Raw genomic sequence first — 43,180 nt, forward strand, 5'->3', positions numbered from 1 at the left:
AATTCGCGGTGCTGAAGGTGGTGGTAAAGTTGAAGGCTTACCTACGCATATTTTCACCAGCGATGATGGCGACCCTGATCTTAAATGTCCTACCGAAATTGGTATTACCGATCGACGTGAAGCTGAGCTTAGTAAGCTAGGTTTCTTACCGCTTTGTCATTACAAAAATACTGATTATGCGGTTTTCTTTGGTGGTCAAAGTTGTCAAAAACCACAGCTTTATTCGACCCCAGATGCTACAGCCAATGCTGCTATATCTGCACGTTTACCTTACCTTATGGCAACCTCGCGTTTTGCACATTACCTAAAAGTAATGGCGCGGGACAAAATCGGTAGTTTTATGGAAGCTGAGGATGTTGAATCTTGGTTAAATCGCTGGATTTTATCATATGTGAATGCAACCGAGGGTGGTGGTCAAGACATCAGAGCACGTTATCCGTTAGCGGATGCTAAAGTATCTGTTAAAGAAATATCAGGTCAACCAGGTGTTTATAATGCAGTTGCGTGGTTACGACCTTGGCTACAAATGGAAGAATTAACCTCTTCTTTACGTTTAGTAGCTAAAATTCCTGAGATCGGTTAATTATCCGATCTCTAGCGTTAAGGATAATGCTGTAAAATGAATTATGAAGAGTTTTCATTTATAAATCAAGATGTTACTTTTTTTCAAAAGTCGCATTCTCGTATAAGTGATAATGATGCCTTACTTGAGCGTTTTTTGAATGAAAAAAACTTAGATAAGGCCTTGTTGTTATGGCTTGAAGGCTCTTCTGATTCACCAATTACATGGAGTAAAGAATCCCTTAGTCCTTATTTACAAAAAGTTATCGTTGAACTCGATCAGCTCATATCACACCAGTTAAATTTAATTATTCATCAACCACGTTTTCAAAAATTGGAAGCTAGTTGGCGTAACCTATGGTGGTTGCTGTTACAGACAGAGCAGTACGACAAAGAAAATAAAGTAAAAATAAAAGTATTGAACTGTGATTGGGCAACGCTTTCAAAAGACGTCAATAAAGCAATCGATTTTGACCAAAGCTTATTTTTTCAGTTGTTGTATCAGAGTGAATTTGATAGTGCCGGTGGTGAACCATTTGGAGTTGTAATAGGTGATTACGAAATCAGTAATATGTTTTCACAAGGGTCTATTTACAACGATATTGATACCATTAAAGAAATATCACGTACCGCTGCAGCGGCTTTTGCGCCTTTTATTTGCTCAGCTTCTGCAAATTTATTTGGTGCAGATAATTTTTCAGATTTAGGTTATCACTCAGATTTGTTTAATCAATTTGACCAACCTGAGTATATTAAATGGCAAAGCTTTAGAGCCATGGAAGAAGCGCGATTTGTAGGGCTTACCTTGCCCCATGTTTTAGTGAGGCCTCCTTACAAGAATGATGGTAAGCGTCATCAAGATTTTTATTTTAAAGAGCAAATTAATGACCCTGAAACGGATATGCTGTGGGGAAATGCTGCCTACCAATTTGTTTCAACAATTATTCGAGCTTACTGTGAAAGTGGCTGGTTCGGACATATTCGGGGCATGGAACCTGGTAAAGTATCAAAGGGATTAGTAACAGGGTTAGCTCAAGATAATTTTGCTAATGATATTTATCAAAAAGAATCAAAGCCGCCACTTGATTTACTAGTAACAAGTAAGTTTGAAAAGCAATTTTCGGAACTTGGGTTTATTCCAACGTCGTCCGTAACTAACACAGAACATATTGTTTTTTATAGTAATGCATCAGTTCAAAAAACAAAAAATTATGAATCTAGTGCAGCGAACATAAATGCGCGTTTGTCATCTATGTTGCAATATATTTTGTGCGTGTCTCGATTTGCTCATTATTTGAAGTTATTAGCAAGGGACCGAGTTGGTTCATATAACACAGCACAAGCATGTGAGCGCGATTTACAGGCATGGATAAATAATTATACAACGGCGTCAGACTCCGCGTCTGAATATGTGAGAAGTAAGTATCCACTTAGTAATGCAAAAATAAAAGTAAGTGAGAATAAGGCAAATCCTGGTCACTATTTTTCAGTTTTGCAGTTACAGCCCCATTTTCAATTAGATCAGATGGTCTCCAGTATTAAATTAATAACAGAGCTCAGTCCCCATCATAAAATAAAGGAATAGTCATGAAAAAAATACATAGCCTCATACGCGAGGGAAAACTTGCTGAAGCTTTAGCTTTTTGCGCAACTGAGCTGCAAGATGAACCGTTAAACTTTGATATAAGAAGTATTTACTCTGAGTTACTTTGTATCAATGGTGAACTTGAAAAAGCCGACAAGCAAATTGATTTTATGGTGCAAAAGAATCCTGAGTTTGCTGTGGGAGCCGTAAATTTAAGGCATTTAATTCGTGCACAACAATCTAGAATCGATTTCTACCAAGGAAACGGTATCCCTAAGCTATTTCATGATGCAGATGAACTCGATACATTGTTCTTAAAAATGCATGTGGCTTTGCAAGAAGGTGAAATCGAGCAAGCGGCTGGGTTTGCAAAAGAAATGGAAGAATTAAGAAGTTCACAAGATGACGGCTCTGCAGCGCGTGATTTAGATGATACCTTAAGTCCATATTTAGAGTTATTAGGTACTAATGGTGAATTTTACCTTGCAAACTTTAACGAAATTGATTCATTAAAAATAGAGCCGGTAGAATCTTTACTTGAAAGTATTTGGTTAAGAGTTGAAGTAACCATTAATGGTGGCCCATCTGGAACAGCCCACATCCCACTTATCTATACTAATTCAGAGTCAGATCTTGAGAAGCTTGGTCAGGTTTCTGATTGGATAGAGCTTAAAGCTGAGTTTATGATCGGCAAAGGGATGAAAATGGTTTTTGTTAATGATGAGGCAATCACCATACCGAACTTACGAATAAACTCGCTAGAAACAGTGTAATTTAAAGTTAAATCATAATGATAGAGCATAAGCAACAGTTGCAAGCATCGATCCTTGATCGATTGATTGACGATGAGCCAAACTTTCAAGATGCGCCCTCTCGTACCGAAGGGATCACGATTAGTGAGCTTCGTAAAAATGTGCGCAGAGATATTGAAGCTTTGCTAAATGCCCGTATTCAATGGCATACCTGGCCTACTCAATATAACGAATTAGCGACGTCATGTTTATCTTATGGTTTGCCTGACTTTTCAAGTATGTCTGTGAGTTCTCATGAAGGCCGGGCACTGTTATGCGAGACAGTCAGAAATACAATTTTAAAGTTTGAACCTCGATTCTTAGAAGTCGAAGTATTTACAGATGAAGATGTGCCAATAAACAGGGTGCTTCATTTAAGGATCAATGCACTTTTGTACGCTGATCCTGAGCCTGAATTTATTAGCTTTGATTCAGAAGTAGAGCCTATAAACCTTGGCATGAAAATTATTGAGGCGTCATTATGAACGATGAGTTATTAAAATATTACAATCGTGAATTAGCATTTGTGCGTCACTTAGGTAAAGATTTCTCTGAAAAATACCCTAAAGTTGCAGGCCGCTTAAAGTTGAGTGAGGATCATATTGAAGATCCTCACGTCTCGCGATTAATAGAGTCTTTTGCTTTTCTAACTGCTAACATTAGGCAAAAGTTAGACGATAGTTTCCCTGAATTAACGGACGCTTTATTAGGGCAAATGTTGCCTGATTACCAAGCACCAATTCCGTCAATGTCAGTTGTTAAGTTAGAAGCTGAAAACTTATCTACAGCGGGTGTTGTTATTCCGAGGGCCAGTGAAGTTGAAACCAACGTCGAATCTATGAAGCAGTGCAAGTTTCAAACATGTTATGAAACTTACTTATGGCCGGTTGAAATTACCCATGCTCAATTTGATAACAGTCCATTTGTTGCACCTAAACCTCGTTGGCATGAGCGTGCTAAATCAATTTTCAAGCTTGAATTAACAGGTGAATATAAAGGTGTATCACTCGCTGAAACAGGGCTTGAAAAACTGAGAGTGTTTATCAATGGGCAATGGCATCACACGCTAAAAGTATATGAATTACTTTTTAAACACGCTATTGGCATAGCCATAGATAATGGTGAAGAAGGGATTAAGTATTTATCAAAAAACCAATTAAAAGCTGTTGGCTTTGAGTCGCATGAAGCGGTTGTTCCTTACTCACAGCGCTCATCTGGTGGTTATCGTTTACTTGTTGAAAATTTTACGTTTCCTGAAAAGTTTCGCTTCTTTGAAATTGATGGCATAGGAGCTGCGTTACCAAAGCAATCAAATCGATGTGAAATTTATATTTACCTCGATACCGAGTCAAGTGAGCTTGAAAAACAAGTCGATAACAACATGTTTTTACTAGGCTGCACACCAATAATTAATTTGTTTGAGCAAGAGCTTGAACCGATTCGGCCACAAATAAGCGAATATGAATACCAATTAACGCCTCGTTATATGGATTCAGAAATCTCTGAGGTAATAGCCATTTCTGAAGTCATTGCGTTTGACCACAAAGGTAATAAACAGGTGGTATCACCTTTTTATGGGCAAACTCATCCAAAGTATCAAGGTCATAATGATTTATTTTGGCATATTCGCAGAGAAACTGCTTCTTGGGCTGGAGGCTACGTAGAGTCTGGTACTGAGACTTTTATGTCACTTGTTGATGCTACATTTGAAAACAGTGCATTGGAATATGGTGAAGGTAATTCTGTTTTAACGGTAAGAGCGAAATGTAGTAACAGGAACTTGCCCGCTAGCATGCCATTTGGCGATGACGAATTGGGTTTACTAATGCCAGAGCGCGGCGATGTAATTAAAAAAATTCGTTGTCTCACTCCTTTTACTCATGCGGTTCGACCTATTTTAGCTGATGCAACAAGATGGCAATTAGTAAATCATTTAACGTTGGATACATTCAGTGGTGAAGATGCTTGTAATCGATTAAAAGAAATTTTAAGGCTCTATGACTTTAGGGCGACGCCGCAAAGTAAAGGCATGATTGATAATATCTATCGGTTAAAAATAGCGCCTTCAACAGCAAGAGTTGTGCAACAAGGACGCGTGAGTTTTGCCACTGGCAGTGAAATAGAAATAACATTTGCTAATGATGATTTCTCTGGAAGTGGTATGTTTTTCTTTGCTGCGATTTTAGACCATTTCTTTGCACAATTTGCTGCAATTAATAGCTACACACGCCTTAGTCTTAGATTAAAAGAGCAGGAACAGATTTATTATCAATGGCCTGCACGAGTGGGAGATAATCCACTTTTATGATCAAGCATTTAATTTCTCAAGCCTCACAAATTGATTTTTATAAAGCAGTTTTTATCGTTGAAAAGCAGCTTAAAAAGCGTGCTTTAGAGTACCGGCATGTGGGTTATGATAGTAGCCCTAAATTGGAGTTGATCAAATTTACGGCAACGCAAAAATTTGGTTATCCAGGTAATGCAATTACCAAACTTGAAGAAATTGGCTTTGAAGATGGCTTACATAAAGTGCATATGCAAGTCTCGTTTATGGGTTTAACTGGTTGTTCTGGCGCATTACCTCAGTTTTATAGTGAGTTGGTAATGCAGCGTTTACGCTATAAAGATACTACGATGCGTGATTTTTATGACATGTTTAATCACCGCTTAGTCTCTTTGTATTACCGTGCATGGAAAAAATATAAGCCGTCGCTTAATCATACCAACAGTGCTCGAAATAAAGATCCCTATACACAAATTTTAGGCTTGTTGAGTGGTGGTTATAATGAGCATCAACTTTATTTTGCTGGTTTGTATAGTCGAAAAATTAGAAACGCATTTGATTTAAAAAACATTTTATCATCGTATTTAGATTGCCAAGTCACCATTAAGCAAATGGTTGGTCAATGGCACAATTTAGATGCGCAAGAGCAAACGTGTTTAGCGAGTCAAGCGCTATATGAGGGCCGACATGCTCGCTTAGGCATAGATACAATGCTAGGCAAAAAAGTGTGGGATGCATCGTCAAACATTGAAGTAAATATTGCCACAGATGATCCAGACAAGGCCAAATTATTATTACCTAATGGAACGCTATTCAAACTAGCTAACGAAATTATTAAAGATTATGTGGGTAATGCCATTAATTTTCGTTTAGTTATTGAATCGCACTTTACAAGCTTAGGTTCCGCAACGCTAGCGCAGAGTAATTGCAAGCTTGGAGCAAATAGTTTTTTAGCTGTACAGCATGACAAATTAAAATCAAACCCTATTAAGTTATCGTTTAAGGGATAATTAAAATTAAAAGGAACAGAGTATGTCTTCGATGACACTAAATAAATTAGTTGAAAAACTGAGTCCCGATTGCAGAAAAAGCCTTGAAGCGGCTGTTGCAATTTGTAATAGCCGCAGCCATTTCACAGTTGAACTTGAGCATTGGTTATTAGCGATGGTAGAGCAACAGCTTGATGATGTTAGGCTTATTTTTGGTTCATTTGATATTGATATTGATCAAGTGAAACAGGATTTAAATCAGTCGCTTGAATCTTTCAAAACAGGAAGTCAGTCTTCGCCTAGTTTATCAGTGCATGTAACTAGTTTATTAAGACAATCATGGTTAAGCACCAGTATTGAGTTTACCGATCAGCAAATTCGCAGTGCATACGTTATTTATACACTAACGAAAGACGACACTTTATCTAGTTTAGTTACTCGCTGTAGTAAGTTATTTAATAAAATTGACCCTGGGCAGCTACTACACGCCTGGCCTGAAATTGTGGCGCAATCACAAGAGCGAAATCAGGCAGCACAAAATGCGACAGCTGCGCAAGCAAGTACTAATTCTAAAACGCCAAATCTTGAGCAATTTACCGTTGATCTCACAGCACAAGCACGTGCAGGTAAAATAGACCCGATTTTGGGCCGTGATTTTGAAATTAGACAAATGATCGACATTTTAACCCGCCGCCGTCAAAACAACCCGATTTTAACCGGTGAAGCTGGGGTTGGTAAAACAGCTGTTGTGGAAGGTTTAGCACTTAGAATTGCGCAAAAAGATGTACCAGCTGTGCTACAAAATGTAAGAATTCATAGCTTAGACTTAGCACTATTACAAGCCGGTGCTGGTATGAAAGGTGAGTTTGAGAATCGCTTAAAATCATTAATCAACGAAGTTAAGAACTCAGCTGATCCCGTTATCTTATTTATCGATGAAGCACATACAATGATCGGTAGTGGTGGACAAGCAGGCCAAAACGACGCTGCTAACTTATTAAAACCAGCACTAGCACGTGGTGAATTACGTACAATTGCTGCAACCACCTGGGCGGAATATAAAAAGTTTTTTGAAAAAGATGCCGCACTGACCCGCCGTTTTCAGGTTGTTAAAGTAGAAGAGCCAACCCCAGAAAAAGCAGTTGCGATGTTACGAGGTTTAGTGCCTGTGATGGAGCGTCATCATAAAGTATTTATTTCCGAGCAGGCGCTGGAAAGTGCTGTTCATCTTTCGCATCGATATATCACCGCACGACAACTACCAGATAAAGCCGTTGCACTTTTGGATACGGCTTGCGCGCGCGTTGCGATGAGCCAAGCATCTACACCTAACACGATAGAACAGTTAGTAAATCGTCTTAGTGTGATTGAAACGCAAATTAAAATGTTAAATCGTGAGCAAAAAACGGGCTTAGATCATTCACAGCAGTTAGATGATTTAAAAGCCGAGCTTATTAGTATTGACCAGCAATTACAGCCGCTCAATGAACAATTTAAACTCGAGAAAGAAATTGTTTCAGAGTTAAATCAGGCGCTTGAACTAGTTAACACACAAGAGCAAGAAGCCTCTCAAGAAATACTTGAGTCACTTAAACTCAGTAAAGAAAAGCTCGCCACGTTTGAGCAAAATATGGTGCACTGGCAGGTAAGTGAAGAGCTCATTGCACAGGTTATTTCTGACTGGACGGGTATCCCAGTTGGTAAAATGCATGAAGATGAAATTCACGGTATTTTAAACTTAGCGTCACACATGAAACAGCGTGTGGTTGGTCAAGATCATGCTCTTGATTTAATTGCTAAAGTTGTACAAACCTCTCGGGCACAGCTTGCCGATGAAAGTCGTCCTAATGGTATATTTATGCTCGCCGGTCCAAGTGGGGTAGGTAAAACTGAGACCGCTTTATCACTGGCACAGGAAGTATATGGCAGTGAAGAAAATGTCACTGTTATCAATATGTCTGAATTTAAAGAAGAGCATAAAGTTTCATTATTATTAGGCTCGCCTCCTGGATATGTTGGCTATGGTGAGGGGGGGATTTTAACGGAAGCCGTGAGAAGAAAACCATACAGTGTGGTGCTGTTAGACGAAATGGAAAAAGCGCATCCGGGTGTGCAAGATATCTTCTATCAAGTATTTGATAAAGGCACCATCAAAGATGGCGAAGGCCGTGATATTGATTTTAAGAACACCATTATCATTATGACCTCAAATGTGGGCACAGATACCACCATGAGCCTATTTGAAGACGAAGAAAGTAAGCCAAGCATAAAAGGATTATCAAAGGCTCTACAAGATGATTTACTTACTGCTTTCAAACCTGCATTTTTAGGCCGTATTAATGTAATTCCTTATATTCCATTAAGTGATGAGATCCTAACTGAAATTGCAGCGATTCAATTGGCTAAAATAATCAAGCGAGTAGATAAGAATTATAATGCTGAGTTGTCTTATAATGACGATGTTATTGATTATATTGTTGCAAACTGCCAAAATGCAGGATCAGGCGCTAGAAATATTCATACAATATTACAAAATAAAGTGTTACCAATGCTTTCAGAAGTCCTACTTTTCAGTATGATAGAAAATAACGAAATACATAATATATTACTGAAAGTTAAAGATAATGAATTTGAGCTTAATATTAATTAAAAATAATTTAATAAATAATTGCTAATAGGGTTGTTTATTAAATTTTATGGCATTATAATTTTGGTGCCTTAAATCACTATATGGAATTTTGAGACATTGTCTTCATCTAAGGAAAGGATTTTTAGGGCCTTTTCATTACAGTATTAGAGATAATGATTTCAAAGGAATTTTGGGAAACCAAAGAAACGAATCCAGGCTAAATGGATAACATTGTTTAATAAAAAGGAGCATTATCAAATGCAAGCAAATACATATTTAAAGTACGGTTCAATCAAAGGCGAAACTACAGCAGAGTCTTTTAAAGATTTAATCACAGTATTATCTTTAGATTGGAACGTAAGTCGTGAAATTAGTGCTGCGACTGGTACAGCAATGGACCGTGAGTCTAGCTCTACCCGTCTTGGTGACGTTACAATTACTAAACTTCAAGATAAAGCATCTCCGGATCTTTTCAAAGAAGCAACAATTGGTAAAGGTCTTCCTGCTATTTTCCATATCACTAAGCAAGGTGATAAAGTTGAAGAAATCATGAAAATCGAACTTACAGATGCAATGATTTCTAGCTATTCAGTATCAGTACAAAACGATCGTCCGATCGAAACAATCACTATCAGCTACACTGAAATGATGATGACTGTTACTCCTACTGATGACAAAAATAACATTACTGCTCCACTTGTATATGGTTACAGCGGTGTTAAAGGTCAACAAATGTAATATTTGTTGTCTAATAATGGCTCTGAGCTTTGCTCAGAGCTTTTTTTGATCTTTAGGATGGGAAAAGCAAGGAATGCAAAAAGCTACACAAGATAAAAACGTAATTCAAATAAGCACCCCTGCTGGTAAAGATACCCTTTATTTAACTCGTTTTGTTGCCCAAGAGGCAATGTCTGACTTATTTGTAATGTCAGCTAACATGTACACAGTTGGCAAGCAAATAGCGCATGAAGACTTAGTCGGTAAACCCGTATCTATTAAAGTAAGAAATGCAGATGGTGGTGGTGAGCGTTATTATCACGGTATTGTTAGTCATCTTGTGTCGAACGGCAGCCGTACAGCTGATGTTGACGAACAAAAAAATTATATCGATTATCAGGCTACGATTGTTCCATTTGCAGCTTCAATGCGAAATCGTAAGAACAGCCGTATCTATCAAAAGAAAACAGTTCAAGATATTTTTGCTGATTTATTTGGTCAGCATAATGTCGCCTTTTCAGATAAAACCAGCAAAACTTACCCAAAATACGAATACTGTGTTCAGTATCAAGAATCTGATTTTGATTTTATTCAGCGCTTACTGCAGCAAGAAGGCATTTTTTATTTTTTCGAGCATAGTAATAGTGCACACACACTTGTTTTAGCTGATGATATTACTGCTTATGAAGTCTGTGATGAAAGTAAAGTTGTGTATTCAACAGGCCACTTAAGCGCATCGCATATTTCACGTTGGCAAGGAGGCTTAAGCCTTGCGCCTGGTAGTTTTAAGCGTGTTGGTTATGATTTTAAACAACCATCGAGATACCCCGATGGTGAGCAAGCTAATCCAGAGTTACCAACCCAATCAGTCTCTGAAGTGTTCGAATATACAGGTGAAGCAGAGTGTCACCCTCGGGCTGCAAATTTAGCTTCAGTGCAATTAGAGTCGCTACAACGCGATATGAAACTCTCAAGTGGCCGCAGCGATTGTCGCTCTTTTACTGTTGGTAAATTATTTAGTTTTAAAAAGCACGAAGATCCGAGATTAGAAGGTAAAACATTCGTTATTACCTCGATGATGACATCAATCACAGTGCCAAATCAGTCCGGTGCACTGCAGGCAAGTGCAGAAGAAGTGTATTCAAACCATTTTGAATGTGTACCAAAAGAAATTCCATACAGAGCACAAGTTAATAAGAAAAAGCCTGTAATAAATGGGGTGCAGACTGCAATTGTTACTGGCGATAGCGCTGATGAAATCATGATTGACCAGTATGGTCGTGTGAAAGTGCAATTTGATTGGGACCGTGAAGGTAAAAAAGATTCCAAAAGTTCATGTTGGATCCGTGTTGCCCAAAACTGGGCTGGCAAGAAGTGGGGCGCATTTTTCTTCCCCCGTGTAGGGCAAGAAGTGTTGGTTGATTTTATAAATGGCGACCCTGATCAGCCAATAATAAGTGGCGCTATTTATAATGCGGATTTAATGCCTCCTTATGCGCTACCTGCTGAGAAAACACAAAGTGGTATTAAAACACGTTCAACCAAAGAAGGCGGTGCCGATAACTTTAACGAACTGCGTTTTGAAGACAAAAAGGGCAGTGAGCTTGTTTATATACAGGCGGAAAAAGATAAACAGCTGTACGTTAAAAACGACCAAAATGACAAAACGGATAACGATCATAATGTTGAAATTGGTAATGACAATAAGGTGCTTATTGGTAATGACCGAACAGTAGACGTTGGCAATAACGATACCTTAAATGTAAAAACTAATCGTGTTAGTGATATTGGTGATAACGATACACTCAAAGTTGGCAAAACATTAAATATTGAAGCGGGCGATGAAATTGTTATAAAAACCGGTTCTGCGCAAATAAAGATGAGCAGCAGCGGTAATATTACAATCGAAGGCACCAATATAGATATTAAAGGCAGTAATATCAAAGTTGATGGCAGTGCTATTACATTGTCTGCTGGCATGATTAAGTTAAATTAGTGAAAATATGGAAATAATCCACGGCTTTAAATCAGGAGTTAGAAGCGGAATAAGCAATAATGGGCATGTTGTATATTGCCGCTATGGTCTGCCTCATTTAATTTGTTTACCAATAAATAGACCAGATGATCCATTGCTTAACCCTGCGTTAAGTCATTTAAAAGCATTAAATGGTTATTACGCAAAGCAGTTTTTTGTTAATTTACATCCAGCTTTAAATGGTGCTGATATAGTATCTGTTTTATATCAGTATGTAATGCAAAGTTCGGTTGCACTTGCTGATTATAATCAAGCTGAGTTAATAGAGTTGTTATCTATTTTAACTTCACAAAGTAAACTGTTAATTATTCCTTTATTTGAATGATACAGTCCTGTAAATGTGAATAATGCTGTTGTATAAGTATTAATAAGACAAGGAGTCATAATGGGTAAGCCCGCCGCTACAATTGGTCACATGCACGTTTGTCCTAAAACTACAGGAACAGTTCCTCATGTTGGGGGTCCTGTGGTTGCTGGCTCTGGCAACGTCTTAATTGGTGGTATGCCAGCTGCGCGTAAAGGCGATATGTTGGTATGTATTGGCCCTCCGGATAGTATTAAATCAGGATCAGGAAGCGTTAAAATTAATGGCAAGCCAGCAGCTAGAATGGGCGATGATAGCTCACATGGTGGAAAAATTGTTATTGGTAATCCTACTGTATTGATCGGTGGCTGATTTTGTTATCTATCTATTTAAGTGATCATCAAGCGCAGCTTATGAAAATTAGCAATGCACAGCGCTGCCCGTTTACTTCTGTAGGTTATGTTAAAACACAACAACAGCGGCTATTAGAGTCATGTTGGCTAACAGCTAAAAAAAAGCAAGTTGTGCAACGATTTACTCAGCCAAATTTAGAGCAACTCGTTTCGTTATTGAATGACAATATAAGCCCAGATCTAATCTCACAAGCATGTATCGAGATCATGGCTAATTTACCACAAAATATTAACCTAGCTTTTATTAATAATTTGCTTAAAGAGCCTAGCTTACAAAGTGTTGCAAAGTTAGTTGTACGTAAGGTGTTATTACAGCAGCATAGCTCTAATTTAATCGCATTAATTGATTTACAAACCTTATATTTTGCTTTTTCGGTAAGTAAAAATCCAGCAGTTCAAGCTCTTGTTGAAAGTGAGTTGACGGTCTTTGTAGATAGTCAAGCGGATTTAAAAGACATAGTCACTGGTTTTAATTTTTTGTGCCAAAGTGAGCTTGTTAACTCCCCGTTAATGTCACTTTTTTTATTGTCTTTATCTTGGGAGCAGGTGAATGCGATTGGCAACTATGCGAGTCGTAATTTGGCTACAGAAGGTGTACTGCAAGTATTGTTACAAAGTGGCTTTGTTAAATTACTGCCACTTGTTAATGCATCACTCAATAAAATAGAAAACCCGAGTAGTTTAATTGCCCTAATGAGAAGAATGTTAGGTGATAAGCTTGAGCTGCTCGTTGATTTTGAAACGCAAATAAGAGCGTGCCAAGGGGATCAACAAGCATGTGCTGATTTTAAACAGCAGTTGCAGCTCAATTGGCCAAAATATGAGGAACAGTTTGCGTCTTTGCGGTTAATTGCGGGTAATGCCATGACCGCCAAGCTCAATGCAATCGAAATATCAGCAATGGATTGTTATAGCCAAGCGGTGTTTAATTTACATCGTTACTATCAACATTTAGCTGCTAAAAAGTTAACTGCAGGAGTTTCGGCATGAAAGCTTTTAGCATAGCGATTGAGTCGTTCTCGAGTTTGCATACACACGATATTGATGAGTTGATCTACGGTGAAACTACGCCGGTTACTGAGCATCTCGGTTGGCAATCTTGGGATGCGTGTTTGTATGATTGCATAATAAAATCTAAAGAATTATTTGCAAAGGTTGAAGACCCACAAGCGCCATTAGTTTGGTTATTACCAGCGCTTGCTTATCAAGATGAGCTTAAGCAACTTTTAGCAAATAGTTTAAAGCAGCTTTATCCTGCCCATGTAAGCCACACATTATTTTATGGTGCAGCTGGTGCAAGTACATTAATAGCATTAGCGCAAAAAAATGCTTGGCAAAAAGTAAACGTAATAGCATTAGATGCAACGTTTAAAGCAAACAAGCAAGGGGAGTTTAGCTATCAAGGCGTGGCTGGAATACTGGCTGTGGTTACTGCTAAAAACACAGGATGGCAGCAAACAAGTCACCATTTAGCGCCTTCAATTGATTTTGCTAAACATGATCAGTTACCAGGCATGCTGGAAAAAATAGCACAAACTGCGCAACCCACTATCGAGCTAATTTTTGCACCAGGAAATGGCATCGAACCTGAAAGTGACGTGTGGTTAAACAGTTTGCAGTTACTTGATCATGTAATAAATGAACATACACATTATGAATTACCTAACTATAAATTAGGAAAAATGGGTGCCTTAGAAGGAATTGTCAATTTATATCAATTGACCACAAGCCCCGCAATTGTTGAACGCTATACGCATGCGTTGGTGATTTCACAAGAGCAAGCAAAATATCAAGCCACGGCATCATACTTATGGATAAGTGAGGAAGTACACAACAATGCAAAGTAATATCGTTGTTTTACAAGGAACAAGTTACCCTGTTTGTTTTGTTGCTGGTAAAGGTTCAGCACCACCGGGTTACTTTAGTGTTGTTGCTAATACCCAAGATAGCGCAAAAACGCAAATAGCCCAAATTGGCAGTACACTGAGTGCTGATGTAGCAAAGCGACTTGATCTTATAAACCTGTTAAACAGTGCGGGTGTAAACTGCCCACGCAGCGTATCCGCGCGAGAAGCCGCAAGCGTACTAAGTAAAGCGTTGATTGCAGGTACTGTGAGTTGTTACCACCAAAAAGCTAAAACCGCAATTCAGGTTAGTGATAACACCAATAGCGGCACTGCTAAAAAGCCTGCCAAAAAAGGAACCACTAAAGCCTCAGGTAAAAGTGCCTCTCAAGCGCCGGCTAAAAATAGTGGTGGTGCAAGTAATAATACCCCAAGTGAAGAACCCATCACCCAACAAGCGTGTCGCTCTGATCCGGTTTCTATGCTCTCAGGTGAAGAAATACTGCCGCTTATTGATTTCACCTTAGCAGGCAGTAAACAATTAATTTGGCGACGGTTATATCGCTCATCGCATTCAGATGCATGTAGTGTAATGGGGAATGGTTGGCGCCACGACTTTATGGTCAATTTAACGGAGCACTATTTACCGCCACCTAAAGTAGGCCCAAAACAAAAAGGTACTTACTGGTTAGAATACCAAGATGAACACGGCGCTAAACACCGTTTTGAAAAGGTAAAGCCAGGCCAATCCAGCTACCAATTAAGCAGTAATTTAGCGCTGCATTACCAAGCCAATGGTAAGCACGTACTGGTCACGCCAGATGATCAGCATTTAACCTTTAAAGCGGGTGAAAACGCTTGGTTGCTGGAAAAAATAATCAACGAAAAAGGCCAAAGCATTCAGTTTTACTATGATGCAAAAGAGCGTCTTAACCGTATTGAAGTAAACAAAGCGCGTGGTTGTATACTTAGTTATAACCAGCAAGGCTTATTAAGCAAAATAGCGCCTTACTTCACAAATAAAGACAACAAACAGCAATTGCTATCACCACTATTAGCAAGCTATGAATATGATGAAAACAACAACCTTGTACAAGCCACTAATCAACAAAACGAGACTGAACGCTACGCCTATAACGCGGCTAACTTATTAACTAAGCGTACCCGCGCCAGTGGTTTTAGCCATCATTTTGAATGGGACAGTTACTCATCGAGTGCTAAATGTATAAAACAATGGGGCGATAACAACACCTATACGTATCAGTTTGAATATAACCCAGAGATAGGTGAAACAACCTGTATAGACTCGCGTGGCCATAAAGAACACTTTGTACATAACGCGCAAGGTAAGTTAGTTAAGCACACCGACCCGAATGGTAATGTGTGGCAATACGGCTATAACGCACAAGGCCAAAAAATAACGGAAATAAAGCCAGACAGCAGTAAAATAAAATACAGCTATACCCCTTACGGCCAGTTAGAATCAATAACGCAGCCAGATGGCAGTGTTACCAAATTTGCTTACAACCAATTGGGTCAGCGTGTATTAACCACTTTACCTGATGGGCAAACAATAGCGCGCAAGTACAGCATTGCAGGCCTATTGCAAAGCGAAACATTTGCTGACGGCCGCACTGCACTTTATAGCCACGACAAATTAGGGCAATTAACTCAACATGTGGATGTAACAGGGCAAATAACCAAGTTTGTGTGGAACGAGCAAGGCGAGCTATTAGCCAAGCACCATAACGATGAGCTTATTCGTTATAGTTACGACAGTTTAGGCCGTGTAAATGCCACCATTAATAACGCAGGGCTGCTGACTCAATATAAATACAATGAGCACGGCCAGCTTGCGCAAACCATTGCCTTTGACGAAAAAGATCCTGCACACAAACAGCATCAACATTTTAGTTACGATGATGCAGGGCGGTTAATTAGCTCGCAAAACAGTAAGGGTGATACCACCGAGCAACACTTTGAAGGGCTAAGCCAGCCACATTGTGTTATTCAGCCCGATGGCAGCGCACTGCATTTAACGTACGACAAAGAGCGCAACCTAACCGCTATCGAACGCAGTGACGGCCATGTATACCGCATAAGCTATGACGCTAACGAAAACCCAACGCAAGTAACAGGATTCGATGGCACGCTACAGCAATATAAATACGATGCTTGCAACCGCTTAACCTCGGTTACACAAAGTGATAAACGCCATGTAAAAATAGAGCGTGATAAATTAGGCCGCGTGACTGCGCAGCATGCCAGTTTGGCAACCGATACTCACATCGTTAATAACGCCAATTACTACAGCTATAACCTGCAAGGTAAAATTACCCGTGCGCATAACGCACAATCAACCTTAAAGCAGCAGTTTGATAAAGGTGGGCGGTTACTGCGTGCTGAGCAAGTGCATAATCAGCAACAAGCGCATACCTTAAAATACAGTTACGACGACTACGGCAGAAGGCAATCACTGACCTTGCCAGATTCAAGTATGCTTAAATATAGCTACAATAAATTTGGTCAGCTAAGTGCTATTCATTTACAGCAAGCAAACAGCAAAGAGGTTGAGCTTGCAAAGCCGCTCGTAACATTAAACTACGACAGCCAAGGTAATATTCAAACGCAAAAGTTTGGTAATGACATAACCCTTACCCAACAATTTGATGTATTTAACCGCCTAACACAACAGCAGTTAACCCATCCTGCACAAGCACTATTTGATACCTGTACGTACAATTACGACAGCGTAAACCAACTGATTGCGCGTAAAGAGCAAGGCGTTAGTAGTCATAACATTAATTTTGAGTACAACAGCCTTGGCCAGTTAATTCAACAAAATCTAGCAAGTTCCGAGAACACAAAAACTACCCAATACCAGTGGGATAGTTTTGGTAACCCAGTTAGCCAGTCAAGAATTCAAAATAACGAATTAGCCGAGCAGCAAACGACGCAGCACAATGATAATAGCGATGCCATCAATAAGCTTGAAAGCAACCAGTCAGCTAACACAAATAATGTGCTTCACAGTGAGTATAACGATTCAAATGCAGCAACCGCAGCCAGCAGTGAGCTAATCGAAGACGATGGAGTTATTAAAGGCATCACTGATGCAGACCGTTTAACCCACTTTGGCAACAGCGACTTTCATTATGATGAATTTGGTAACCAAATACGCGAAACCGGTAAAGGCATAAAAACCCGCCGTGAGTACAACGCGTTTAATCAGCTAAGTTGCTTTAATAACAACGGTACGCTTACTCAATACGACTACGACCCACTCGGGCGTCGTATTGCCAAGCACACCGAGCAGGGCAAAATTGACTACATTTGGGATAACGACCAGCTAATTGGCGAATACCAACACGGTGAATATACCTGGTATATCAACCTACCAAATCAATTTCACCCAGTCGCGTTGATTAAAAAAGGTGAAGTGTACTACTACCACCTAGACCAACTGAATACCCCACGCTTTGTAACCAACAACAAAGCAGAAGTCGTGTGGGAAAACCAAGCCGATGCGTATGGTTATGAAGAGCTAAAAGCCGATGCTGACTTTAATAAAGAAAGTAGCTTCACTCAGCCAATCCGCTTTCAAGGGCAGTATTTAGATGAAGAGAGCTGCCTGCATTACAACCGTTATCGTTACTACAGTCCCAAACAACAACGCTTTATAAACCAAGACCCGATTGGCCTAGTGGGTGGGATTAACCACTACCAATATGCACCAAACCCGGTTAACTGGGTGGATCCGATGGGGTTGTTGTGTAAAGAAGGGCAGGCAAAAGTCAAGGCTGCACTTGATGCTAATTCAGCTATACCATCTAAATTAAGAGAGAAGCTGATTGAACTTTCAGAATTAGAGAACTCTCCTTTTACAGCCGATGAAGTTATTTGTAGTATAAATAATACTTCTATCCCTTATTTAGATATGCTTACGACGGATGTAAACAATCAAGGGATACCTATTTCTTATCTGGACGAAGTCGCAAATGCAACAAATAGAACAAGAACGGAAATAGAAAGCCTTTATGATAAGCTTGAGAATGAAACAGGGGTAGATTACAAGACACATATAGAAAAGTATGTAAGTAATAATGAGCATGGAATTAATTTGAAAGATGCTTACTTAATAATGGGTTATACGACAAACTTTTTTATGAAGGGCAGACTAGCGCCTAAGATGCTAAGTGGTGCTAAACTAACTGAAGCTGAAGAAGCTTTGGTATGCAGCCTAAATTTAGCATTGGACAAACTACCTTCTGAAGCTGGAATATTCTATCGGGGACTTGGTAAGTCACCTCTTCCAGATTGGTTTGATGATAAATATAAAAGGGGCTCTGTTTTGACTGAAACATTTTTCGCTTCTGTTAGTGAAGAGTTAAGTCCTGAATATGAAGGGGGAAAAGTAATGATTTTTAAAGCAAATAATGTAAAAGACGTCTCTCCACTTGCAATGGACGTCCATTTTGCTGATAAAATAGGGCAATCACCAGCTAAATCAGAGCATCTGATACAGTCCGGCCATAAACTACTTGTTGATTCGAACATTGATGGTGTTGTTAAATTAACTCAACTTTAAGGATGCAATTATGGTGGATATAAATAACTTTAATTTGGATATCTATAATTTACATAAAGAAGATTTTTTATCCAGCAATGAAGAAGTAATAATAAGGTTTTTCTTAGTAGAAAATAATAGTTTAATTCTCGTTCAATTTATTTCAGACAATAATCTCAATTCTGTTTTCTTTAATGTTTGTGATTTGCAAAGGATACCAAAAGAAGTTCGCTATAGAGAGTATCACGGCAAAGAGATGAGAGAAGCGATTGAAGAATATGCATTAATCGAAACAATTGAGGTTGATTTAGAAACGGGAGATGAGTCCATTGCTGGAAAGGTACTTAAAGAAAATAAAATTGTTTATGAGTGTTGTTATGGTCGATACTTAGATTCAATTGAGCCTACTTTATGGGAGCGCTTTAAAATATCAGAACAGAGTAAATTAGAATCTGAATTGAGGCTCGATAAGGAAGTTTCAAGGTTTAAACTAATGACTTTTCGTGAAAAAGTTGAGTATCTCCGAGGTAAATTTAGGCGTATTTATAAAACTCGATGGGAGTTAACTATCGTGCCTGAGGAATGCTTTTTAAATAAGCAAGAAATAGTGAAATATAGCACGGATGTTGATTTCCAAAATGCTTTAAGAGAAGTACTAGACTTAGAAAAAGAGCTAACTGGGAAATCTGTTTTTGAAATGTATTCGAATATTATGGCTCACGGTGGATAACTAATTAATGTTAGTAGAAATAGCAATAGCAGATGCCTATGGGGCTGGCTTCGAGTTCTCTTCAGAAAAAAAAGTTATGCTGTATAACGACTTGTTAAGCTATTCACGACATGATTTATATGGCTTCTCTGGTAAATACACCGATGATACTCAGATGACAATTGCTATCGTGGAGTTGATGTTAAACAACGAGGAATATACGAATGAAATTATTGCGGATAAGTTTATTGAATGCTTTAAGCGAGACCAACGTTTAGGATATTCAAAAGGCTTCTATCAACTTTTATCAAGTTCAGAGTCAGGCTTTGATCTAATTAATAAAATCAAACCTAATAGCGAAAGGAATGGCGCAGCTATGAGATCTGTGCCTATAGGTTTTTTTAAAGAAAAAGCTAAGCTTCTCGATTTTGCTAAAACGCAAGCTCAAGTTACACATAACACCCCTATAGCTATACGATCCAGTTGTGCAATTGCTTTAGCTTGTCACTTTGGTATCCATCATAAAGGTAAATTATCAAATTTAAAACAATTTTTAGAAGTTGAAGGATATGCAGGGTGGGATTTTGGTTGGAATAAAGAGGTTTCTATCAAAGCATTCGATACTGTTAGCGCTGTTTTTAGCTGTTTAATAAAGAATAGTAACATTAAAAGTTTACTTCAAAGCTGCGTTGCACTTCGAGGGGACACGGATAGTGTTGCTTCTATAGCTGTTGGGTTAGCTTGCTGCTTTAACGAATACGATAAAAACCTGCCTCAAAATTTGATAGCAGATTTAAATGAGTCAACTTATGGCATTCAATTCCTGAGTAGACTTGATAAAGAGTTAAAGAAAAAGTTTACTTGTGAAAAATAAAATAAGGAGAAAATAACTTAAACATCCACTTTAAATGTTGGGTGTTTATTTATTAATAACACGTTCTACTTAAGCAACATAATACTAAGGAATAAACTAGACACCGGAATAAACTAGACACCGGAATAAACTAGACACCCACCCTAATTTTTGCTGTTTGGCGAACTAAGTACTAGGCTTTGTTTAGTGCAAAAAAAAGCAGGGTGTCTTATGGCTATAGCAAGAAAGCGTCAAGTAAGTTTGGTAATAATCAAGACACCCACTTTAAATAGTGAGTATTAATTTGTTGATAATACGTTGTAATTAAAAATACAACTTTAAAGAAAAGGATGCTTCGATGGCAGCAATCAGAATAACTCAATCTGTTGGATTGGGCGGCGCTAACAGTTTAAACGATGTAAAAACTGTACAAACCGCGTTGAATAAATTACTAAAACTCATCCAGCCTACTCAAACTTTAATTGTCGATGGTCGCTTAAACCCTCGCCCAGAAAACTCAAAAACTATTACTGCTATTAAGTTATTCCAAAGCAAAGTATTAAACATGGTTCGTCCCGATGGAAAAATAGATCCTAATGGACGTACTCATCGAAAAATCAATGAAAAATTAGCAAGTCAGGCTGCAATTAGTAGTGTAACTACTGCACTAAAAATGCCTACCACAAATGCATTTTGGATGAAAACGGCTATCGCTGAGGTTGGTGAGGCTGAAGTTCCGGGCACAAAAGCAAATCCACAGATTTTGGAATACTTTAAAGCATCAAAATTTTGGGGTAGTGATGATAGCGGTGGTCAAAATGCATGGTGCGGTTCTTTTGTTGCTTGGGTTATGCAACAGAATAATATGGAGCCTGTTAAAAATGCTTTTAGAGCAAAAGAATGGGCGAGCTTTGGCAAGCCTCTTGATAAACCTGTTTTCGGTGCTATAGGCATTAAATCTCGAAAGGGGGGAGGCCATGTTGCTTTTGTCGTAGGTCAAAGTGCTGATGGAAATTACTTATACATGCTTGGAGGTAATCAAAGTAACAGTGTTAATGTTGCAAAGTATAAAAAAGAATTGTGGGATGATTTTGTAGTACCTGCTAATTTTGACCCTTCATCAGCAAGTTTACCGATTTATACTCAAAAAGCATCAGTTGCAGGGAGTGAAGCATGATAAAAAAAATACTTGTCATTCTTTTTGTTTTATTTGCTTCAACTCATATTGTTTATGCCAAAAGTGATGAACTTTTGGAGTTGAAAGGCTTTAAATACGCAATTAAAAATGTGCATTATTTGGCTAAAGTCAAAATCACAAATGTTGAAATTTTTCGTGAGGAGGATGAATCTGAAAAGCACGTTTACTCAGCTGAAGTGCTAGCAACATACAAAGGTAAATCTCATAAAAGGCTAAGCTATGAGATGTTTGTGGAGCAAGGTGAAGATATTGTTTTTAACTCTGCATCAATTTATGTAGCACTTTGTTTAGATGAAAATGGAACATATTATTGGCCAGGCACTGGTTCTGAATTTAAACCTTCGTTAGTTATTGATAAATGGCTAACTGAAAATAAAAGTAATGTGGAAAAAGTAAGTACTAACGTAGGTTGGTGCGAATAGCACTGTGTAGTAATGATTAAATTTAAATAAACTAATATGGAAATGTAATGAATAAAATAAACACGGATGTAAATTATAGAACAATGGCTGGTAATGCTCGTTTGGTTATTATTGCTGAATCTAGCCACAATCCTGCTTCTTATAAATATGAAGCAATACGAGCACTAAAACAGCTAAAGGCTGCTGGATTCACACACTTTGCAATGGAAATGCTTCCTTTAAAAATAAAAGAAAAAATAGAGTTTTATCAACGAACTGGTAAAGGATTCGATGCTATCAAGCAACACTTTAAAAAAGAGTGGAATTGGAATAGTGCAACGAGCACAGGTTACGCAGAATTAGTTAAAGCTGCCAACACCCTAGGTATGAAAATTATTCCGTTGGATATGCCAATAGAGATGATGGATGAAATTGATAGTAGCTGTGACTGGGATAAAGCAGAAACAGGTTCTTGTTCAGACTCTCATATTAAACGAAATGAAATGTGGGCTGATATTTTACAAAATAGTTTGAAGTTAAATAAAACAACTCGAATTGTTGCATTTATGCACCGTTGGCATGCTTTTAAAGCAGGTGATTATCACCTTGGGTTAGATCAATTAATGCTTAATATGCAAATTCATAATATTCGTCTTATAGATTATATTGGTGGAATTACTTGTTCAGACACGAATATTTGTAAAGGGCAATCAGATGAAGATAAATCATTAAAAGAAACATATTTTTATCGTAAAGGAGCCTTTAAAGTTTCGCCTGTACTTTCTTTTACTGTTCATATCCCTCAAAGAAGGATATCACCTGCTGGTACTTTGACATGGTAAAAGTATTTTTTTCGATTTTTCTGTTTATTTCATTTAATGTCAACTCTGGTGGGCCTCGATGGGATGATTCAATCGACATCAATGATCCAGATATAGCTGTAAAAGTTGTTGTACAACAGTGCCATAAAAGTTTAATTAATGCGCCTGAGCTGCTTGAAGAGTGGTGTGAGAAAGCCATAGAGATGGGCTACTGGAGAGGCTTAATACCTTTAAGTTTACATACAGGTGATGGGACTCGCTTAGTAAATGAAGCAACACAGCGTGTTAAAAACAATGAACCAAGGGCATATTTTACACTTGCTTCCTTATACCGTGATGGACAATTTGTAGAGAAAGATCTTAATAAGGCAATTTCAATATACTCTGCGCTTTTAGCATTAAATGTTGAGACAGTAGATGCTCTGGTGAACAGTGCTCACCTTGAGTTAGCAAAACTATACTATACGCAAAAAAACTGGCTTGCAGTAACTGAACATGCTCAGTATGTTATTGACAACTCAGCACTGGAACTTGATAAAAAACAAGCTGTTAATTTATTAGAGTCAGCTAAAGAAAAAGCGTTAACTAAAAAGTAAGTTATTTAGTGAATATAGATAAATTAAAGGAGCTATAAACGCCAAACGTAAGGCGCTATAGAAATAACTATGGAACAACAACACCAACAAACACTGACCAACCTTGTATACGATATTTACGAGGATCCAACCAAAATTGACGAGCATCAAGAGCTTATTCAGCCTTTACTTAGCGATTTAATTGCAACTGCCCCTGTTGGCTTTGAGGGCATGGCGACGATGATTAATACTCACATATCGAACGGGTTTAAGTTTAAAAATCCCAAGATACAAAAGTTTGAGCTTGAGTCGGGCTTATTAAAGCTTAAAACCTACTTTCAAAAGATAAATTGTTAACCGTTTTAATTATTTAAACTCTGAGATTGGCAGAGAGCACGAATAAACTAGACACCTATTCTAATTTTGCAGTTTAGTAAACAAAGTACTACCACTTTATATAGCGTTTCGTTCGGCGTGCATTTTGTATGGTGATGAGCACTCTACAGGTCAACCCTCAATTATCACAGAGGCTGAGTTGAAGATAAGTTGCTTAAGCTCGAAAGGTGTTTTGTATTGATGTATGTGTTTACGCAGTTTTGAGTAACCACACTCAACACGCAGAGATAACTATAAGATTAAAGTTGTAATGAAATATGTAAGTCGATACGCTTATTTAAGCGAGCTAATGTAGAGGGAATGATTTGTTTTTTAGTGATAAGCAAAAAAATAAAGTGGAATTTTATGCACTTGTATATGTAATCTCGTTTTTATTGCCATTTCCTGCTTCGCTATATTCTGTTGCATTATCTCAATTAGGTGGTATAGCACTTTGGCTGATTGGCTCAATAACATATATGATTGTTTACCTGCGAGTCGTGTCAGAATTACCAAAAGAAGATAGGTATTTTGTTACATGGGGTCAAGCAAGCTATTTTCCTCAAGTGCTTTTTAAAGTAGCCCCTGTATTAATATTTATACTTCTATGCTTATTGGGAAGTTTATAGTGTTTAAAAACGATGAGGTGTTTTTATTATTCCCCCCATTGAAGCTTTTACGTAAGTTCTTATTAGTAACAGTTCTCTTACTTATGGGAACTGTTTATACAGGAATGACATTGTTAACACAGTACTTTGATATAAGTCCTGAGTGGCTGTTGGGCATTTTGTTTTCCGTTGGAATTATGTTTTGCTTTTTTAACTTTAAAGTTAGCCAAGGCTCTTTTCTATGTGCAAAGATATTGAAATACTATGCTCTATTTTTAGCTTTGATTTGCTTACCATCATTTATAATTTTAGAGGGAAGTAGTTATCATATAGCTACAGTTACTAATATAGCCTTTATGCTGCTGTCTTTTTATCTAATTAAAGGAAATAAATACCAAGGCTTAATTAAATATCAATATAACTTTTTTAAAGATATAAAAGATGCTCGGGCCGCTGTTCAAAAAGAGATGGCTAAAGGAAGCAGAAAGAGAAAGTAAAGCTATTGCTAATATTTAACTATCTTCTTTATTTAAAATTGATAGAACTATAAAAGCCAAAAAGGAAACTAATGGGCTAGGCTTTGTATTATTAATAAAAGATGAAATTATTTTGATAAGTGGATGCTAGAGACACTCAATCACGTAAAAACTAATATTAAAAAGGATTTTAAAATGTCATCAATCAGAATAACTCAATCTGTTGGATTGGGCGGGCATAATAGCTTAAATGATGTAAAAACTGTACAAACGGCGTTGAATAAATTACTAAAACTTATCCCACCTACACAAGCTTTAGTTGTAGATGGTCGGTTAAACCCTCGCCTTGAAAACTCTAAAACCGTAGCCGCTATAAAGTTATTTCAAAGTAAAGTATTAAACATGGTTCGCCCTGATGGGAAAATAAATCCGAATGATGCTACTTTTCGCAAAATTAATGAAAAGCTTATAGCCATGGTAGTTAAAAATAACTTTAAGCTACCAATTGCCTGTACAGATGTTCAAAAGTTATCAGAGTCGGATTATCAAGATATTGCCAAGGAGCTTGGTTGTAAAGTTGCAGCTATAAAAGCAGTCGCTGAAGTTGAGTCATCAGGTGACGCATTTTTCTCAAATGGCAAGCCGAAGATTCTGTTTGAAGCTCATATTTTCTCTCGTCTGACAAATCATATTTATGATACAAGTCATCCATCTATCTCTAGTAGAAGCTGGAACCGTAGTTTATATACTGGAGGATCTCAGGAATATGCAAGGCTCGAAAAAGCAATGGAATTGAACGTTGTTGAGGCCTTAAAAGCAGCTTCTTGGGGGCGTTTTCAAATCATGGGATTTAACTACAGTGCGTCTGGTTTTGCAAGTGTTGAACAGTTTGTGAAAGCAATGTTTAACTCTGAAAGAAAGCAGCTTGATGCGTTTGTTAGTTTTGTAAAGAGTAAAGGGTTAGATAAGTATTTATTGACATTAAATTGGGCTGCATTTGCTAAGGGTTATAATGGCGCGCAGTATACACAAAATAAGTATGATATTAAACTACAGAAGGCATTTGAAAAGTATGATAAAAAGTAACGTCGCAAAGTTTATTTTGGCTATTCCCTTGATCTTTATTGCGTCATGCAATGCAGCTCAAAGTAGTTCGCAAGTTATATTTAAATGTAATACTGATGAGCCTACACCCATTGAGCTGGTTGTTAGTAAAGTAGGTAATAAACTTCACTTAGATAAATTCACTATAAATGCTCCCACAGCTATTGATTTAATGGACCTTAAAACTGTAAAAAAATCGAGCTATCATCGCTCTTTAGTTACTGAGCATAGCTTGACTTTTAGTGATGATGGAATTGAAGTTATAGTGAGTGATTACTATAGCGAGGAGTTTGATGCAGTAACAAAGGAAAAAACAGTCACACTACAAATGAAAGACACAAAAAAATACTGGGTTTGTGACAGTACTGCTATGAGTAAATTAGCTTCTATTGAAGATTTTTAGCCAATTCAAATCGCGAGGACGAAATACCCCGCTCACGAAGTGAGTTCTGCGTAGCAGAAGGGCTTGCCCCGGGGATGTTTATTTAGTAGTTTTACTAAGTAAAAACTTTTCATTTTGAAAAATTATGAATACAGAGGCCCAAGCCACTATGTTTGGTTTAATAAAAAAATACAGTGTACACATGTGCTCTGAAGTTAAAGGGATTATTACTTTAAACGGTAATCCAGTTGAGGGTGCTTTAATAAATCGCACTCTAGAATTTGCACACAAAGTTGAAAAAGAAGATCAGGTAATAACAGCTCCTGATGGTTCATTTTATTTACCTGAAGTCGTTATTGAATCAAAAATACCCGGTGATATGTTCTCGCATGAGGTTACTTATCAAACTATTACGGCTGTATATGCTGATAAAAAATACAAGCTTTGGGGTTCAAAGCTAAGCGGAATAAGTGAGCCTAGTGAATACAAACAAAAGCTGAGCAGTTTAAATGCTGATTTAGATTCTACAGAAGTAAACTTTGTTTTTCCTAATCATGAAAATCCAAATTTGGAGTTTGATGGTTCAAGTATTTGTAGATGGGAACATGATTTTGAAATTTATGAGATAGAAGATAGCGAAGATTACTTTAAAGATTTTTAAATAGAAAAGGAATTTACATGAATATTTTATCGCCAAGTGTAGCGGCACAATTAGCTGAATTCGCATATGATAGTATTGCAGCAGTATCAAAGAGCTCATCAAATATAGAGCCGAGTAGAATAATAAGTAAGCACTTTGTATTTGATTCAAAAAAATCTGCTTTTACTGGAGTTTCAGGTACTGTAGCTGAGCACGTGCTAAATCATGCAACGGGTTTTGGCTTTTTTGGAATTGGTTCTAAAGAAGGCGCCCATAAAGGTGAAGTTGTACTAACTTTTCGCGGTACAGCAGGTATTGCTGATACTTTGACGGATTTACATTGTGGTTTAACTGTTGGGCCAAATTATAAAGCAGTTCATGCTGGGTTTAACCGTACTTTTGAGTCTATCAAGCCTCAGTTAAAAGCTATATTGAGTAAGGTAGGTGGTCGCCCGGTTCATTGTGTTGGCCATAGCCTTGGTGGGGCATTAGCAACGTTAGCTGCAAATTGGATTAAAGCGCAATATAAAGTGCCTGTAAAATTATACACTTTTGGTTCTCCAAGAGTTGGTCATAACCCTTTTGCTATTCAAAGTGAAACCAGCCTAAATGGAATTTATAGGGCAGTACACCGAAGTGACCCTGTGCCTATGGTTCCTGTTTGGCCATTTGTTCATGCAGGGAATGAGTACAGAATAAGCACATGCGTTTCACTTACAGGTGCAGCACATAAAATGGCAGGAAATGCGCCTGGGTATATTAATACCGCATCGCTTTATCCTGATTATAAGAGTATGGAAAAGGGCTCTTTATCTAACTTAACGATGACACGTCTAAAATACAACAATCGCCACCATGCTTCTTTTAATGCTCATTGGGCTGAAAAAATAACGAGTGCTTTGCTAACGTTACTAAGAGAAAGTGGCAAAATCACCAGTGTTCTTGCTCAAGGTGTGGTTGCTGGAACGCTAACTATTTATGATGCTTTAGCTCGTAGCCTGGTTGAAATATCTAAAATGTCATCTAAATATGCTGAAGATTGTCAGGGGTTATTAGGGCATATTCTTAACTTTGTTGGGAAGCCTGGCGTGATAGCTGTTGATTATACATACGCGCAAGCTAAGCGAATTTTGTATTGGATGTTAGAAAAACTAAATCAGGTAGTGATAGCAGCTGTAAAAGTATCTCCTTACATGGGTATTGGATACTAACATTGTTTTAAAGGCTCAGATAACTTCTGAGCCACTTAAATAATAAATAAGATGAGATATAAAGAATTGAAAGAAACCTATTTCAATTGGTGTAAATTTAAAAAATCTCTAATTATTGTTTCTACTCACATCTAAAGTAGCTGTATCACATAAATAAAAAACAAGGATAGGTAATGAATAAAATAAACACGGATGTAAATTACAGAACAATGGCCGGCAATGCGCGTTTAGTGATGCTGGGCGAATCGAGTCATAACCCTGCTATTTATAAATTTGAGGCGATAAAAGCACTCAAGGAACTTAAAAAAGTAGGTTTTACTTATTTTGCCATGGAAATGTTACCTCGCTCTATGCAAGATAAAGTTGAGCTTTATCAACGCACAGGTAGTGGCTTCAATTTTATTCAGCAATACTTTACTGAATACTGGGCTAGGGGTTATTTAGTACCTCAAGCTTATGGTGAATTAGTCAAAGCCGCTAGAGAAGTAGGTTTAAAAATTATCGCTCTGGATTTGACCTTAGAAGAAATGGATGCAATTGATGCTTCCTGTGGTTTTGATTATGCTGAAGCAAAAAAATGCTTTGATAGTCACACAGTAAGAAATTTGGTTTGGGCTCAAAATATAAATGCTATTTTAAATCAGTCGAATCAAAACCGTGTAGTTGCTTATATGCATCGCTGGCATGCAGTAAGGGCTGCTGGTTATCAGGAGGGGTTAGATACTCTTGTTAAGGTGGGTGGCGTATCAACAATCAGGTTTATAGATTTTATTGGTGGTACAGCCTGTTATTCGCAAAGGAGTTGCAAAGGTTACTCAGATGAAAAAGTAGAGCTTAAACGTCAATACTTTTATAGAGAAGGCTTTCCATTTAAAAGTGCAGTGAAAAGTTATCAAGTTCATTTACCAGAGAATGGCATTTAATCAAAGGGATATAGTTATGAACCAGATAATTGTGATTATCTTGTGCTTTACAGTGGTGCTATGCCCCCGATCTTTTGCCGGAACTTTTTTCCCAAAGCATGATATTAATGATCCAAATTTACCTAAAAATACTGTGATGCTACAATGCAAAAAAAGTTTGATGTATGCGCCTAGCCAGCTCGAAATGTGGTGTGAAAGAGCTTATGAAGTGGGGTACTGGCAGGCACTCGAAGTTATAGCTCTACATACAGGTGATGGAAGCCGCTATATCGCTGAAGCTCAAAAACATGCTGAAAATGGCGAACCTGATGGGATTTTAGCATTAGCTTTTGCATATGAGTCCGGACGTTTTGTTCCCCAGAATTTGCATAAATCGATTACTTTATACAATCAATACTTAAACGACAACAAAGGTATCGAAGAAGAAAAAATGAGAGTAGCAGCTACTCATGAAGATCTTTATTTGATATATACAGAATTAGGTAATTTTGAAAAGGCAGCTGAACATAAACGTTTTTTTGATGAAAATAATTATATTGAAAATAAAGACGCTATATTGAAAAAACAAATGAATGAAGCAGGCATACCTGTAGATTCAGAACAATAAATTACGATTGTAGTAATTTATAGATTTATCAATACGAAAAATTTAATTGAAATTAGCAAGGAGCTATAAACGCCGAAATATAGGCGCTATAGAACAACTATGGAACAACAACACCAACAAACACTGACCAACCTTGTATACGATATTTACGAGGATCCAACCAAAATTGAAGAGCATCAAGAGCTTATTCAACCATTATTAAGCGATTTAGTCGCAAGTGCGCCTGCGGGTTTTGAAGGCATGGCGACGATGATCAATACTCATATATCAAACGGGTTTAAGTTTAAAAACCCTAAAATACAAAAGTTTGAGCTTGAGTCGGGCTTATTAAAGCTTAAAACCTACTTTCAAAAGATAAATTGTTAACCGTTTTAATTATTTAAACTCTGAGATTGGCAGAGAGCATTGAAACAACTAATCAAGGATGATGAATGACTCTTATAAATATCTGCATTTGAATGCTGTTTTTGCAGCCATTATTTGTTTATTTAGCACTTTTTAAACAATCAAAACACAGCGTTGAGCCCAAAAGCTCGTTAGATAATGAAGATTCAATGTTTTTATTTATCGCCCCTGGCTTATCGGTTTTTTACCTTGACCAGTTTTGGGTAGCGCTGCTTTATTTAGGTAGTGTGTGCTTATTGGGTGTATTGCTAGCTAAAATTGTAGAAAGTAAAGCAAATAAGCGATTGACCAGAGACGATTCAATAGGGTTTATGGTCGCCAGTTTTATCTTTTTTGGAATGATAAAGTTAATTATTGTCGCGGTAGCGTATTTTTTTACCGATGACGCTTCAAACGCGATAACAGAAGACTTAAGCCCAGCTAAAGAGCCCTCATTGACGATTAGCCAAATGTTTAGTGTGGATTATTTATACAGCCAGTTTAAACCTACGGTTTATTTTTTAGCATTAATGGTCGTGACCTTAGTGCTCAAAATTATTGAGTACAAGTTTTCTCTGAAGGAGGCGCTTTCAGGCATACTTATTATGCTAAGTGCTATTTTAGTCGGTATTTCCCCACTATTTGGCGAAGCTTATATATTAGGCTTAATTGCTAACTTTTTTATCTTTTTTATAGTGTGTTCTACATGTATTGAAATAGACAAAATAGGGGATGCATCGGGTGGCGCTATTGCTATTTTGTATGGCTATATATTAATGATGGGACTTGGGTTTAGCATTATATGTAAGCTGGTTTATGAAGTGTTTTTTTAGTGAAAGATTTATTGCTTGTTTTTTACTCTAAATGCTTGCAGTGCGCTTTGTACCCAATTTGAATGAATTCTAGTTGAAATGGCAATTTCATTAACGCTGATAGTTAAGAGTTTAAAACGTCATTAAATAGCAATACGACACGTGTATTTTGAGTTTAATAGTTGGGAGCTTGTATATTTTTTTATCATGTTTTAAAGCTTATTTTTTAGTAATTGTATCTATTATCATTGTTTTTACTACAACACAGGCTTATGCAGATATGCTTGGTTTTTTTTATAAGCAGGATTTTGTTTTATCGGCTCCGGTGAAGGGGCAATTGTTTGATAAAGGGCAGCCTGTTGCAAATACGAAGGTTGTACGTGCGCTTACTTATGGTGATGAATATAAAGATGAAGCAATAACCGATAATAATGGTTTTTTTACTTTTACAGATAAATTTATAAAAACGAGTAAGCCTACTAATATGTTTGATAACGAATCACTGGTTCAGCATCTCTATTTAGAAAATGGCACGCTTGAGGGAGTTATTCTTTGGTACACAATAGTTTCTGTGTACGAGGGGAGTGATACCCTAAAAAACTTACTCGCTAACTTAGAGTGTGATATTGCCAAAGAGCCACAAACATACGACATACCGATAGAAGAAGCGCCAGAGCATTTTTTTACGATATATGGTGCATGTAAAATGTAATTTGTTATGACATGTTAGCACGAACACTAGATACAATAGCGAAAGCCTCAGCATCATTTGCAAGGCCGTAGAGTTAACCTAATCAATATGAATTTTGCGGATCTTATTGTTTCATTTAAAAATAACCTGTTTGTTACTGCGAGTGTAAATACGTTTTTCAGGTTTTGTCCATTCGCCCTTTTTTAAATAAGAAGTAGAGACGACAAACTGATTATCTTTAAAATCACTGCTTGATTTCACTTTGGTGATCCCTTCTTTAGAGCCAGTAACCGTTTCGTACGCAACAAACTGAGTTGGACTCAATACTTTCATGGTGCCCTGCGTATAAAAACCTGCCGTGGTGAAGTAGTAAAATACCAATAATTTTTTTTTGCTGTCCCAAAAAATCATTGATTCACCGCCGTATTCACCTTCATTGATCGAATGCGTAGTTCGAATGGCTTTACCATTGAGCGCACGTTCCCAGTGCCCAACATCTTGAATCTCTGTTTTATTATCAGCAATATAAAAGTTAGCTTGCCATGTGCCGAGGTAAGGTTGAAATACTTCAAGCTCTGGAGCTAAATCAGTCGATTCGGCGTGGATAGCGGCCGTAAAGATAAAGCAAAAGGTTAGTAAAAGTGTTTTTAGGTATGACATAATTGCAGCCTATTTTAGTGTTGTTTTATTGTAGTATAGGTGAGAGTTCATTGATTAAAAAAACATTGTTGCTTTTTTCTGTTAGTTTTCTACTTGTACTAGTGGTTGGCGGCCTGCTTGGCTATTGGGCACATTTTGTTGCCAGTGTTTATTGCACTTTAAGCAGTATTACATTTGTAGTGTATAAATGGGATAAGCGTTTGGCGAAAGCGTCAACAGATCAGCCTATTAGGGTGCCGGAACGTAGTTTACATATTTTAGCATTAATGTGTGGTTGGCCGGGAGCACTGATCGCTCAGCAATGGTTAAGGCATAAATCACAAAAACGTGCATTTATTGCGGTACTTTGGCTTACTATCATTATAAATACTTCTGTATTAGGGGCTGCCTATTATTGGCAATTGCTTTAAATTGATGCACTATCAGGTAACCTAAAAATAACAAAAGTCTGATTTTATGTATTTTTTATATCGCTGCTATCATTTTATTTTAAAATGTATTGTTATTTTTATTGGTATTCCTGATCCGCGTTTGTATCAAGGTTATAGCGGGTTTAAGCAATGGCTTGTATTACTTAATCCTAATAAACCTGTGTTAGTTGTAACTGACAATACGCTAAAAAATTTAGGCGTTGTTGCTCCCATTTTAGCTTTGCTGGATGAGCAGGCAATCTCTTGGCAGCTGTTTAGTGACGTTGATGCTAATCCAACGATTAGCAATGTTGAAAACGGTTTAGCACTTTATCAGCAATACACATGCCATAGTATTATCGCCGTTGGTGGCGGCTCAGTAATTGACTGTGCCAAGTTAATTGGCGCACGTGCAGTAAGACCTAATAAATCAGTTAAGCAGCTAAAAGGCTTGTTTAAAGTACTGAAAAAACTGCCCCCGTTATGTGCCATTCCAACAACCGCAGGTACTGGCTCAGAAACGACCGTTGCTGCGGTGGTAAACGATCCGCAAATGCAAACAAAATATGCCGCTACTGACTTTGCTCTTGTACCAAGTGATGCAGTTTTAATTGCTGAGCTAACACAAACGGTGCCTGATTTTATTACCGCAGCTACAGGTATCGATGCACTCACGCATGCACTTGAGGCATACATAGGTACTAATGGCCTTGCTTTTAGTGATGACAAGTCATTGCGGGCAATCGAACTTATTTTACAAAATTTATTAACAGCGCATAAAAATGGTAATGACTTAGTTGCGCGGGAAAATATGTTACTCGCTTCATTTTATGCAGGACAAGCGTTTACCCGAACATCTGTAGGTTATGTGCATGCTATAGCGCATCAACTTGGCGCTCAATACGGTACGGCTCACGGTTTAGCAAATAGTGTGATATTGATGCATGTGCTGAAATTTTATGGTTCCAGTATAGATAAAAAGCTGGCGGCTATTGCTGATCATTGCCAATTAGCACAATCACACCAAAAACCAGCAGAAAAAGCAGCAATACTATTAAACACCTTAGAGCAGTTACTTATTGATCTAGCTATCCCTCGTCATTTAAAAGAGCTAAAAGTAGCTGATATACCTAAGCTTGCTGATGCTGCAATTGTAGAGGCTAACTGGGACTATCCAGTACCAAAATTTATGAATGTAGCTCAATGCCAAGCCATTATTCATAAAGTAGTGAGTAATACGTAATAAATGAAAACCTTCCCATCAGCACCGATAGGGAAGGTTTAAGCGCGTTAAATTAGCGTTTTAGCTGTGCTTCAGGTTGATTTAATAATTCAATCATAGGATTTTGTGCAGTGATTTTTGCTTTAAGAGCAAAGCCAATCATTAACCCTGCGATAAAGCCACCGATATGAGCGCCATAATCGATACCATCAGGTGCTGCAATCATGCCATAAATATTGATCCCTAACCAAATTACAAAAAACCACACCGCAGGTAATTTTTTTTGATAAATGATAAACATAAAAGTGAGGCTGGCGTGCCTAAACCACATTAGGTACATACCAAATAGCCCTGCAATTGCGCCGCTAGCCCCGACACTTGGGATAATTGAGCTGGGATCAACGATAAAGCTAGCAAAAGACGCCGTCAAACCGCATACCATATACCATATTAAAAACTTTTTATGACCTAATACGTCTTCGAGGTTATCGCCAATAATGTATAAAAAGTACATATTACCAATAAGGTGCATTACTGAGCCATGTAAAAAAACACAGGTAATCACGCTCCATAAATGTTCGCCTTGAGAGATCTTACTTGGATTCATTGCAAACAATTCTAGGGTGGCACTGAATGCGTAGGCATTGAAAAAATACAAGGCAAAAACAATAGCATTTAGGGCAATTAAACTGCGAGTAACCCACGGCGTTTGTTTTGGCTTTAGGTTATATTCAACGGGCATTTGCGTTAAAAATTGAAACAGATAAGTTTTCCAACTAACTTTTTGGTTTAGCTTGTCTAGGTTTACTTTGAGCTCTGGACTGTTTTCAACGCTTTCTAATTGATTTTTTTCAATCCAACTACCATCACAATGACGGCAAACATCAATTTCGGTATGAAAATCTTCGAGTAAATGAAAGCGCTCAAGGTTCTTATTGCAATCAGGACAGTCTAGCTTTGAAATACCTAATGATTCACCAAAATGAGTCTCGTATTTTTCACCAATAGGACCTTCGTTGATTTCGGCAATCATCCGGTTAACTTCGTTTTTTTCAAACCATAAGCCACCGCATTCGCGACAGATATCTATCTCTTCGCCTTGATAATGAGTAACATCTAACGGGTGATCTTTACAGTGAGGGCAGCGTTTAGTTGGCATTATCAGCGTCCTTTAATGAGCCGATAATAATATCGTTTTGTTGTAATTCTTGTTGTAAATTTAATGCACTAGTTTTTAGTTGAGGTAATGCTTCAGCCAATTTAGGTTTAGGCGCAGCTGCTCTATCTTCTGTGACGGGTTGTGTTGGGTCCAAGTGTTTATTCCTTCTGCGGTAGCTTCCTTTTTGAGCGCGCTAGGCTACTTGAATTTTTTTGTTTTAACAATCCGTTGCTAGTAATTTGTTAAATATTTTATGTAAAATATTTTGAATTAGAAGAAATACACAGAGGATGGATTTATTTTTATTGTTTAGAAGTATTACTTTGCCAGAATACAGTGGTTATTTTGTATTATAAAAACCAAAAGTTGGCTCATTTAAAGCTGACGAAAGCCCATGTATACCCCATTTTTCATATAACGACCTCAAACGCTTGATTAATTTGCTTTAAAGCGGCTTCTATGCGGGTTACGCCTAAATCAAATTCGGCCCGAGTTGCTGGCCCACCTAAAGTAAGACGAATACCATTTAGATTATCTGTTTTTAGGGCTGGAACGTCTCGAATAAAGGCATCGAGGGTCCTTACTATTACTTTATGCGCTTTTAATACACTGCAAAACTCAAACATATTCTGCGACTGGGCTAAGCGAATATACACATTTAAACTGGCAAACTGAGCATCTATCTCATAGGTTTCAAGCAGCTTTTTTATTTGTCCAATACGATAGCGTATTTCATCTGCAAGTTTGGTTTGATTATAAGCAAACTCGTTACTTTTAATGGCGCGCATTATTAACTCAAAATTCATTGAGGATACAGCCCAACATTGACTATGAAGTTGTTTTAAAATCGGTTGCTCCCAAAGTTGTGGAGGCAATAAGTAACCAGCTCGTAGTCCGCCTGCAAAATATTTTGAAAAGCTTGAAATATAAAACACCCGATCCGGTGCTTGCTGCCATAATGGTAATCGCCAATATTCAGGCAAACAGTAATTTACATCATCTTCAATGATGAAAAAATTATACCGACGACTCAATGCCAGCAGGGCGTTCAAATTGTCACTGCTATAGCGAATATTTGTGGGGTTTTGACAGTTTGGCGTAATATACACTGCTCTAATTGTGCGCAACTTACATAATGCTTCAATTTGCGTAAGATCAATCCCTTCGTTATGTATATTGACTTGCGCTAATGATAGTTTGAGTGAATGACAAGCATGATAAAAACCTGGGTAACACATAGATTCTGCGATAACTGTATCGCCACTATCACACAGAGTTGCTAGTGTTGTGAATATTCCTTGCTGAGCGCCTTGGGTAAATATCAGCGGATGATTTAAGCAATCAAAGCCTTTATCTACCAGCCATTGTTTAAAAAAGCGCTGATGTGAGGCAAGCCCGTTGAGTTTATACACCATCACATCAGTTAATGCACTTTGATCCTCTGATAGCGATTGCAGGGCATTCCTCATAACATGTTGCTGCCCCATCATTGGTTGCATGCTTGAGGCAAAGTCAGTGCTGCTCTCAAAATGACTTAACTCAACGACTTTACTTACAAAAGTGCCAGCTCCTAATTTTGCAGTAACCAGCCCTCGTTGCTCAAGTAATGCATAAGCACGAGTTACCGTGCCATGTGTAATCTTTAAGCTGTCAGCGAGCTGCCGTTGGGCTGGTAGTTTTTGCTCAAAAGCCAGTGTTTTGCTGTCAATAGCATGTTCAATTACAGCGGCTAATGCACGATACTTGGGTTGTGTGTCACATAGACGATTAAACAGAGTGCGATCAGCTTCGTAAATTGTATTCATAACAATAAAAGTATTGATGATTTTATATAAGTATGACAAGTAATAGCTATTAAACAACTACAATATTGTATCAATACAATTAATCATTATGAATACAGTTAATGTTTTTGAGCTTGCACCAGCTCTCATTTTATTTTGTTTTGCTGCCTCAATCACGCCTGGTCCTAATAATATTTTGCTTACTCACTCAGGCACACATTTTGGTGTGACTAAAACCCTACCGCACCTATTGGGTATTCGGGTTGGCATGACGATAATGCATTTAGCAATGCTACTAGGATTAGGGAAACTTTTTTTAATACAGCCAAAATTGCATTTTTTTTTACAGCTTTGTGCTAGTGGCTATATTTTATATTTAGCATACAAGGTGGCTAGTAGCTCTCAAGTAAAGGGCGTAAATGCTCAAGCAAGGCCCTTAAACTTTTTTCAAGGCATGTTTTTTCAGTTGATTAATCCTAAGTCATACGCGGTGTTAATGGCACTTTGTACTGCACTTACTTTACCTGGCAGTGCCTATTGGCCTTCTGCAATTTTGGGCGTGGTTATTTTTAACCTTGTTGCCGCTTGCTCAGGTTTGTTCTGGGTGAATTTTGGCAAATACATGCGACAATTTTTAAATAAGCCAAATACTTTTAAACGATTTAATTGGGCGATGTCGCTGTTTCTTGCGGCATCAATTCCTTTGGTTTTTCTTTCTGATGCAAATATTCAGTAGGGAAACAAAATGAAATTTACTCACCAATTGTCACCACAACAATTTACCCAAGCGTTTGAGTTTTTATCTGAGCGAAGTTATTGGAGTCAAGACATTAGTCGCGAACGGTTAGAAAAAGCGTTCGCACACTCGCTGTGCTTTGCATTAATTGAAAATAAACAACTATTGGCATTTGCACGAGTGGTGACTGACCAAGCCACTTTTGCAAATTTACTGGATGTATTTGTGTTAGAGCAATTTAGAGGTCAAGGGTTGGGTAAAAAGCTGATGGATCATGTAATGAACCATCCTGAATTGCAATCGTTACGCCGTTTTACACTGGCAACAAAAGACGCTCATTCACTTTATCAACAATTTGGTTTTCAAAGCCAAGCAAACCCCAATCTCGTAATGGAAAAGTGTTTAGTTGGCGGGTACTCAACATTATTACAGCGGCAAAATTAAGTATGAATTGAGCGTTTTAATGCGTGCAGTTAAATACTCTTATTATTTTTCAGCAGAACTCTTTATTCTCTATTTATAGCCGTTTTATTAAAAATGTGAGCACTTTAGAGAGCATCAATAAATAATACGGCCTATAAAAATAGGCCATATTATTATACTAATCGACTTAAATATTTAACCATTCTAGCGGGCTAACTAAAACGCTAACTGCGTTAGTCATTTTTTATGTAGAGCAACAGCTAGTGTCGAATTCATTGTGGCTTATACGTGCAGCTGTATCAATGACATACGCAGTTACGCCAGACCCATCAAAATCATAATAGTAATTTGAATTGAGAGGGAGATCTTGTTCAATGTAGTCAAAATTCGGATTGCTAAGCATTTGTTGAATTGTTTTATCTGACGCATTGACAACAACACCGTTTAAAATGCCGCCAAATTCCTGAGCCACATCGATGTTATATAGGTTACTTAAACTTGCTGATTGTGAGCTGGCAAAGTCTGCTATTACATCACTACTTTGAACATTCAAAACAGAGGGAGTTTTAAATACAACGATATATTTACCTTCAATCGCGCGGCTTGTGTCGACAGACATTAGTTCTGCTGCATGAGTTTGCACTGCTGCTAAACTGACTAATACAGCAAGACTTAGAGTACTTAGTTTACGCATTGTTTAATCCTTTTTGGATAGTTATTGTTTGAAACGCACTCCAAAAGATAGCTTTAATTAGCGATAAGTAAGCATTTTATTAGCTTTAGTTTAACCAGGTTGCAAACACGTACAATCAAGTGTAACTGTTTTGGTTTTTTGTAGCCTTATTATGAATCAAACACTTGCTTTTTAGTGCAATTATGTGAATTTAAGTGTTTTTAAAATTGAGCGTATTGTTATTTTTGGCAGGATTATTCTTGAGAGTTATTCAAAAGCACAGCCCCGCTTTGGGTATCGCCTAAGTAATCGTCCTTATTGTAAATCGGGCACTTTGTCATTGACAAGCAACCGCAGCCGATGCAGCCGTCGACTCTGTCGCGTAGGCGCTGCATAAAAGCAATACGTTCATCAAGTTGTGCTTGCCAGTTTTTTGATAATGCCGACCAATCTTCTTTAGTGGGGGTACGTTTATCAGGTAAAGTGGCGAGGGTTTGTTTGATTTCTTCAAGAGTAATGCCCATTGCTTGCGCTGCTTTGATGACCGCCACACGGCGCAGTACATCAGGCTTATAACGGCGTTGATTGCCGTTATTCCGCCAGCTGCGGATCAAGCCTTTGGTTTCGTAAAAGTGTAGCGCGGAGACTTTTACGCCGCTGCGTTTAGCTACAAAGCCCACAGTTAAATTAGCTTCAACAAGCTTTTTTTGTTGATCGGTCATAGCTTTCTTCTTTTTTAGAAAATTAATTTTGACGGTTGACCTCAATCATACTTGAGGTTTTATGCTCTTTGCAACCATAAAAAAGGAGAATTAAAATGCAAGAAAAATCAATGCATAACACCGCTATTATTTATTCAAGTGGCCGTAAAAACGGTAATACTACGGCGCAAGTTAATGCCTATAGTAAGCAACAAAGCGGCATTGTTTTTTGCTTAGATGATTATGTTATTTCACCTTATCGCTACGATAAGCAGTATCACAATGATGATTTTTATAATTTGTTTGAAGTGTTACTTCGCTACGAACATTGGGTGTTCGCATCCCCTGTGTACTGGTATAACACCACGCCACAAATGAAAGCATTTATGGATAGGATCACAGATTACATGGATGACGAGGCGTTAAAACCGAAGCTTAGAACTTTACGTCAAAAACAGTTTTCACTATTGTCTAATGCAGCATCACCTTCTGCACCTGATGCATTTTTGGATATGTTTAAACATACCTTCAATTATTTAGGAATGACTTTTAAAGCTCATTCACATGTACAGGCTGGTTAAATACGGGTAGGCTAAACAAAAAAGGATGATTTATGAAAACTTCACTTTTAGGCTTTGGCCTTCTTGCAACTAGCTTAACAACGATCGCTGCTGAGCCAACTCCTGTTATCAATGACTTTGGTTATTTTTACAATGTACCAGCTCATGTATCAGACTTAAGCCAAGCGCAGTTTAAAATTGCCTTTGATGTGGGGGATGGTGCAAAACATGGCGAGCAAAATAACCCTATAAATTCGTTAGCGCGTTTTATTAATATGCATGTTGCCCATGGTGTAAAGCCGGAAAACATCCAGCTAGCTCTCGTTGTACACGGTAGCGCGAGCGTTGATATGCTGGAAAACAGCGTTTATAAAAGCCGCTTTGATGTTGATAATAAAAACCAGTCTTTAATTAAACAGCTACTTTCTAATAACACGCAGGTATATGTGTGCGGGCAGTCGGCAATGCATATGAAGGTAGCAGCAGAGCAACTCATTCCTGGAGTGAAAATGGCGCTTTCAGCAATGACCGCCCACGCCCAGTTACAGCAAAAAGGCTATACGCTGAACCCATTTTAAACATGAATATTCTTTGTTTTGGCGACTCCAATACCTTTGGTATATCACCCGTTGATGGAAAGCGGCTGCCTGCGCATGAACGCTGGCCGGGCATATTGGCAGAGTTGTTGGGTACAGGGCACCTCGTTATTGAAGCGGGGCAGCCTAATCGTACCTTAGTGAATAACCCGCCATTTAGCGGCGATAAATCAGGCGTAAAGTATTTAAAACCTTACCTTGAAGTGCACACCGTTGATGTTGTTATTATTGCGCTTGGCACCAATGATTTAAAAGCCCGTTTTGCACTGTCTGCTATCGGTATTAGCAAAGCGCTTGAGGAGTTGATTTTAGCCATTAAAGCCTTTTATCATTGTAAAACAATACCAAAGATAATCATTATAAGCCCGCCCAAGATTCATGAAGTGGGAAGTTATAAAAGCATTTACGCAGGTGCAAGTAAAAAAGCTGAACAATTATCTATTGAGTTTAAAGGCGTCGCTGATCGCCACGCGTGTGTGTTTATCGATGGCTTTTCACTTATTGCTGCTTGTGAAAGTGAGGGGGTACATTGGCCGTATAAGGAGCATGTTTGCCTTGCAAAGCAGTTACTACCTATAGTTTAAAGTAGGGTGCGAGAGAGTTCTTTATATGATTTGCCAATTTTAACAACAGCCCCCGTAGTTAGTTCAACATACTCATGATTAACCGCAGTCACTTTGTTTTTGTTAATTAAATACGACTTATGAATTTGTATAAATGTACCTGCTAGCTGTTCATTCAGTTGCTTAAGTGTTGTTGTGGCAAGGATAAAAGAGTCAGCTTGATGTAACTTTACATAATTACCGTAAGCTTCAATATATTCAATAGTGTCTAACGCGAATTTTCGCTTTTCTCGGTCTACTTTAAGCGTTATATCTTTGGACTGGTGCTCTAGAGGTAGTGCACGTTGACACACTTTGCTGAGAGCTTGCTCTAGCCTTGACGCTGAAACGGGTTTGAGCAAGTAGTCTGTGACATTTAAATCAAACCCAGCTAGAGCATACTCTTGATAGGCACTATTAATAATTACTTGCGGCGGGTTAGCGAGCGCCTTTAATAACTCTAGCCCTGTTAACTCTGGCATATTAATGTCGAGAAACACTAAATCAATGCCTGGTTCGGCAAGCACACATAAGGCATCCTTAGCGCTATAGTATTGGCCTACCACATTTATATTGGAGTGTGCTGTTAAATGATGCAGTAGCACTTGATGCGCCAATGGCTCGTCATCAACAATGATGGCTTTTATCATTTTTACAGCTCCAAGGTCAGTATTGTCTGCCACATTGCATCCTGCTCACGGGTTATTAGTGAATGTTTATTAGGGTATAAAAGTTGTAGTCTTTTTTGTAAATTAACGAGCCCCATCCCTTGCTCTTTTTTTACTACTCGAGCGGGTATTGGGTTGGTGCAATAAAGCGTTAAGATATTGTTATTGATTGTTATTTCAATTGATACGTGTGTTTTGTCGCTTGCGGGTTCAACCCCATGTTTTATGGCATTTTCAACAATAATAATCAACAGCAGCGGTGTGATTGTGAGGTCGTCAAAATTGTATGGCCAAACAAGGTTAAACTTACACTTATTCGCACTTCTTATTTTTTGTAATTCAATAAAATTCTTAAGGTAGTCTAGCTCTTTTGCCAGTGGCATGGATGACTTTTGCCCTTCATACACTGTGTAGCGTAGTAAGTCTGCCAAATGCAGCACTAACTGTGGTGCTTGTTCTGATTTTGTCAGCGTAAGTGCATATAAGTTATTTAATGTATTAAATAAAAAATGAGGGTTAACTTGTTGTTGGAGTAATTTTAGTTCGGTTTGAGTTTGCTGTTTAGCGACTTCATTTAACTTGCTGTGTTGCTGTTGACGCTCAAAGGCTAAAATAATCGGGGTACTTATAACAAGAAAAAGCAGCATAAACTGATAATTAAACTTACTAAAAATATTTTGATCCCCACTTGGTGTGAGGTTAGCAACGCCGTGGGGTAAGTCATTAATGGGTAGCGATAGAACGGCAGCTATCAACAAAGGTGTTAATACCAGCATTACAATAACGCAAACGGCTACAAACAAAAATACGCCGTGAACAGCAAGCAAGTGGCGAATGAGAAAGTATCGGTTAAATAAATACAACCCGTAAACAATTGCAGTATAAACGCCTAGTTGCCAAAAATAAGTGATAAATTGACCAAACTGCGGGACGACTTTACTTGGGTCAAAAATTAAATCAAATGGTTGATTTAATAGTGGTTCTTCATGTGTATTAAGTACCCCAGCCATTAGAAAACACCAGCTCAAAAGAGTGAGTAACACTACATTATCCAATGATATTAATGAACTTAGCCGTTTGCTATTGAGTGAAGGCTGAGTGACAACACGTTGAGATATCAGCCATGTTAGGCTTGCTGCCGTACATAAGGCCCAGCCTTGTGGTGCTAAATAACCTCAGTTCTGCTTAAGCGATAACTAATGCGTTAAGCTCTACGTCAGTTAAATTAAGGTGTGGCTTATTTTCTTTCAAACAATAAGCCACCAATCCAGCCACTAAATTCAACATAAAGCCGTTCATACTCCGATGTCTCGAATGTTCAATGAAGGATATATTCTTGAGTTGGTCATTAATTGTTTCAATTATAAAGCGCTTTGAAAGCATCGCTCTATCCCATAATGACATTGCTTTTGCCTTCATATTTTTGCGAACCGTCGTGATCAGCTTTACCCCTTTATCGAGCAAATCCGCTTCTAAAGCCTTATTTAAATATCCTTT

48 protein-coding genes (1 of these 48 only partly in view) are annotated in these 43,180 nt (G+C 37.9%); 39 read left to right on the plus strand and 9 right to left on the minus strand.

From position 1 onward, the window contains the following. The 32 genes from tssC (J7338_RS11485) to J7338_RS11640 all read left to right on the plus strand — a co-directional run. Window positions 1-583 carry the final stretch of a type VI secretion system contractile sheath large subunit gene (gene tssC, locus J7338_RS11485; RefSeq protein WP_210797187.1) on the plus strand. 908 nt of this gene lie to the left of the window's left edge, so only the last 583 of its 1,491 coding nucleotides appear in the window; its start codon lies off the left edge, out of view; the stop codon is at window positions 581-583. Between the two features lie 36 nt (window positions 584-619). Then, on the plus strand, window positions 620-2,146 hold the full coding sequence (gene tssC / locus J7338_RS11490) for a type VI secretion system contractile sheath large subunit (RefSeq protein ID WP_210797188.1): 1,527 nt from the start codon (window positions 620-622) through the stop codon (window positions 2,144-2,146). Window positions 2,147-2,148: 2 nt separating this feature from the next. Beyond that, a complete protein-coding gene (locus tag J7338_RS11495) occupies window positions 2,149-2,919 on the plus strand; it encodes a type VI secretion system accessory protein TagJ (protein WP_210797189.1) in 771 nt (256 codons plus the stop codon). A gap of 17 nt (window positions 2,920-2,936) precedes the next feature. Further along, window positions 2,937-3,422, plus strand: coding sequence for a type VI secretion system baseplate subunit TssE (gene tssE / locus J7338_RS11500; RefSeq protein WP_210797190.1), 486 nt, complete (start codon window positions 2,937-2,939; stop codon window positions 3,420-3,422). Further along, window positions 3,419-5,245 (plus strand): type VI secretion system baseplate subunit TssF, encoded by a 1,827-nt coding sequence (gene tssF / locus J7338_RS11505; protein WP_210797191.1) that lies wholly within the window; start codon window positions 3,419-3,421, stop codon window positions 5,243-5,245. The genes tssE and tssF overlap by 4 nt, the downstream gene beginning before the upstream one ends. Then, complete coding sequence (tssG, locus tag J7338_RS11510; protein WP_210797192.1) at window positions 5,242-6,231, plus strand: type VI secretion system baseplate subunit TssG; 990 nt, start codon at window positions 5,242-5,244, stop codon at window positions 6,229-6,231. Before tssF ends, tssG begins: the two co-directional genes overlap by 4 nt. Window positions 6,232-6,253: 22 nt before the next feature. Further along, complete coding sequence (gene tssH / locus J7338_RS11515; protein ID WP_210797193.1) at window positions 6,254-8,860, plus strand: type VI secretion system ATPase TssH; 2,607 nt, start codon at window positions 6,254-6,256, stop codon at window positions 8,858-8,860. Window positions 8,861-9,097: 237 nt separating this feature from the next. Then, the gene (locus J7338_RS11520; protein WP_024032870.1) at window positions 9,098-9,577 is read left to right on the plus strand and encodes an Hcp family type VI secretion system effector; all 480 of its coding nucleotides are present in this window, start codon (window positions 9,098-9,100) and stop codon (window positions 9,575-9,577) included. 73 nt (window positions 9,578-9,650) lie between these two features. Beyond that, a complete protein-coding gene (locus J7338_RS11525; RefSeq protein WP_169021070.1) occupies window positions 9,651-11,552 on the plus strand; it encodes a type VI secretion system Vgr family protein in 1,902 nt (633 codons plus the stop codon). A gap of 7 nt (window positions 11,553-11,559) precedes the next feature. Further along, window positions 11,560-11,916 carry a hypothetical protein gene (locus tag J7338_RS11530; RefSeq protein WP_169021071.1) on the plus strand — a complete coding sequence of 119 codons (357 nt, stop codon included), beginning with the start codon at window positions 11,560-11,562 and terminating at the stop codon, window positions 11,914-11,916. Window positions 11,917-11,976: 60 nt separating this feature from the next. Further along, complete coding sequence (locus J7338_RS11535; RefSeq protein ID WP_064664604.1) at window positions 11,977-12,267, plus strand: PAAR domain-containing protein; 291 nt, start codon at window positions 11,977-11,979, stop codon at window positions 12,265-12,267. 41 nt (window positions 12,268-12,308) lie between these two features. Then, window positions 12,309-13,298: a hypothetical protein gene (locus J7338_RS11540; RefSeq protein ID WP_228732971.1), complete on the plus strand. Its 990-nt coding sequence runs from the start codon at window positions 12,309-12,311 to the stop codon at window positions 13,296-13,298. Beyond that, window positions 13,295-14,155 (plus strand): hypothetical protein, encoded by an 861-nt coding sequence (locus tag J7338_RS11545; protein WP_210797195.1) that lies wholly within the window; start codon window positions 13,295-13,297, stop codon window positions 14,153-14,155. Before J7338_RS11540 ends, J7338_RS11545 begins: the two co-directional genes overlap by 4 nt. After that, a complete protein-coding gene (locus J7338_RS11550; RefSeq protein ID WP_228732972.1) occupies window positions 14,145-18,740 on the plus strand; it encodes an RHS repeat-associated core domain-containing protein in 4,596 nt (1,531 codons plus the stop codon). Before J7338_RS11545 ends, J7338_RS11550 begins: the two co-directional genes overlap by 11 nt. A gap of 10 nt (window positions 18,741-18,750) precedes the next feature. After that, a complete protein-coding gene (locus tag J7338_RS11555; protein ID WP_210797196.1) occupies window positions 18,751-19,449 on the plus strand; it encodes a hypothetical protein in 699 nt (232 codons plus the stop codon). 7 nt (window positions 19,450-19,456) lie between these two features. Continuing rightward, window positions 19,457-20,302: an ADP-ribosylglycohydrolase family protein gene (locus J7338_RS11560; RefSeq protein WP_210797197.1), complete on the plus strand. Its 846-nt coding sequence runs from the start codon at window positions 19,457-19,459 to the stop codon at window positions 20,300-20,302. A gap of 337 nt (window positions 20,303-20,639) precedes the next feature. Further along, entirely contained in the window at window positions 20,640-21,458 is an 819-nt protein-coding gene (locus J7338_RS11565; RefSeq protein WP_210797198.1) for a TIGR02594 family protein, read from the plus strand. Continuing rightward, window positions 21,455-21,901 (plus strand): hypothetical protein, encoded by a 447-nt coding sequence (locus J7338_RS11570; RefSeq protein WP_210797199.1) that lies wholly within the window; start codon window positions 21,455-21,457, stop codon window positions 21,899-21,901. Before J7338_RS11565 ends, J7338_RS11570 begins: the two co-directional genes overlap by 4 nt. A 47-nt stretch (window positions 21,902-21,948) precedes the next feature. Next, window positions 21,949-22,722 carry a TraB/GumN family protein gene (locus J7338_RS11575; protein ID WP_210797200.1) on the plus strand — a complete coding sequence of 258 codons (774 nt, stop codon included), beginning with the start codon at window positions 21,949-21,951 and terminating at the stop codon, window positions 22,720-22,722. Next, window positions 22,716-23,297, plus strand: a complete 582-nt coding sequence (locus J7338_RS11580; RefSeq protein WP_210797201.1) for a tetratricopeptide repeat protein — start codon at window positions 22,716-22,718, stop codon at window positions 23,295-23,297. The genes J7338_RS11575 and J7338_RS11580 overlap by 7 nt, the downstream gene beginning before the upstream one ends. A gap of 69 nt (window positions 23,298-23,366) precedes the next feature. After that, entirely contained in the window at window positions 23,367-23,633 is a 267-nt protein-coding gene (locus J7338_RS11585; protein WP_210797202.1) for a hypothetical protein, read from the plus strand. 344 nt (window positions 23,634-23,977) lie between these two features. Beyond that, entirely contained in the window at window positions 23,978-24,280 is a 303-nt protein-coding gene (locus J7338_RS11590; protein WP_210797203.1) for a hypothetical protein, read from the plus strand. Beyond that, entirely contained in the window at window positions 24,280-24,756 is a 477-nt protein-coding gene (locus J7338_RS11595; protein WP_210797204.1) for a hypothetical protein, read from the plus strand. The genes J7338_RS11590 and J7338_RS11595 overlap by 1 nt, the downstream gene beginning before the upstream one ends. Window positions 24,757-24,930: 174 nt before the next feature. Continuing rightward, window positions 24,931-25,821, plus strand: coding sequence for an N-acetylmuramidase domain-containing protein (locus J7338_RS11600; protein ID WP_210797205.1), 891 nt, complete (start codon window positions 24,931-24,933; stop codon window positions 25,819-25,821). Further along, entirely contained in the window at window positions 25,799-26,242 is a 444-nt protein-coding gene (locus J7338_RS11605) for a hypothetical protein (RefSeq protein WP_210797206.1), read from the plus strand. The genes J7338_RS11600 and J7338_RS11605 overlap by 23 nt, the downstream gene beginning before the upstream one ends. A 124-nt stretch (window positions 26,243-26,366) precedes the next feature. After that, a complete protein-coding gene (locus tag J7338_RS11610) occupies window positions 26,367-26,882 on the plus strand; it encodes a DUF6795 domain-containing protein (protein ID WP_169018692.1) in 516 nt (171 codons plus the stop codon). 17 nt (window positions 26,883-26,899) lie between these two features. Beyond that, window positions 26,900-28,072 (plus strand): lipase family protein, encoded by a 1,173-nt coding sequence (locus J7338_RS11615; protein ID WP_210797207.1) that lies wholly within the window; start codon window positions 26,900-26,902, stop codon window positions 28,070-28,072. A 173-nt stretch (window positions 28,073-28,245) separates the two neighbouring features. After that, a complete protein-coding gene (locus J7338_RS11620) occupies window positions 28,246-28,995 on the plus strand; it encodes a ChaN family lipoprotein (RefSeq protein ID WP_210797208.1) in 750 nt (249 codons plus the stop codon). 16 nt (window positions 28,996-29,011) lie between these two features. Next, window positions 29,012-29,602 carry an SEL1-like repeat protein gene (locus tag J7338_RS11625; RefSeq protein ID WP_210797209.1) on the plus strand — a complete coding sequence of 197 codons (591 nt, stop codon included), beginning with the start codon at window positions 29,012-29,014 and terminating at the stop codon, window positions 29,600-29,602. A gap of 99 nt (window positions 29,603-29,701) precedes the next feature. Next, window positions 29,702-29,968, plus strand: a complete 267-nt coding sequence (locus tag J7338_RS11630; protein WP_210797210.1) for a hypothetical protein — start codon at window positions 29,702-29,704, stop codon at window positions 29,966-29,968. A gap of 188 nt (window positions 29,969-30,156) precedes the next feature. Then, window positions 30,157-30,819: a hypothetical protein gene (locus tag J7338_RS11635; protein WP_228732973.1), complete on the plus strand. Its 663-nt coding sequence runs from the start codon at window positions 30,157-30,159 to the stop codon at window positions 30,817-30,819. 175 nt (window positions 30,820-30,994) lie between these two features. Further along, window positions 30,995-31,510 carry a DUF6795 domain-containing protein gene (locus J7338_RS11640; RefSeq protein WP_210797231.1) on the plus strand — a complete coding sequence of 172 codons (516 nt, stop codon included), beginning with the start codon at window positions 30,995-30,997 and terminating at the stop codon, window positions 31,508-31,510. A 111-nt stretch (window positions 31,511-31,621) separates the two neighbouring features. On the opposite strand, the gene J7338_RS11645 is transcribed toward J7338_RS11640, so the two are convergent. Next, window positions 31,622-32,149: a hypothetical protein gene (locus tag J7338_RS11645; protein ID WP_210797211.1), complete on the minus strand. Its 528-nt coding sequence runs from the start codon at window positions 32,147-32,149 to the stop codon at window positions 31,622-31,624. Window positions 32,150-32,199: 50 nt separating this feature from the next. Between J7338_RS11645 and J7338_RS11650 the strand changes: the two genes are divergently transcribed. Both J7338_RS11650 and J7338_RS11655 read left to right on the plus strand, forming a co-directional pair. Then, the gene (locus J7338_RS11650; RefSeq protein WP_210797212.1) at window positions 32,200-32,559 is read left to right on the plus strand and encodes a DUF1294 domain-containing protein; all 360 of its coding nucleotides are present in this window, start codon (window positions 32,200-32,202) and stop codon (window positions 32,557-32,559) included. 46 nt (window positions 32,560-32,605) lie between these two features. After that, on the plus strand, window positions 32,606-33,802 hold the full coding sequence (locus tag J7338_RS11655) for an iron-containing alcohol dehydrogenase (RefSeq protein ID WP_210797213.1): 1,197 nt from the start codon (window positions 32,606-32,608) through the stop codon (window positions 33,800-33,802). Between the two features lie 52 nt (window positions 33,803-33,854). Here the strand turns inward: J7338_RS11655 and J7338_RS11660 are convergent, their stop codons facing one another. From J7338_RS11660 to J7338_RS11670, 3 genes are all read right to left on the minus strand, one after another. After that, window positions 33,855-34,940 (minus strand): rhomboid family intramembrane serine protease, encoded by a 1,086-nt coding sequence (locus J7338_RS11660; RefSeq protein WP_210797214.1) that lies wholly within the window; start codon window positions 34,938-34,940, stop codon window positions 33,855-33,857. Then, window positions 34,930-35,094: a hypothetical protein gene (locus tag J7338_RS11665; protein ID WP_210797215.1), complete on the minus strand. Its 165-nt coding sequence runs from the start codon at window positions 35,092-35,094 to the stop codon at window positions 34,930-34,932. Before J7338_RS11665 ends, J7338_RS11660 begins: the two co-directional genes overlap by 11 nt. A 256-nt stretch (window positions 35,095-35,350) precedes the next feature. Continuing rightward, on the minus strand, window positions 35,351-36,745 hold the full coding sequence (locus tag J7338_RS11670; protein ID WP_210797216.1) for an aminotransferase-like domain-containing protein: 1,395 nt from the start codon (window positions 36,743-36,745) through the stop codon (window positions 35,351-35,353). Between the two features lie 88 nt (window positions 36,746-36,833). On the opposite strand from J7338_RS11670, the gene J7338_RS11675 reads away from it, so the two are divergent. Both J7338_RS11675 and J7338_RS11680 read left to right on the plus strand, forming a co-directional pair. After that, complete coding sequence (locus J7338_RS11675; protein ID WP_210797217.1) at window positions 36,834-37,460, plus strand: LysE family translocator; 627 nt, start codon at window positions 36,834-36,836, stop codon at window positions 37,458-37,460. Window positions 37,461-37,469: 9 nt separating this feature from the next. After that, complete coding sequence (locus J7338_RS11680) at window positions 37,470-37,904, plus strand: GNAT family N-acetyltransferase (protein ID WP_210797218.1); 435 nt, start codon at window positions 37,470-37,472, stop codon at window positions 37,902-37,904. Between the two features lie 223 nt (window positions 37,905-38,127). Here J7338_RS11680 and J7338_RS11685 read toward each other — a convergent pair whose 3' ends face one another. Both J7338_RS11685 and soxR read right to left on the minus strand, forming a co-directional pair. After that, the gene (locus J7338_RS11685) at window positions 38,128-38,577 is read right to left on the minus strand and encodes a protease inhibitor I9 family protein (protein ID WP_210797219.1); all 450 of its coding nucleotides are present in this window, start codon (window positions 38,575-38,577) and stop codon (window positions 38,128-38,130) included. Window positions 38,578-38,810: 233 nt separating this feature from the next. Continuing rightward, window positions 38,811-39,278: a redox-sensitive transcriptional activator SoxR gene (gene soxR / locus J7338_RS11690; protein ID WP_210797220.1), complete on the minus strand. Its 468-nt coding sequence runs from the start codon at window positions 39,276-39,278 to the stop codon at window positions 38,811-38,813. A gap of 95 nt (window positions 39,279-39,373) precedes the next feature. Between soxR and J7338_RS11695 the strand changes: the two genes are divergently transcribed. From J7338_RS11695 to J7338_RS11705, 3 genes are read left to right on the plus strand one after another with little or no spacing between them, the layout of a single operon-like run. After that, window positions 39,374-39,838, plus strand: coding sequence for a flavodoxin family protein (locus J7338_RS11695; RefSeq protein WP_210797221.1), 465 nt, complete (start codon window positions 39,374-39,376; stop codon window positions 39,836-39,838). A gap of 32 nt (window positions 39,839-39,870) precedes the next feature. Beyond that, window positions 39,871-40,395, plus strand: coding sequence for a DsrE family protein (locus J7338_RS11700; RefSeq protein ID WP_210797222.1), 525 nt, complete (start codon window positions 39,871-39,873; stop codon window positions 40,393-40,395). Between the two features lie 2 nt (window positions 40,396-40,397). After that, window positions 40,398-40,997, plus strand: a complete 600-nt coding sequence (locus J7338_RS11705) for a GDSL-type esterase/lipase family protein (protein WP_210797223.1) — start codon at window positions 40,398-40,400, stop codon at window positions 40,995-40,997. Here J7338_RS11705 and J7338_RS11710 read toward each other — a convergent pair. The 3 genes from J7338_RS11710 to J7338_RS11720 all read right to left on the minus strand — a co-directional run. Beyond that, entirely contained in the window at window positions 40,994-41,698 is a 705-nt protein-coding gene (locus tag J7338_RS11710; RefSeq protein WP_275074593.1) for a LytR/AlgR family response regulator transcription factor, read from the minus strand. The genes J7338_RS11705 and J7338_RS11710 overlap by 4 nt on opposite strands. Next, complete coding sequence (locus tag J7338_RS11715) at window positions 41,668-42,693, minus strand: sensor histidine kinase (RefSeq protein WP_210797224.1); 1,026 nt, start codon at window positions 42,691-42,693, stop codon at window positions 41,668-41,670. The genes J7338_RS11710 and J7338_RS11715 overlap by 31 nt, the downstream gene beginning before the upstream one ends. Window positions 42,694-42,868: 175 nt before the next feature. Next, window positions 42,869-43,180, minus strand: a 312-nt coding sequence (locus J7338_RS11720) for a transposase (RefSeq protein WP_276529875.1), incomplete at its 5' end; no start/stop codon positions are given.

The organism is Pseudoalteromonas ostreae (assembly GCF_018069805.1).
GTDB lineage: Bacteria > Pseudomonadota > Gammaproteobacteria > Enterobacterales > Alteromonadaceae > Pseudoalteromonas > Pseudoalteromonas ostreae.

Excerpts from the sequence above, each read along its gene's own strand:
- tssC (WP_210797188.1), top strand. The coding sequence starts at position 620 with ATGAATTATGAAGAGTTTTCATTTATAAATCAAGATGTTACTTTTTTT.
- J7338_RS11495 (WP_210797189.1), top strand. The coding sequence starts at position 2,149 with ATGAAAAAAATACATAGCCTCATACGCGAGGGAAAACTTGCTGAAGCT.
- tssE (WP_210797190.1), top strand. The coding sequence starts at position 2,937 with ATGATAGAGCATAAGCAACAGTTGCAAGCATCGATCCTTGATCGATTG.
- tssF (WP_210797191.1), top strand. The coding sequence starts at position 3,419 with ATGAACGATGAGTTATTAAAATATTACAATCGTGAATTAGCATTTGTG.
- tssG (WP_210797192.1), top strand. The coding sequence starts at position 5,242 with ATGATCAAGCATTTAATTTCTCAAGCCTCACAAATTGATTTTTATAAA.
- tssH (WP_210797193.1), top strand. The coding sequence starts at position 6,254 with ATGTCTTCGATGACACTAAATAAATTAGTTGAAAAACTGAGTCCCGAT.
- J7338_RS11520 (WP_024032870.1), top strand. The coding sequence starts at position 9,098 with ATGCAAGCAAATACATATTTAAAGTACGGTTCAATCAAAGGCGAAACT.
- J7338_RS11525 (WP_169021070.1), top strand. The coding sequence starts at position 9,651 with ATGCAAAAAGCTACACAAGATAAAAACGTAATTCAAATAAGCACCCCT.
- J7338_RS11530 (WP_169021071.1), top strand. The coding sequence starts at position 11,560 with ATGGAAATAATCCACGGCTTTAAATCAGGAGTTAGAAGCGGAATAAGC.
- J7338_RS11535 (WP_064664604.1), top strand. The coding sequence starts at position 11,977 with ATGGGTAAGCCCGCCGCTACAATTGGTCACATGCACGTTTGTCCTAAA.
- J7338_RS11540 (WP_228732971.1), top strand. The coding sequence starts at position 12,309 with ATGAAAATTAGCAATGCACAGCGCTGCCCGTTTACTTCTGTAGGTTAT.
- J7338_RS11545 (WP_210797195.1), top strand. The coding sequence starts at position 13,295 with ATGAAAGCTTTTAGCATAGCGATTGAGTCGTTCTCGAGTTTGCATACA.
- J7338_RS11550 (WP_228732972.1), top strand. The coding sequence starts at position 14,145 with ATGCAAAGTAATATCGTTGTTTTACAAGGAACAAGTTACCCTGTTTGT.
- J7338_RS11555 (WP_210797196.1), top strand. The coding sequence starts at position 18,751 with ATGGTGGATATAAATAACTTTAATTTGGATATCTATAATTTACATAAA.
- J7338_RS11560 (WP_210797197.1), top strand. The coding sequence starts at position 19,457 with ATGTTAGTAGAAATAGCAATAGCAGATGCCTATGGGGCTGGCTTCGAG.
- J7338_RS11565 (WP_210797198.1), top strand. The coding sequence starts at position 20,640 with ATGGCAGCAATCAGAATAACTCAATCTGTTGGATTGGGCGGCGCTAAC.
- J7338_RS11570 (WP_210797199.1), top strand. The coding sequence starts at position 21,455 with ATGATAAAAAAAATACTTGTCATTCTTTTTGTTTTATTTGCTTCAACT.
- J7338_RS11575 (WP_210797200.1), top strand. The coding sequence starts at position 21,949 with ATGAATAAAATAAACACGGATGTAAATTATAGAACAATGGCTGGTAAT.
- J7338_RS11580 (WP_210797201.1), top strand. The coding sequence starts at position 22,716 with ATGGTAAAAGTATTTTTTTCGATTTTTCTGTTTATTTCATTTAATGTC.
- J7338_RS11585 (WP_210797202.1), top strand. The coding sequence starts at position 23,367 with ATGGAACAACAACACCAACAAACACTGACCAACCTTGTATACGATATT.
- J7338_RS11600 (WP_210797205.1), top strand. The coding sequence starts at position 24,931 with ATGTCATCAATCAGAATAACTCAATCTGTTGGATTGGGCGGGCATAAT.
- J7338_RS11610 (WP_169018692.1), top strand. The coding sequence starts at position 26,367 with ATGAATACAGAGGCCCAAGCCACTATGTTTGGTTTAATAAAAAAATAC.
- J7338_RS11615 (WP_210797207.1), top strand. The coding sequence starts at position 26,900 with ATGAATATTTTATCGCCAAGTGTAGCGGCACAATTAGCTGAATTCGCA.
- J7338_RS11620 (WP_210797208.1), top strand. The coding sequence starts at position 28,246 with ATGAATAAAATAAACACGGATGTAAATTACAGAACAATGGCCGGCAAT.
- J7338_RS11625 (WP_210797209.1), top strand. The coding sequence starts at position 29,012 with ATGAACCAGATAATTGTGATTATCTTGTGCTTTACAGTGGTGCTATGC.
- J7338_RS11630 (WP_210797210.1), top strand. The coding sequence starts at position 29,702 with ATGGAACAACAACACCAACAAACACTGACCAACCTTGTATACGATATT.
- J7338_RS11635 (WP_228732973.1), top strand. The coding sequence starts at position 30,157 with ATGTTTTTATTTATCGCCCCTGGCTTATCGGTTTTTTACCTTGACCAG.
- J7338_RS11645 (WP_210797211.1), bottom strand. The coding sequence starts at position 32,149 with ATGTCATACCTAAAAACACTTTTACTAACCTTTTGCTTTATCTTTACG.
- J7338_RS11655 (WP_210797213.1), top strand. The coding sequence starts at position 32,606 with ATGTATTTTTTATATCGCTGCTATCATTTTATTTTAAAATGTATTGTT.
- J7338_RS11660 (WP_210797214.1), bottom strand. The coding sequence starts at position 34,940 with ATGCCAACTAAACGCTGCCCTCACTGTAAAGATCACCCGTTAGATGTT.
- J7338_RS11670 (WP_210797216.1), bottom strand. The coding sequence starts at position 36,745 with ATGAATACAATTTACGAAGCTGATCGCACTCTGTTTAATCGTCTATGT.
- J7338_RS11675 (WP_210797217.1), top strand. The coding sequence starts at position 36,834 with ATGAATACAGTTAATGTTTTTGAGCTTGCACCAGCTCTCATTTTATTT.
- J7338_RS11680 (WP_210797218.1), top strand. The coding sequence starts at position 37,470 with ATGAAATTTACTCACCAATTGTCACCACAACAATTTACCCAAGCGTTT.
- J7338_RS11685 (WP_210797219.1), bottom strand. The coding sequence starts at position 38,577 with ATGCGTAAACTAAGTACTCTAAGTCTTGCTGTATTAGTCAGTTTAGCA.
- soxR (WP_210797220.1), bottom strand. The coding sequence starts at position 39,278 with ATGACCGATCAACAAAAAAAGCTTGTTGAAGCTAATTTAACTGTGGGC.
- J7338_RS11695 (WP_210797221.1), top strand. The coding sequence starts at position 39,374 with ATGCAAGAAAAATCAATGCATAACACCGCTATTATTTATTCAAGTGGC.
- J7338_RS11700 (WP_210797222.1), top strand. The coding sequence starts at position 39,871 with ATGAAAACTTCACTTTTAGGCTTTGGCCTTCTTGCAACTAGCTTAACA.
- J7338_RS11705 (WP_210797223.1), top strand. The coding sequence starts at position 40,398 with ATGAATATTCTTTGTTTTGGCGACTCCAATACCTTTGGTATATCACCC.
- J7338_RS11715 (WP_210797224.1), bottom strand. The coding sequence starts at position 42,693 with ATGGCTGGGGTACTTAATACACATGAAGAACCACTATTAAATCAACCA.